Origin of the sequence: Microbacterium sp. 1154, assembly GCF_031455375.1 — a bacterium.
Lineage (GTDB): Bacteria > Actinomycetota > Actinomycetes > Actinomycetales > Microbacteriaceae > Microbacterium.
Map to the genome: position 1 here is coordinate 173,014 of NZ_JAVDSN010000001.1, position 57,061 is coordinate 230,074.

Below are 57,061 nucleotides of genomic sequence, written 5' to 3' on the forward strand. Positions count from 1 at the left end.
GGCCGGCCCCACGAGGCGCAGGCGACCGGGGCGCGGGGCCGCGACGAGGGTTTCGGCGTCGCCGTCGGCGGCATCCGGGATGCCACCCGCCAGGCGTTGCAGCCACTCGGCGTCGCTCTCGACCGAGACCGCCACCCCGCTCTCGCCCAGCAGGTGCCGGACGGCGGCGGGGAGCCCCACCGGGGTGCTCAGGGTGAAGGTCGAGCCCGAGCGCACGGCGGCCACGAGCACGCGCAGCACCGCGTGCCACGCGGCGTCGGCGGTGGCGCGGACGGCGACATCGACCGGGCGATAGCGCCGGAGGTTGCGCTCGACACCCAGGCGCGACACGTCGCGCACGCGCCCGAACTCGCGGTCCCACGCGATGGCGTCGGCGAGCGCGCCGCGACGCAGCCAGTCGAAGGCCTCGTACGACAGGGTCGGCTGGGCCGCTTCGATCAGGGCCGTGATGCGCGAGTCGAGTCCGCGCAGGTGCAGGGTCGACGACGAGGCTCCCCCCGACGACGGCCGCCACGAGCCGAGCGTGACGAGACGGTTCGGTCCGCCCGACATCGCCCCATCTCCCACCGAGGCCTCGCCCCAGCCGCCGAGCGGCTCGCGCTGGATGACGGCCCCCGTCGAGGGACGGTTGACCCGCAGGACGGCGGCCTCGACGGTATCGAGCCAGAGTTCGAGATCGGCCTCGTCGCGCGTGTGCAGCCCGGCGACGAAGCCCGAACCGATCGCGTTCTGCAGCTCGATCGCGCGGGTCACGGTGGGGGCGTGCAGGATGCCGAGCACCGGCGCCGCCACGGCGGCTCGGGTGAGGTGAGACCCGGCGGTGACGCCCGTGCGCACGCCCGGCGACCAGAAGCGGCCCGCCGTCTCGGGTCCGAGGTCGAGCTCGCGCGGTTCGACGAGCCACCGCTCACCGTCGCCGAGGACGGTCAGGGCGCGACGCACCTCGCCCGCGGGTTCTTCGACGAGCGGACCGATGTCGGACAGCGGGTCGTCGGCGGGACCGACGCGCAACGACGACACCGCGTCCTTGAGCTGCTCGGTGAAACGCGACGAACGCCCGACCGCCCCGACGAGGATGACGAGCGACACGGCCGTGGCGGCCTGGCCCGCTCGGGCGAAAGCACCGGCCACGATGTCGGTGACGGCGGCGTCCGCGTCGGCGGAGGGGGCGACGATCGCGACGTTGCGTCCGGCGGTGAGCGCCTGCATGGCGAGGGCCGGGCGCCAGGCGGCGAAGCGTTCGGCCGTCGCGCGGGCTCCCGCGAGCAGCACCCGATCGACGCCCGGGTGGGCGAGGAGCGCACGACCCGACGCGTTCTCGTCGAGGTCGACGTAGGCGAGCACGTCGCGCGGTACGCCCGCCGCCCACAGGGCCTCGGCCACGACGGCGCCGGCGCGGCGCGCGCGCGGCGAGGGAGTGAGCAGCACGCCGGATCCGGCGGCGAGGGCCGCGAGGGTCTCGGCCGCGCAGAGGCCGACCGGCGCGTTCCACCGCGGGGCGACGACGCTGAGCCGGTCGGGCACGAACACGGCCCCGGGCACGCGGTCGAGCTCTTTCGCCGTGGCGGCGTAGTACGCGGCGGCATCGACCGCCTGGCTGACCTCGGCGTCGGCCTCGGCGAGCAGGGCGCCGCCCTCGGACGCGAGAACCTCGATCAGCTCGGCGCGGCGTTGCTCGAGGCTCCGCGCCGCCGACTGCAGCACGGCCGCGCGGTCGGCGGCGGCGAGCGCGCCCCAGGGCTCCGCGGCGGTGCGCACGCGGTCTACCACCGCGTCGAGCCCCGCTTCGTCGTCGACGCGTCCCGCGGCGGCCGTGGCGTGTCCCGCGGTCGACCCGGCGACGCGGTCCAGGGCGGCCAGCGCCCACGCGCGGTCGGCGGGGACGGCCGGATCGGTGTCGAACGCGTTGCGGAAGCCGGGGGCTCCCCCCGCGAGCTCGGCGCTCTCGCGAGCCGAGAACACGGCCGTGTCGACGAAGGCCTGGCCGCCGAAGAGCATCTGCTGCACGTCGGGGCCCAGCGCGGAGGTGTCACCGGATGCCGCGGCCTCGCGCGCGATGCCCAGCACCGCCTGCGTGAGTCCGGGCTCGGCGTCGTCGTCGGCCGCGCGCTCGCGCAGGATCGCCGGGTCGGCCTCGGTGTCGCGCTGCGGCGTGCGCGCGGCGGGGCCCGCGAGGTCGGCGGCGGCCAGGGCTCGTCGGGCACGGGCCGCGATCGATGCGGTCTCGGGCGCGTCCGTCGCCTCGTCGGTCTCGTCGGCCGGGTCGGCGGGCGGTGCGGGCACCGCGAGCGGCAGATCGGGGGCGCCGGCCACCGCCGTCGCGTAGCTCGCAGCCAGGCGCGCGACGACGGCGTCGACGTCATCGGGGTACGCGGTCGGCGCCGTCCACAGGTGCCCCTCCCCCGGTGTCCACGGCGCGGTGTGCGGCAGGGCCAGCGCGAGGTCGGCGCCGGCCTCCGCCGCGAGGCTCAGAGCCAGAGCTGCGCGTTCGGGGTCGGCGGTGGCCAGCTCGACGGCGAAGCCCTCGAGCCCCCTCGGGCTCAGCGCCTCGCGCAGGCCGCGCACGAGGGCGGCATCCACGTCGTCCCGGGCCGTGACCGCCGGGGCGAGCCACCCGTGCCGCGCCGCCGAGACGGCATCCGGGGTCTCGATGAGGGCGTCGCTCAGACGCAGCGTCAGGCGGGCGCCGCCCGCGGAGCAGCGCACGCGCGCCCACGCCGACAGCTCGCGGACGGCCTCGGGCGTCTCGCCGACGGCGACGGGCAGCTGGATGCCGGCCCGGAGCGCCCTGAGACGCGGTTCTTCGAGCACCCGCGTGAGCACCGCGACGGCGAGGTCGAGATCGTCGCGTCCCTCGGCGATCAGCGTCACGTGGGTGCGCGCGGCGAGCGCGTCGAGGAAGACCGGCAGCAACCGCTCGGCGGCGTGCTCGACCTCGGCGTCGAACGCCCACGGCGACGATGTGACGACGACATCGGAGATCGCGAGAGAGATCCGCGACACGTCGTCACGGGACAGCAGGGCCCGGATGCCGTCGACCCGGCGCCGCGCGCCGGCGTCGCCCACGACCGCGGGCCCGACCAGACGCACCTCGACCGCGGAGCCGAGGGCCTCGAGGGCGGGGCTGAGACGCTCGGGGCGCGCGTCGAGCACGAGGGCTGCGACCAGATCGCGCAGCGCGCGGCGGGCGAGGGGCACCGCGGGAGTAGGCAGGACGGGCGCCACGGCTCCGCCGAGATGCAGCACTCCGCGGACGAACCACGGGAGCGAGGCGGGGAGGTCGTCGGTGAGCCGGTGCAGCGCGGAGGCGGCGGACGTGAGCGATTCCGGACGCGAGACGCCGTCGATCGCGGTGGCCAGGAACGCCGCGGCGGCGGGGTCTGCCGGCAGCCCGCCACGACGGGGCGCGGCCGTCGGGGCCGTCCGCTGCGAGAACGTCGCGGCGAGGCGCGCGGCACGGGCCGGAACGTCGGAGAAGAGCGCGGGAACGGGGGCGCCGGAGTCGTTCGTGCTCATGCTCGCCAGCCTAATTACCGTGTGCGCGGCACCCCGGCGGCCCGCCGCGCAACCCGCGGATCAGCGGCCGGGTCCCCGGTCGCGAGAGGACCGATTCCCTGTCCCCCGAATGGCCGACATTTCTGCACTCTGATCAGAAATTCACAGGAATTCCTTCGCTTTTCGTCCGGGTCGTGTTTCTATGGCCGTGGGTACCCCGCCATTTAATCCCCCTGGATGGAAGGTCACTCCACGTGAACCGCATTTCGAAGACCGCCGTGGGCGTCGCCGCTCTCGGCCTGTTCCTGTCCACCGCCGCCACCGCTCCCGCGCTGGCACAGACCCCCACGTCGTCGCCCGACGCGGCCGTCGACGGTGTCGACGCCCAGCTGCTCGAAGCGATGGCGGCCGACCTCGGCACCGACGTCGCCGGAGCGCAGGACGTCCTGCGTTTCCAGGCTGACGCGGCCGGCACCGCCGACGAGGTGGCCGCCGTCTCGGGCGACGCCTTCGCCGGCACCTGGCTCGACGAGTCGACGCGTACCGTCTACGCCGCGGCGACCACGGATGCCGCTCGCGAAGCGGCCGCCGACGCGGGCGCCGTGCCCGTCGCCGCGGAGCACTCGCTCGACGACCTCGAGGCGATCGCCGCCCGACTCGAGACGAGCCCCGTTCCCGACGTCATCCCCTCGTGGTGGATCGACGTCGAGCAGAACGACCTCGTGGTCGACGTCGTCGCCGGCGGCGACCAGGCCGCAGCCGACTTCGTGGCAACCCTCGACGCCCCCGCGGGCGCCGTCCGCCTCGAGACCGGCGCCGAGGCCCCGGAGACCTTCGCGACGATCCAGGGCGGCATCGCCTACAACATCAACAACCAGAGCCGCTGCTCGGTGGGCTTCGCCGTGCAGGGCGGTTTCGTCACCGCCGGCCACTGCGGCGACGCGGGCGACAGCACCACCTACGGCACGTTCCAGGGTTCCTCGTTCCCCGGCAACGACTACGCCTGGGTGAGCACGCCCAACCACACCCCCGTCGGCTCGGTGTCGAACTACTCCGGTGGCTCCGTCGCCGTGAAGGGCTCGACCGCCGCCGCCGTCGGCGCGACCGTGTGCCGCTCGGGCTCGACCACCGGCTGGCACTGCGGCCAGATCCAGGGCTACAACTCCACGGTTCGCTACGCCGAGGGCTCGGTCTCGGGCCTCATCCGCACGAACGTCTGCGCCGAGCCCGGCGACTCCGGCGGCTCGCTCCTCGCGGGCAACCAGGCACAGGGCGTCACCTCGGGCGGCTCGGGCAACTGCTCGAGCGGCGGAACGACGTACTTCCAGCCCGTGAACGAGATCCTGCAGACCTACGGCCTGCGCCTGCTCACCAGCTGATCCCCTCCGGGTACCCCGATCCCCCGGTCGCCTCGCGGCGGCCGGGGGATCATCCTTTCCGTCTCCTGTCCGGGATGCCGCGACCGCCGCACCGCGGCCGGGCATCGTTTCCTTTCCTTTCCTTCCTCCCACCCGGGATGCCGCGATCGCCTCGCAGCGGCCGGGGCATCGTTTCCTTTCCGTTCTGGCATCCGGGATGCGTCTTCCACTCCCGTGAGGTCACGGGCGGAAGACCGCCCGCACGCACCCGTCGGTCTTCTTCTTGAACATCGCGTACCCCTCGGGGCCCTCGTCGAGCGACATGACGTGGGTGGCGAGGTGCTCGGTGACGAGCTCGTCGCGCGCCATCCTCTCCAGCAGCATCGGGATGTAGCGGTGCCCGTGCTGCTGAGCGGACCGCAGGGTGAGCCCCTTGTTCATGACCGCGCCCAGCGGGAACTTGTCGACGAACCCACCGAAGACCCCGAGCACGAACAAGCTGCCGCCCTTGCGTGCGGCGAAGATCGCCTCCCGGACGGCCGTGGGACGGTCGGTCTGCAGTCGCAGCTGCTGTTTCAGCTGGTCGTAGCCGAAGTCCGGACCGTCATGATGGGCCTCCATGCCGACCGCTTCGATGCAGACGTCGGGTCCGCGGCCGCCCGTCAGCTCGCGAAGTTCCGCGGTGACCTCGCTGGTTTCATAGTTCATCGTCTCGGCACCGATGGTGTGCTCCACCTGTGCCAGCCGCTCCTGGAACCGGTCGATGACGATGACCCGTTCCGCACCGAGAAGGAGCGAGGCGCGCGCGGCCATCTGGCCGACCCCGCCCGCTCCCCATACGGCGACCGTATCGCCGGGCTTCACCCCGCCGAGATCAGCGCCCATCCACCCCGTCGGAGCGGCATCCGAGGCGAACAGCGCGCGCTCGTCGCTCACCCCCTCCGGAACGGTGAAGGCCCCCTGGTCGGCGTACGGCACCCGGATGTACTCGGCGTGACTGCCCGCCCATCCGCCGAGAGCGCGGGAGTAGCCGTAGCACCCACCCGGGGCCTGTCCCCACAGCATCTCGGGGATGCCCGCGTTGGGGTTGCCGTTGTCGCACAGCGAGTACAGCTCGTTCCGGCAGTACCAGCACCGTCCGCAGCTGATGAAGGAGCACACGACGACGCGGTCGCCGATCCTGTGTTTCGTGACGGCGGATCCCACCTCGACGACCTCGCCGATGAACTCGTGACCGAGCACGTCGCCGGCGCGCATGGTGGGCACGTACCCGCCGAGCAGATGGAGATCCGACCCGCAGGTCGTGCTGAGCGTCACCTTCACGATCGCGTCCTGGGCGTTCAGGATGCCGGGATCCTCGACGTTCTCGACCGAGAGCTCGTTCATCCCGGTCCAACACAGAGCCTTCACAGCACACCCTCGCCCTTCGCGTCTTCTTCGGCTTTGTCGACCGCGCCCCCGAGCAGGGTGGGTGGACGCTCTCCGTGCGGTCGGGGCGTGGCGCGGAGGATCTCGCCCGTCTCGAAGACCTGCTTGGCGTCCCGCAGAGCCGTCCGAAGCGCCTTACCCGGATCTTTCTCCCCGGCCAGGTCGGTGCCCTCCCGCACGCGGGCGTGCACCTCGAACCCTTTGTCACCCGGCGCCGGTTGCACACGGATCTCGAGCGACCCCGCCACCCGGCGAAGCGGCTCGGGGTACCCGTCGCTCGAGAAAGCGTCGGCGTCGCCGAGGACGGTGACCGCCTTCCACCCCTCGGGGTGAGCCCCGTCTCCCTCCGATTCGCGTTCCTTCTTGACCAGCGAGCGCGCGACGAGCCCGGCCGCGACGGAGACGACTCCGATGCCGACGGCCGCAGCCGCTTTACCCGCCACGATCAGGCCGCCTTCCCGGGCTTCAGAACGACTTTGGTCCACCCGTCGTCGCGGTTGTCGAAGTGCTCGTAGGCATCCGGCGCCTCATCGAGCGACAGCTCGTGGCTGACGATGAACGACGGGGTCGCCTTGCCCGCCGCGATGAGGTCGCGCAGCTGCCGGTTGTATTTCTTCACGGGCGCCTGCCCGGTGCCCATGGTCTGCCCCTTGAACCAGTGCAGACCCATGTCGAACGCGATCTGGCCCTGCTTGGCCAGCTCGTCGGGGCCACCGGGGTCCTGCGGCACGAAGACACCGACCGTGCCGATGCGCCCCGTGAACCGTACCGATCGGACGAGACGGTTCAGCGTGAGATTCGTCTGTTCGTTTCCGCCCGGCTCGTGCGCCTGGTAGCCGACGCACTCGCACCCGTTGTCGGCGCCGAGCCCCATCGTCTGGTCGAGGACGGCCTGCACCGGGTCGACCTTCGAGTCGTCGATGGCGATCGCACCGATCGACTCGGCCAGTCGGAGCCGGTCCGGATGCCGATCCACGACCATGACCTTGCTCGCGCCCTTGATGGTGGCGGACAGTGCCGCCATCAGGCCGACCGGACCGGCGCCGTAGATGACCGTCTGGTCCCCCGGCTTCACGCCCGCCATCTCGGTGGCGTGGTACCCGGTGGGGAAGATATCGGCCAACATCACGTAGTCGGTCGACCGCTCCTCGGCATCCTCGCCGAGGCGCAGGCAGTTGAAGTCGCCCCAGGGCACCCGCAGCAGTTCTGCCTGACCGCCCGCCCATGGACCCATGTCGGCGAACCCGTAGGCCGCACCGGCGAATTCCGGAACGGGCTGGGCGGTGAGGCAGTAGTTGGTGAGCCCCCGCTCGCAGTTCTTGCAGTGCCCGCAGGCCACGTTGAAGGGAAGCACCACGTGATCGCCCACGGCGACCTTGTCGACGCCCGGTCCCACCTCCACGACTTCGCCCATGTTCTCGTGACCGAACCACCGCCCGGTCTCAAAGCTGGTGCGTCCCTCGTACATGTGAAGGTCCGACCCGCAGATGTTGGTCGTGGTGATCCGGACCAGGACGTCGGTGGGGCGCTCGATGCGCGCATCCGGAACGTCCTTCACCGTGACCTGCCGCGGCCCGTCGTACACGACTGCTTTCATGTTCGTTTCCTCCCGTGAGTGCCCTGTCGGCGGATGAGCCGCGCGGCCGTCGGCCACGTGACACCCCTCATGTCACTCCCGCCGAGGATCGGACGCCATCGGCAGATCGACCCATCCGGATCTCGGGATAGGGCATGGTCAGGCGCCTCCGCCCGTGGTAGGCCGGGACGACTCCCCGAGGTCTGCGACCGTGCCTGCTGCCGAGGAGCCGAAAGGGGTCTCCCGTGGGACGAGACGCGGCACTCGAGCTCGAGTCCATCGCCGCGCGCCCGGGCCCCGTCCACCACCGAGCGCAGGCGTTGCTCGACGAGCTGCACCACCATGTCCCCTTCGACGGCGCCTGGATGGCGTTGGCCGAACCGGACGGCACGGGCTATACCTCCCTGGCGAGCAGCGATCTCGATGGATCGAGCCTGCGTTATCTGAGCGGCCCTCAGATGGCCCGGGATATCGAGACGACGGGAGCCCATCGGGACCGACCTCCCACGAGCCTGTCCGACCTTCCGTACGCGGCCGAGGATCTCCAGACGTGGGCGGAATGCCTCCTCCCCGCCGGGTTTCACGAGGCGCTCTCGGTCGCGCTGTTCGCGGGCAGCGGTCGTCACGTGGGCTTCATGACGGTTCTGTTCCGGCGCGCGGATCCACCCCCGCTGTTCTTCCGACAGCAGATCGCGCGCCTCGCGCCCCAGCTGGCGTCGGGCATCGATCCGCTGCGCTCTCTCACCGCCTCGGCGGTCGTCGTACGCGAAGCCCGCGCCGGCGTCGTCCTTCTCCCTGGACGCGGCGTGGCCCCCCTGCCGGGTCTACCCGACGATGCGCTCCTCGCCCCCGGCACGGAGCTGGTCGCGGCCGCCCGGGACGCGATCGGCGAGGGCTGCGACCACGCGACCTTCCTCTGGCCCCGCGGCGGCCGGCAGGCGCCCGACGGCTTCGTCCGCGTCACCGTCGTCGCGTGCGAGAGGGAGTTGGATGCCGTGGCGTGCGGGGTCGCGGTCCTGTCGCCGGCCCGGCACCTGCGGGGTCTGACCCCCCGCGAGCTCGAGGTGCTCGGCCATGTCATCGAGGGCTGCTCGAACCTCGAGATCGCCCGCGCGCTCACGGTGTCACCGCGAACGATCGCCGCCCACCTCGAGCACATCCTCCTCAAGCTCGACGCCACCTCGCGCGCCCTGGCCGCCGTGCGAGCCGAGCGGGCGGGCCTGTACATCCCCCTCCCGCGGCCTCGGCACCGATGAGCTGCGGGCGCCACCGACCGAAGGGAACGCCATGTCACATCTCTCGAGGAAGGCCGGTATCGCCGCCGCCGTCGGGCTGGGCCTGGGGGTGATCGCCTGGATTCTCGGCGTCCCGGCGTTGGCGCCCCTCATCGGCTGGGTCGCCGCGTCGGCGGTGTTCCTCGTCTGGGCGTGGTCGCGGGCGTGGCCCGCCGACAGCGGCCGCACGAGAGACCTCGCCCGACACGAGGACCGTTCGCGCACCCTGGTCGACGGGCTCATCATCACCGCGACCCTGTTGAGTGTGGGACTGGTCGTCTTCGCACTCATCCGCAGTCAGCAGAAGGATGTCGTGGGATCCGTCGCCGCGATCCTCGCCGTCGTCGGGGTCGTCGCCGCCTGGGCGCTGGTGAACACCGTCTACGCCTTCAAATACGCGCGGATGTACTACCTCGACGACTCCCACCGCTTCGACTTCGACCAGGACGAAGACCCGGCCTACAGCGACTTCGCCTTCACCGCCTTCGCGATCGGGATGGCCTACAGCGCGAGCAACATCACCCAGTCGTCGACGCCGTCGCGCCGCATCGCCATGGGCCACGCGCTCCTCTCGTACTTCTTCGGCACGTTCGTGGTCGCCGTGGCCATCAACCTGATCACGGGGCTCACCCAAGGGGGGTGAACTGTCCGCGCGAAAGAAGATGCCCCGGCCGCGCCTGGCGATCGGGGCATCTTCTCGGCTCAGCCGATCGCGCGGCGGCGTCGCTTCAGAGCCGCGCCGATGAGCACCGCGAGCAGGCCGAGCGCAAGGGCCCCGCCCGAGACCACACCGCCCGTCACCGCGAGCGGCGAGGGCGCCGAACCGGTCGGGCCGCCCGGAGCCGGGGGAACCACCGGAACGGCACCGTCGGCCGCGGCCCGCACCTCGATGGCCGCCTCGGCCTCGACGCCGCCGATACGCGCGATCACCCGATGGGCGACCGCCGGGGTGTCGGCCGGGATCGTGACGTTCACGAGGAACGACCCGTTCGCGTCGGTGCGGACGGTACCCAGCTGCACGGGAGTGGAACGCAATTCGAGCTCACCGTCGGCGTTCGCCGGCCAGCCCGATCCCGACACCGTGATCACTCCGCCCGCGACGAAGTCGCCCGAGACCGACAGCGTCGGGTCTCCCGCGTTCGCACCGACCGAGGTCGAGCCCGTCCCACTGACGTTGCCGGCCACGTCGACCGCGCGGTACGACACGGTCGTGGCCCCGTCACCGACGGCCACGGCCGCCTGCGCGCCGGCCGTCGTCGTCCAGGTCGCCGCGTCGCCGAGGCGGTACTCCACGCGCGCCACCCCCGAACCGCTGTCGCTCGCCGCGAGCGTGACGCTCCGGGCCGCGGCATCCGTCGTCGCCGTCGTCGCCGGGGCGGTGCGGTCGAACTTCACCGCGGCCGTCACGGGGGTCGAGACGTTCTTCGCCGCGTCGGTCGCGCGGAACGCGAGGTTCCAGGTCCCCTCCGCCGGGGTCACCGCACCGGTGTATGCCGCCCAGGTCGTGCCACCGTCGGTGCTGACCTCGAGGCGCGGTGCGGCGTCGATGTCGTCGGTGGCCGTGGCGGTGACGAACGGCTGCGAGACGAACCAGCCTTCGGCCCCGTCCGGCCCGGCCGGCGTGGTCTGCACCGCCACCGTGGGCGCCGTCGTGTCGGCCTCGCGGGTGTGCATCCGCACGAACGTCACCGAGTACGGCTCGAAGGAGTGGGTGAAGCTGCTCGAGACCGCCATCTGCGAGGTCTTCGGTGCCACCGGCGTCTCGGTCGCGGTGTTCAGCGCCGAGGGGGCCGCCGTCAGGGTGGTCACGTCGGCCGTGGGCAGGACGCCGATCCCGCCAAGGTCGATCGTGGTCTCGGCGGCCTTGGCCTGGGCGTTGACGACCTTGAGCAGCACGTCACCGGTGGCGTCGTCCCGCGTCATGACCTGGGCGAAGGGTTCGACCTCGGTGTTGGTGAACTGTCCCTGCTGCACCCCGTCGGCGAACAGCGTCACCTGCGCGCCGCGCACCTGGATGCGCAGGTCGTAGGTGCGGTTCGTCTCGACGCGCGACAGGCCCGTGTCGGTGACGATCGACTTGGCGCCGCCCACGGCCTTCTCCACGACGCTGCGGGTGTTGCCCCAGCCGCCCAGGTTCCACCACATGTAGTCGGCGGATCCCTTCACCCCGAACCCGACGAGGAAGCCCTCGGCGCCGGCGAGCTTGGTGGCCTTGAGCGACACGTCGTAGTCGGTGGCGTCCATCGCGGGACCGGCGACGAGCGTGTTGTTCGCCGTCGTCGACGACTGCACGTAGCTGCCGTCGGCCGCCGACCAGGAACCCGCGCCCGCGAGCTTCGTCCACCCCTCGTCGTTCTTGTCGGCGAAGTCGTCGGAGAAGAGCGTCTTCCCTTCGGGCGTCGTGACCTTCACGTCGTCGTAGCGCGCCGACGTGCTCCAGGTCGACAGGCCCACGGCACCGGAGACGGCGGTGGATGCCAGATCCCCGCCCGCCGTGGTCGGGATGACCCGGTCGCCGACGTTGCCCATGAAGAGCTTCTGCACCTCGTAGTTCGCCGAGCCCCACACCTGGTCGCGGTCGAACCAGATGAGGTCGGGGCGCCACTGCACGTTGCTGGTGTCGGCCAGCAGCGGCGCGTACGACGCCATCTTGACCACGTCGGCGTTCCGCTCGAGACCCGTCATGTACGCCGCCTCCGACAGGGCATTGAAGAAGCGGTTGTCGCGCGAGGCGTACTCACCGATCCACACCTTCGGACCGTTCCGGTCGTAGGAGTCGTAGCGGGTGTTGTGCGAGAGGAACCACGAGGGGTCGCGGTAGTAGTGCTCGTCGACCATGTCGACGTTCTCGGCCCTGTTCTGCTCCCAGTGCTTCTCGAAGCTCGCGCCCTCGGCGTCGGGGCCCGAGTTGCTGATCAGGATCATGTCGGGGTACTTCGCCGTGATGGCATCCCGGAACTGCACGAAGTTCGCCATGAACGCCTCGGGGTAGTTCTCCTCGTTGCCGATCTCGATGCGGTCGAGGCCGAAGGGGGCGGGGTGCCCCATGTCGGCGCGGAGCTTGCCCCACGTCGTGTCCACGTCGCCGTTGGCGAACTCGATGAGGTCGAGGGTGTCCTGGATGTGGCGCCGCAACAGAGCCGGGTCGGTCGGCTGCAGGGCCTGACCGCAGCCGTTCATCAGAGCGGGGACGTCGGGCACGGGCTTGGCGCCGATGTCTTCCGCGAACTGGAAGTACTCGTAGTACCCGAGACCCAGCGACTGGTTGTAGCCCCAGAAGTTGGAGTTGGTCGCGCGGGTCTCGACCGGACCGACGCTGTCCTTCCACTGGTACGACCGGGCGCGCTCGTAGTTCGAGTCGGCCGAGTAGTCCTCGTGGCTGTTGACGTTGACGATGCAGCCGCCGGGGAAGCGCACGAACTTCGGGTGGAGGTCGGCGATCTTCTGCGCGATGTCCTTGCGCAGGCCGTTCTCGCGGCCCTTGAAGGTGTCGCGCGGGAACACCGAGACCTCGTCGAGGCGGAGCGTTCCCGCCCCTGCCGCCTGGACGAGCACGCGCGCGGCGTCGGTCGTGGCCGTCGCCGTCACGGAGCCGCGGTACTTCACCCATCCGTCTCCGCCCACGGTCGCCGTGAAGGGGTTCGACAGCACCGTGCCGTCGGCGGAGCGCAGCACGAGCGAGACGGGGGTACCGCTGGTCGCGGTGGTGCGCGCCCAGAACGACACGTCGTAGACGCCGTCCTTCGTCAAGGCGACCCCGGTGTCGAAGCCGGCGTTCTCGACGCCGTACGTCCCTGCACCGCTGTTCAGGTCGAGCTGCAGGTAGGTGCGGTTGCGCTCGTTCATGCGCTCGTCGTCGTTGACCGGCTTCGCCGATCCCGCACCGCCGCCGAGCGCCACGGGCGTCCACGCGGTCATCCCGGTGAAGCCGCGGTTGTCGACGGGCAGGAACTCGAACGAGCGGTTGCGCACGAGCTCGGCGTACAGGCCGCCGTCCGCGGCGTTGTTGATGTCTTCGAAGAAGACGCCGTACATCGCGTCGTCGATCTCGGCGCCGTCCTTGGTCGGGTCCGCCGTGATCGAGTAGTCCGCGGTCTCGTCCGTCGGGTACGCCGCGAGCAGCCTCTGCTGCTCCGCCGCGCTGATCGGCAGGACCGTTCCGTGACGTGGACGCGCCGGGAGGGTGGCATCCAGAACCGAGGTCCACGTCCCGGACGCGATGTCTCGGGTCTCGAACATCATGTAGCCCTGGCCGCCGTGGTAGCTCGGCTGGTCGATGAGCATGTACCAGTGACCCGCCTCGGCGTTGTCGGCGAACACCGTCGGGCCCTCGCCGTTGGTGAAGGTCCCGCCCCAGGGGTTGGGCTGACCGACGCCGATCTGCTCCTTCACGAGCTGCCAGCCGGGACTCGAGGTCGTGGTCGGAAGGGATCCGGTGACGGTCGCGGTGAGCGAGGTCGAACGCTCCTGGCGCACGGTCATCGACGCTTCGTCCTTGATGAAGCGGTAGTAGGTGTCGCCGTCGCGCACGACGGTGGCGTCGATCGTGCCCTTGCCCGCCCCGCGCTGGACGTCGACCCACGGCTGCGGCTCGCTGAAGGTGACGAAGTCGCGCGTGGTGACCATCATCATGCGGTTGTAGGTGTCCGATGCCTTCCGGCCCGCGGTGGACGCGCTCGGGTAGAGATTCGACGCCCAGTAGACGACGTACTCGCCGCGGTCGGCATCCCACGTGGCCTCGGGAGCCCAGGTGTTGCCGGCCAGCTCGCTCGAGACGGTGATCTGGCGCAGCGGGCTCCAGGTCGCGAGGTCATCGGACTGCCAGACGTTGAGCTTGCGGCTGCCGACCTCTTGCGCGCGGCCGAAGTCGCCGTTGTAGAGGTCGTACATGTTCAGGTCGGTCGACAGCATGTAGAAGCGGTCGCCGTCGGGCGAACGCAGCACGAAGGGGTCGCGGATACCCTGCTCGCCCTGGTCCGAGGTGAGGACGGGCTGGCCGTCGTTCAGGGTCAGCCAGTTCTTGGGGTCGTCGCCGCGGCTCGTGGCGAACGAGATCTCCTCGTCGGTCGTGCTGCTCTCGCCCGTGAAGAACGGGAAGAAGTAGCCCTCGAGCTTCTGCGGCGCGGGCTTCGGCTGCACGACGAGATCGAAGGTGCGCGTGGTCTCACTCGACCCCTTCGCGATCGTCGCGGTGAGCGTCACGGTGACGGCCGCCGACCCGGTGGCCGGCCGCGCGACCTCGCCGGTCGGGGTCACGACCTGCGCGTTCGACGACGACCACGCCACCGACGTACCGTTCGACCCGGCCGTGGGCAGCGTCACGTTGCCGCGTACGTCATCGGCATCCGGGATCGAGAGGGCCTTCGCGGCGGTGTCGACGTCCTGCTCGTTCGTCGGGGTGCCCTCGGCGACGAGCGCCCGGACGTCGTCGTCGCTGAGCGCGCTGTCGAAGATGGCGACGTCGCGGACGCCGCCCTTCCACACGCGATCGGGGTACGACGACCGACCGATGTAGCCGACCAGACCAGAGCCGAACTCGGCGACCGAACGCGACGTGGCGACGGTGCCGATCTTCGTCTCGCCGAGGTAGGCGGTGATCGAGGTGGGCGTGATCACGGTGGTGTAGAGCGCCCATTCCGAGGTCGACGAAGGGCCCGGGATGCCGCGGGTGCCGTCGGTCGGAGCGATGCCGCGCTCGAGGGTCCAGGGCTGGGCGATCCGCGGCCCGTCGGTGAGCACCGACTTCACCTGACCGGCCGGGTTGGCGGGGTTCAGCAGCCAGTACTGCTGGGGGAGGTTCTCGGTGGTGCCGAAGAACATCGCCGCCTGGTTACCGGAGCCGGTGCGGTCCTGCAGCCACGCCGAGACGGTCACGGTGCTCTTGCCGTCGAACAGGCCCTTCGGCAGCTCGACGTACGCCGCCGACGAGCCCGACGCACCTCCGGGGAGCGACAGGGCGTCCCCCTCGACCGTCGCCCCGGTGCCGACGATGGTCGCATCGCGACCGTGACCCGAGGCGTCGGGAACGACGGTGCCCGAGGTGGCGGCGAAGTCGTACGACGCCAGGGGCGTGGGCAGGGGTGCCGCCGACGCGGCGGCTCCGGGAACGAGGCCGGTCAGAACGACGACGGCGGCTGCGGCGATCGCGCCCGCGCGTCGAATCCGTCCCCCGGGCAGATGGGGTCGTGACAGCACCATGATCGTCCTCCTCGACGATGGGTGGCCGGCTGACAGCCGGCGTGCGGCGGCGCTCCATGTGAGCGCTCACTACGAGTAGTGTCTGAGATTTCTCACAGCAAAGTCAACGCGGGAATGCGCTTTTGTGTGCGGGTCGAGCAGCAAATGTGAAGCTTCACAGAAGTAACAGGAGACTGAAAGAAAGCTGGGCGATTGCGTTTTGCGGCCTGAACGATGTTTTACTTCCGGCGGGTACCCGCACCATTTATCCCCCTGGATGGAAGGTCACTCCGTGAACCGCATATCGAAACTGACCGTGGGCGCGTCCGCCCTCGGGCTGATCCTCGTCTCGGCGGCCGCAGCGCCCGCGCTGGCCCAACCGGCGCCCACCGCGCCCTCCCCCTCCTCCGAGACGCAGCTGCTCGATGCCATGGCCGAAGCCCTCGGTACCGATGTCGCCGGCGCGCAGGACGTCCTGCGCTTCCAGGCCGACGCCGCCACCCTCACGGCCGATGCGTCGGCGGCCGCCGGCGACGCCTACGCCGGTTCGTGGATCGACGAGAGCAGCCGCACCGTCTACGCCGCCGCGACCAGCGAGGCCGCGCGCGCCCTCGTCGCGAGCGCCGGCGCCGTTCCCGTCGCGGCCGAGCACTCGCTGAACGAGCTGGAGGGTGTCACCGCACGCATCAGCGGCGCAGACCGCCCCGCCGGGATCGCCTCCTGGCACGTCGACGTCGCAGCCAACGATGTCGTCGTCGAAGCCCTCCCCGGCTCCGAGGCCAGCGTGATCACCTTCGTGACCGGCCTCGGCGTCGACGCCGACGCGGTGCGCGTCGAGACGGCCGGCGGCACGCCGCAGACCTTCGACGACCTGCGCGGCGGCATTGCCTATTACATCTCGAACCAGTACCGCTGCTCGATCGGCTTCGGCGTCGTGGGCGGCTTCGTCACCGCCGGCCACTGCGGCAGCGAGGGCGAGAGCACCAACTACGGCACCTTCGCGGGCTCGTCGTTCCCCGGCAACGACTACGCCTGGGTCTCCACCCCGAACCACAACCCGCTGGGCGAGGTCGACGACTGGTCGGGCGGCAACGTCGCGGTCGCGGGCTCCACGCCCGCGCCCGTCGGAGCGACGGTCTGCCGGTCCGGATCGACCACCGGGTGGCACTGCGGTGAGATCCTCGCGTACGACACGTCGGTGACGTACGGCAACGACACCGTCGACGGTCTCATCGAGACCACCGTCTGCGCCGAGCCCGGCGACTCGGGCGGATCGCTCCTCGCGGGCGATCAGGCCCAGGGGGTGACCTCCGGCGGATGGGGTGACTGCAGCAGCGGCGGGCAGACCTGGTTCCAGCCGGTGAACGAGATCCTCGACGCCTACGGCCTCACCCTGCTCACCACCTGAGCCTTTTGTGACGCCCCGGCCGCCCTCGCGGTCGGGGCGTCGCCGTGCCCGCTACTGTCGATTCTCATGGCCGTGACCTTCACCGACATGCCCGTCGACCTGCTGCGCGAATACCGTCCCTCCCTGGCCGAGCCCGCCGGCTTCGACGACTTCTGGAGCGAGACCCTCACCATGGCCCGGGATGCCGCCCGCCCGGCGTCGCTCACCCCCGTCGAGGCTCCCGTCCGGGCATTGAGCGTCCACGACCTGACGTTCACCGGCTTCGCGGGCGACGAGATCCGCGGCTGGGTCGTGCGGCCGCACGGCGACGAGGTCCTCCCCGCCGTCATCGAGTACATCGGCTACGGCGGCGGTCGTGGGCTGCCCGGCGAGAAGCTGTCGTGGGCGGCCGCCGGATACGTCCACGTCATCATGGACACACGCGGCCAGGGATCCACCTGGAGCAACGGCGACACCCCCGACCCGCACGGCTCGGCGGCCGCGTTCCCCGGTGTCATGACGCGCGGCATCCTCGACCCCCGCGACTACTACTACCGCCGCCTCTACACCGACGCCGCACGGCTCGTCGATGTGGTGCGCGAGCTCCCCGGCGTCGATCCCTCTCGCGTGGCCGTCACCGGGGGCAGCCAGGGCGGGGCCCTCTCGATCGCGGCGGCCGCCCTCAGCGGCGATGCGGTGGCGGCGGTCATGCCCGACGTGCCGTTCCTGTGCGACATCCCGAATGCGATCGTCCGCACGCCATCGGCCCCCTTCACCGAGATTACGCGCTACCTATCGGTGCACCGCGACGACGCCGAGCGCGCGCTGCACACCCTCTCGCACATCGACGGCGCGATCCTCGCCCGCCGCATCAGCGCGCCCGCCTACTTCTCGGTCGGCTTCATGGACGACATCGTGCTGCCGTCGGGGGTGTTCGCGGCGTTCCACGCCCTCGCCTCCGACGACGCGGCCATCGAGGAGTACACCTACAACGGCCACGAGGGCGGCGGCCACCGCCACTGGATGAAGCAGGTGGCCTGGCTCGACGCCCGCTTCGGAAGGTGATCGCCCGCCCGCGTCACTCCCAGACGCTGGGGGCGGGGCGCTTCGTGGACGGCAGCGCCGACCCCGCGGCCCAGTCGTGCACCCACTGCTCGATGTCGGGCAGCCCCTCGGGGCGGCCGACCGCGGCGAAGAGCTCGTCGTGCGGGACGGTTCCCCCCGCGCGGCGCAGGATGCGGGCGCGGATCATCGCGCGCGCGAAGATCTCGCCGTTCACCAGCGCGCGGTGCTCGAGGTAGACCGCTCGATCGTCGTGTCCGATCAGGCGCGTCTCGAGATCGAACCGCTGCCCCAGTTCGAGCGAGCGACGGAACGTGATGGTCTCGGCGGCGACCACCGCGTACCAGCCCTGCTTCGTCATCGCGGCGAGCAGGCCGGTGCGGGTCAGCAGATCCCAGCGACCGAGGTCGAACAGCGACAGGTACCGACCGTTGTTCAGGTGGCGCAGCAGGTCGATGTCGGTCGGCAGCACGCGGATAGACATGCGGGCCACCGTGTTGGGGTCGATGGGGCCTTCGCGGCGAAGACGACGGCGGGCACGAGCGAGCACCAGCAGGGTGCGCCAGAGGACGTTCACGAGGGGCGAGCGTAGCGATTCGACCACGGATCGGCGATCCCATTGTGGGTTCGCGACAAGGTGGCCACGCGGGCGCATACCGCATTCGACGGCCGGCGCGGCTCGATTTCACCCGCGACGGACCCCCGCGTAGAGTCACGCCATGACTGCGGAAGCCCGAACCGACATCGTCGTCCGTCCGGTGAGAGATGTGGATGCCGAGGCCCTCGGCCGCGTGCACGCCACCTGCTGGCACGAGACCTACGACCACCTGATCAGCACGGCGGCCCTCGAGGCCGTCTCGCCGCGCCGCATGGCGGAGCTCTGGACCCACTGGGCCTCCCAGGGCGAGGACTACCGCATGCACGCGGCCCTCGTCGACGGCGAGATCGTCGGCTTCGTCGGCTCGGGCCCGGCCCGCGACGACGACGCCCCGCGAGAGCGGGAGCTGTACTTCATCTACCTGCTCGACGCGTACCACGGCACGGGAATCGGCCAGCAGCTGTTCGACGCCGCGATCGACGGCGGCGAGGGCGTGTACCTGTGGGTCGCCGACGACAACCCCCGCGCACACCGCTTCTACACGCGCAACGGATTCTCGCTCGACGGTGCCTCGCAGGTGCAGCCCTTCCTCGGTGAGGAGCTCACCGAGGTGCGCTTCGTCCGCTGACGTGCTGAGCATCTGGGCCCTCGACGGCATCCGTGAGATCACCCCGGGCGACGACCTCGTCCGGGTGATCCTGGACGCCGTGACCGATCCCCTGCAGGACGGTGACATCGTGGTCGTCACCAGCAAGATCGTGTCGAAAGCCGAGGGCCGGATCATCCACGCCTCCGACCGCGAGGACGCCATCACCCGCGAGACCGTGCGGCTCGTGGCATCGCGCACCTCCCCCACCGGGCACGTGACGCGCATCGTCGAGAATCCTCTCGGGATCGTCTCGGCGGCCGCCGGGGTCGACGCCAGCAACACCCCCGAGGGCACCGTGCTGCTGCTGCCGGTCGATCCCGACGCGTCCGCGCGCGCCCTGGCGACCGGGCTGCGCGCCGCGACGGGAGCCCACGTCGGCGTGATCATCACCGACACGCTCGGCCGCGCCTGGCGCGAGGGCCAGACCGACCACGCGATCGGGGCCGGCGGCATCCACGTGTTCGAAGATCTTCGCGGAACGGTGGATGCCGAGGGCCGCCCCCTCGTCGTGACCCTGCCCTGCGTGGCCGACGAGCTCGCCGCTGCCACCGACCTCGTCAAGGGCAAGGCCGCGCGCCGGCCCGTGGCGATCGTGCGCGGGCGCGCCGACCTGGTGGGAGATCTCGACCTGCCCGGCGCCCGCTCGATCGTGCGAGACCCCGTCCGCGATATGTTCCGCCAGGGAGCCGACGAGGCCTACGCCGAGGGCTTCGCGGCGGGGCGGGCCGCCGCGGGGTAGAGGCCGAGCTCGCGCGTCCCTCTTATGACGGCGCGTGTCCCACATACGGTCGTCTGAAGCGATCCCAGGCAACCACAACGGGGACGCGGCATCCCTCCCCGCACCACCGGGCCGGCCACGCGGCGGCCGGGGGTAGCGCGTCCCACTTATGACAATGCGTGTCCCGAATCTGGTCGTCTGAAGCAGCTGCAACCAGCCATTCGTGGGACACGCACCCACGCCACTCACGGCGCGGTGCGCTGAGCGAGCGCCACGAGCCGGGCCCCCCGAAGTCCTCCGAGCGCGCGCCGCTCAGCGCACCCCGCGGGCGGCGAGGGCCTCGCCGAGCTGGTCGGCGTGCCGCAGCGACAGCACGAGGAACGGAACGATCGCGAGCCGCAGAGACGGGCGCACGCCGCGGGCCCGTTGCGCCTCGCGCACCTCGGCGGCCAGTCGCGCCAGCACCGGGACGGTCGTGACCGTGACCGCGAGCAGCAGCGCCGCGCGCTCGGCATCCCCTCCGATCCTTGTCAGCGGGGCGAGGCCGCGCTCGAGGGCGTCGAGCAGGTCCTCCGCTCGCGTCGTCAGGGGCAGCAGGGCCGCGATCAGCAGCGCGGCCGTCACCCGAGCGGTGTTCGCGACGGCCGGTTCGACACCGAGGAAGATCAGCTGACCCGCGGCCGTGACGACGACGATCCACCGCAGCGCCCAGGCCTGGCGCGCGAGTTCCCGGGCACCCACGCCCGACACCGCGTAACAGGCGAGCACCACCGCGGACGCGACCCCTGCCGCCCAGAGCGTCGTCGGGAGCATCGCCACGGCGAGGGCGACGGCGGCGACCGCGAGCATCTTCGGTCCCGCCCGCAGCCGGTGCAGCACCCCCGTCCCCGATCGATACGTCGTCAGCACGACAGCGACTCCTCGTAGCGGTCGACGATCCCGGATGCCGCGCCGGTGGCGACCACGCGACCGTCGGCGAACAGCACCGCGGCTTCGCACCGTCGCGCGAGGGCGAGGTCGTGGGTGACGACGAGCGCGCGGTGACCGCCGTCGGCGAGCAGGTGGTCGGCGATCCGGCGGGCGTTCCGTGCGTCGAGAAGAGCCGTGGGTTCGTCGGCGATGACGAGCGCGGGGTTCCGCACGAACGCGCCGCACAAGGCGAGCAGTTGCTTCTGCCCGCCCGACAGATCGGACGACGGGCGCTCGGCGAGGTCGCTGAGCCCGAAGCGCTCGAGAGCGGCGGCCACGCGGGCCGCCCGCTCGGGCTTGGCGAGGCGCTCGGGTCGCAGCGAGAACGCGACGTCGTCGGACACCACCGGCATCACGATCTGCGCGTCGGGATTGCTCAAGACGAGAGCCGTGCGTCGGCGGTGGGTCGTGGCATCCCTCGCCGGATCCACGCCGAGCACCTCGAGCGCGCCCGTGGACCGGGGCACGAGCCCCGCCACGACGCGGGCGAAGGTCGACTTGCCCGAGCCGTTGTCGCCGATCACGGCGATCGTGCGGGCATCGAGGTCGAGGGTCACCTCGTGCAGGACGTCGCGGCCGTCGAGGCGCGCGGTCACGCCGGCGCAGTGGAGCGTCTCACCGGGCTGCGACGGGCTCACGCGCGGACGACCGCCACGGCGTCCACCGGAGCATCCCACTCGCGTCGGAAGCCTCGCGGGTACGCGCGGACCAGGGCCGTGACCACGACGGTCGCGAGCGCGGCCTTGAGCAGGTCGCCGGGAACGAAGACGAGGCTCGCCAGGGCCGTCTCGCCGAGGGGCAGGCGCGTGACGAGACTCTGCACGGGGATGCCGAGGGCGTAGATCGCGACGATCCCGCCCGCGACCATGGCCAGGGCCGTTCGCCAGACCACCGGGCGACGACCCCGCGCGTGCACCACCCATCCGATGACCGCCGCGCCGAGGATCCACCCGAGCGCGTACCCCGCGGTGGGGCCGAAGAAGACGGCGATACCCCCGCGTCCGCCGGCGAGGAGCGGGAGTCCCACCGCGACGAGGGCGAGGAGGACCGTGACCGAGAGGGCGCCCAGCGCCGGGCCGAGGATGGCGCCGGCGAGCATCACCCCGAGCGTCTGCGCGGTGATCGGCACTCCGCCGAAAACCGGGAAGCTCCCGGGGAGCCCGAGGACGGCGATGAGAGCGGCGAAGACGGCCACGCGGGCGAGATCGGTGGCATCGGGAGAGCGGCGCATGAGAGCCTTTCGGGTCGGGTACCTGAACAGTGTTCACGTGAACGGCGTTCACTATACTCAGGCGCATGGCACCGCGAGGACATACGGCCGACGACGTCGCGAGCACCGCCCTGCGGATCCTCGACGACCACGGCCTCCCCGACCTGACGATGCGTCGCCTCGCGACCGCCCTCGACGTCCAGGCCAGCGCGCTGTACTGGCACTTCCCGAACAAGCAGTCGCTGCTCGCAGAGCTGTCGGACCGGATCGTGGGACGCATGGCATCCGCCCCCTCGGGCGACCTGCGCGCGCGAGCCGGCGCCCTGCGCGACGCCCTGCTAGCCTACCGAGACGGCGCCGAGGTCGTCTCGAGCACCCTCGCTCTGGGCCTCGGCTCGCCGCTCGCACACGATCAGCTCGCCGACGCCGTCGCTACCGAAGGCTTCGCACCCGACACGGCCCGGCGGGTCGCCACCACCGTGCTGCACTACGTGCTCGGGTTCGTCTGGCACGAGCAACAGCGCCTGCAGTACGACAGCGCCGGGGCGCGGGAGGGCACGACCGGGCTCGCGAGCGACGACTTCGACTTCGGCCTCGAGCTCATCGTCGCGGGACTGCGCGCGCGCCGTCGGGTCTGACCGGCACCCGGTCGGTTCGCCGGAGAAGCCACTCGCCGACCCCGACGACCTCGCGAGCGCGGCGAGGCCGCAGGTGTTCGCCGAGAACGCACGCATTTCGTCGCGATGTCCTGCGTCCTCGACGAACGGGTACGTCTTCGAGCATGCTCGGCGGGCTCCCGCTCGGGCGGCGGGTCAGCGCTGCTTGACCTCGCCGAACAGGCGCGCGATCGGCACGAGCACCGCGGGGCGCGCGGCCACCCAGGCCGCCGCCATCACGACGAGGGATGCCGCGAAGATCAGCAACCCGGTCGGGTCGCCGGTGAAGGCCTCCGGGTCGACCGAGCCGCGCGCCGCATACATGTGATTCAGGTTGCGCAGGGCGCCGGTCGCGAGCACGAGGGCGACGTGCACGACGATGAACGCCACGAAGAACAGCATGGTCGGGAAGTGGACCTTGCGGGCCCACTCGACCGGGTAGAGGCGGTTCAGCTTGTCGGCGTTCTTCGGCCACACGCCCGACAGGCGCACGCCGCTGATGATCGCGAGGGGCGCGGCGACGAAGGTGATCGCGAAGTACGACAGCTGCTGCAGGCTGTTGTAGTTGACCCAGCCGTTCTCGGTGGGCCAGTCGAGAGAGGCGTACTGCAGTGCGGCCGAGAGCGCGTTGGGGAGCACCTCCCACGAGGTGGGGACGATGCGCATCCACTGCCCCGTGACGAACAGCAGCACCACGAAGACGACGCCGTTCGCGATCCAGAGGATGTCGAGCGCCTGGTGGAACCACAGCGCGAGGCTGATGCGGCGCTTCTTGTTGTTCCGCGGAGACCAGAACGCGGCGGGCCGCTTCTCTCGACGCACCTGCCAACCGGTGCGGATGATCAGCAGGAGGAAGAAGCTGTTGAGGAAGTGCGACCAGTTGAGCCACGCCGGAAGCCCCACCGGCGCGGACTCGGGCAGGGGGTACTCCCCGGGGAACGCCGCGAGGAACTCCCGCCCGGGCCCGATCGCGAGCACGAAGCGGGCGAGCAGCACGACGATCCCGACGAGGGCGAGCGCGAAGACGCCGAGCACGGCGGTCGAGCCGAGCAGCTGGATGGGCGAGTAGTCCCCGAGGGCGGCACGCGCCGCGGGCCGCGGCGGGGTCGCCGCCGCAAGCTTCTGCCCCGTGATCCCCGCCGTCGCTGCGTGGCTTCGGGCCGCGGCTCCCGGCCACACCGTGCGGGGAACGGTCAGCGGCGGACGCGCGGGCGCCGACGCGGAGGGGATGCCGCTCTGCGCCGCCGGAATGCGATTCGCCCGGGGGGTACCGGTCGGTGCGGTCAGACCCGCCGGCGCGGAAGCATCCCCACCGGCAGTGACCCCGGTCGGCGCACCCGCGCCCTGCGCGGATCCGCGCGACGTCGCGGGGTTCCCGGCATCCCGTTCGCCCGTCGTCACAGCTTCCGCGGCCCCGGCCTCCACACCAGGATCGGATTCGCTCCCCGGAATCGGACGCACCGGCTCCGCCGATCCGATTCCGCGGTGATTCTCCGATTCCGGTGCGCTGCGCGCGGCAACGGACGGGTTCGCGGATGCCGGCGGCCAGGGCTTCCCGCCCGGTTCGCGGGGCAGACCCCGGCGCACGGCATCCGTCTCCGGGGCCGAGGGGGACGGCTGAGACTCGAGCTCCGCATCGACGGGCTCGACGGGCTCAGGCGCGGGAAGTGACGGTGCCGGGGAGTGCGCACCGGAGCGGCCGGAAGGAACGGCGGATGCCGGCGGCCAGGGCTCCCCGCCCGGCTCGCGGGGCAGACCCCGGCGCACACCGGTCGCCGCAGCATCCGACGTCGCGCTCTCTTGTTCCGGTCCGACCACGCGACTCCCGACCTCAGTGGATTCGGAGGCGTGCACCGGATTCGGACGCGGAGTGGCCTCTGATCCGAATTCATCGCGCGGAGCCGAATCCGCTGCGGGTGAGACGGCGCCCCGTTTGTCGACGGCGGACGCGGCACCATCCGCCGCATCCTGAGGCGAACGCGCCGCGGGCGCGCCAGGACCCGCGGGCGGCCAGGGCTCCCCACCGGGGACGCGCGGCAGCCCGCGACGCGGAGTGCGGGGGGTGGACGCCATCTACTTCTTGTGGGCCTCTAGCGCGCTGATGAGTTGCGGGACGACGGTGAACAGATCTCCGACGATACCGAAGTCGGCGATGTCGAAGATCGGCGCCTCCGGGTTTTTGTCGATCGCGACGATGGTGCGCGCGGTCTGCATGCCCGCACGGTGCTGGATCGCGCCCGAGATGCCCAGCGCGACATAGAGGCGCGGCGACACCGACACCCCGGTCTGCCCGACCTGCGCGGCCGCGGGGACGTAGCCCGCGTCGACGGCCGCACGCGAGGCGCCGACGGCCGCCCCCAGCGCGTCGGCGAGCCGCTCGACCAGGGCGAAGTCCTCTTTCGATCCCACTCCCCGCCCGCCGGCGACGACCACGTCGGCACCCCGCAGCTCGGGTCGCGTCGAGGGAGCGGACGTCTCGTCGAATGCCTCGACACGAGCGCAGGGGATCCCGGATGCCGACACCTCGAGGGCCCGCACGGCGAGCGGCTGCGCGTCGAGGCGTCCCCCGACGGAACCGGGGCGCAGGGTCGCGACGAGGGGACCGAAGGTGGGCGCGCCGTCGACGGTGAAAGCGCCGCCGAACGCCGAATGGTGGGCCACGACCCCGAGGTCGTCGCGGGAGACGCCGACGATGTCGGTGGCGAGCGGCAGGCGCAACCGCACCGCGAGACGGGCCAGGGCGTCGCGCGGCTCGATCGCGTTCGAGGCGACGACGAGGTCGGGGGTCTCGGCCGCCACCGCGGCGGCGAGAGCGTCGACGACCGGGCCGGTCAGCTCGGCGGGGTCGACCTCGACGGTGAGCACGCGCACCGCCCCGAGTCCGGCGGCCTCTTCGGCGGCGCGGTCGAGGCTCCCGGCCGGGGCCGCGATCACCGCGACCGGCTCGGCGACCGCCGCAGCCGCCACCAGCAGCCCGGCGGACGAAGCGGCGAGCGCCCCGGACGGCAGCACCTCGAGCAGCACGAGGGCGACGCTCATCAGGCCACCCCCTCGGCCACGAGGTAGGCCGCGAGCTTCTCGCCCGCGTCACCCTCGTCGACGATCTTCGTCCCGGCCTCGCGCGGCGGCCTCTCGGCGACCGCGAGCATGATGTAGCGCGCCTGAGCCGGGTCTTCGGCCTCGACGCCGACTTCTGCGGCATCCAGGGTCTCGTACGGCTTCTTCTTGGCGGCCATGATGCCCTTGAACGTCGTGAACCGCCCCTCGGGCAGGGCTTCGGTCACCGAGACCACGGCAGGGAGCGGTGCCGACACGCGCATCGTGCCGGCGTCGCTCACACGGTCGCCGGACACGGCGTCGTCGGTGACCTCGAGACTCGACAACGCGGTCAGCTGCGGCACACCGAGGAGCTCGGCGACCATGGCGGGAACGACTCCCCCGCCGCCGTCGGTGGAGAGGTTGCCCGCGACCACCAGGTCGAACCCCGTGCGCCGGATGGCCGCCGCGAGCACATCGGCCGTCAGTAGCAGATCGGCACCGCGCAGGGCGTCGTCGACGATGTGCACGGCCGAGGTCGCGCCCATCGCGAGGGCCTTGCGCACCGTCGCCGTTGCCGAGGCGGGAGCCATCGTGAGCACCACGACCTCGGTGCCGGGGTGCGCGTCGGCGTGTGAGAGAGCGGCTTCGACCGCGCGCTCGTCGATCTCGTCGAGCACCGGGGCCGACCCGGCGCGGTCGACGAGACCGGTCTCGAGGTCGAGGCGACGTTCTCCCCACGTGTCGGGGACTTCTTTGATCAGCACCACGATCTTCATCGACCTGGCTCCTTCGGTGAGGGGAGGGATGCCGCGGCCGCCGTGCGGCGGACGGACTCGCGGCGCGGGGGGTCAGCGCATGAGGTGCGCGGCGCCCGGACCGGCGCCGCCGCGGACGGGCCCGACGCGACGACGGACCCGCTCGCGGTCGGTGCGGGAACCGGCGGCCGCGTGCGAGGGCCACGCGAGCGGTACCGTGAAACGCGAGGAGGACCGATGACGCGACGATTGCCGGTCGACCCGATCGCCGAGGCCAAGCGCCAGTGGCTCGCGCACGGGTGGGACGAGGCCGCGGACGGCATGACGGTCGTGACCTCGGTGATCCGCGCGCACCAGCTGCTCATGGCATCCATCGACCGAGCCTTGAAGCCCTTCGACCTGTCGTTCTCGCGGTTCGAGATGCTGCGGTTGCTCGCCTTCACGCGCGAGGGCCGGATGCCGATGGCCAGCGCCATCGCCCGTCTCCAGGTGCACCCGACGAGCGTCACGAACACGGTCGAGCGCCTCGCTCGAGACGGGCTCGTGACGCGCGAACCGCACCCGACCGACGGGCGTGCGGCCCTGCTCGCGCTCACCGCGGACGGGCGTCGACGGGTCGACGACGCCACGACGGCCTTGAACGAGGTGTTCGCCGATCTGGGCCTCGACGACGAGGACGCGACCGCGCTCGTGCGGATCATCGCGCGTTTCCGCAAGGGCGCCGGCGACTTCGCCGACCCCTCACCGGTGCCCGATCCGCTCTGAGCGCTCATCGGTGCGTGAACGACGGCGACCGCTTCTCGCGGAAGGCCGCCATCCCCTCCTTCTGGTCGGCGGTGTCGAACAGGGCCGCGAAGGCCTGACGCTCGAAGCGCACGCCCTCGGCCAGCGTCGATTCCAGGGCCACGTCGAGAGCGGCCTTGGCCGCGTACAAGGCCGGGAGCGGCTTCTCGGCGATCGTGCGGGCGACCGCCTCGGCTTCGTCGAGCAGGTCGGCCGACGCCACCACACGAGAGACGAGTCCGGCGCGCTCGGCCTCGGCGGCGTCGATCATGCGTCCGGTGAGCACGAGCTCGGCGGCCTTGTAGTACCCGAGCGCGCGAACGAGCCGCTGCGTTCCGCCCATGCCCGGGATCACGCCGAGCTGCACCTCGGGCTGACCGAACTTCGCTCGATCGGATGCCAGGATGACATCGCACATCAGCGCGAGCTCGCACCCGCCGCCCAGGGCGTACCCCGAGACCGCGGCGATCACGGGCGTGCGAACAGCGGCGAAACGGGCCCAGGCACCGAAGTGGTCGGTGAGCATCATGTCGAGACCCGACTTCTGCTCCATCTCTTTGATGTCGGCACCGGCCGCGAAGGCCTTCTCGCTGCCGGTCACCACGATCGCGCCGACGCCCTCGTCGGCGTCGAACGTCTCGGCCGCCGCGACGACCTCGGTCATGGTCCGCGTGTTGAGCGCGTTCAGCGCCTCGGGCCGGTCGAGGGTGATCCACCCGACGCGTCCGCGCTGCTCGACGCGGATCGTCTCGTACCCGGCATCCGGCTCGCTCATGGTGACTCCTGTCGTCTCGGATGATGGTCGGCGCGTTTCGTCCGTCCTGGAATGCTCGCACGCCCCACCGACATCGACCGAGGGTCTTGCCGAGACGGATCCCCCCTCCGCGACACCGGGGCGTTCGGGGCGGGTTCGGCCGGTCGGGGCGCAGAATTCACGCCCCGGGCCGTCGAATCCGCCCCGAACCGACGAGAAAGCACCTCACGCAGCCAGGACGCTGCGACCGACGATGAGCCGCATGATCTCGTTCGTCCCCTCGAGGATCTGGTGCACGCGCAGATCGCGCACGACCTTCTCGATGCCGTAGTCCTGCAGGTAGCCGTATCCGCCGTGCAACTGCAGCGACTCGTTGGCGACGCGGAAGCCGACGTCGGTCGCGAACCTCTTCGCCATGGCACACCGGGTCGCGGCATCCGGAGTCTTCGCATCCAGGGCGGTCGCCGCATCGCGCACGAGCAGTCGTGCGGCTTCGAGCTCGGTCGCCATGTCGGCCACGGCGAACACCACGGACTGCTTCTCGCTGAGGGCCTCGCCGAAGGTGAACCGCTCGTGCACGTATGCGACGGCGCGATCGAGCGCCCACCGCGCCCCGCCGAGGGAGCAGGTGGCGATGTTCAGGCGACCGCCGTTGAGGGCGTTCATCGCGATCGAGAAGCCGCGTCCCTCGCCGCCGAGGAGGTTCTCGGCGGGCACGCGCACCTCGTCGAGGATGACGGGACGGGTGGGCTGCGCGTTCCAGCCCATCTTCTTCTCGTTCGCTCCGAACGAGAGTCCTTCGGAGTCGGCGGGCACGAGGAAGGCGCTGATGCCGCGCGCTCCCGGCTCCCCCGTGCGAGCCATGACGACGTAGACCGACGCCTCGCCCGCGCCCGAGATGAACTGCTTGACCCCCGTCAGCACGTAGGTGTCGCCGTGCCGGATCGCCGAGGTGGTGATGGCCGCGGCGTCGGACCCGGCGCCGGGCTCGGTGAGGCAGTAGGCGCCGAGATCTTCCATGGCCACCAGCGACGGCAGCCACCGCTCGCGCTGCTCGGCGGTGCCGTAGGTGTCGATCATCCACGCGACCATGTTGTGGATCGTGATGTAGGCCGTGACCGTCGGGTCGCCGTAGGCGAGCTCCTCGAAGATCGCCACCGCGTCGACGCGCGACAACCCGGCGCCGCCCACGTCGTCGTTGACGTAGACGCCGCCGAGACCCAGCTCCCCCGCGCGGCGCAGCACGTCGCGGGGGAAGTGCTTCTCGGCATCCCATTCGAGGGTGCGCGGGGCGAACTCGGTCGCCGCGAAGTCGCGCACCGCGTCGAGGATGGCATCGCGCTCGTCGGAACTCAGGGTGCCGGTCGACGGGGCGTCGAGCGCGGGAGCAGGGGTGGTGTCCATGCGGCTCTCCTTCGGAAAGCGACGGCGTCGTCGCTCCCCTCAGATTACCTGGACGTCCTACTAATTGATAGAGGTACCGACTACGAGGCGGAGACCCCGAACAACGCGCCGACCGCGTAGGTCGCGGCGAGCGCGAGCGCACCGCCGACCACCGTGCGCAGCACCGCCCGCCCGCGCCGCGCTCCTCCGAGGACCGCGGCGACGTAGCCGGTGATCGCGAGCGCCATGAGGACGGCGACGAAGGTGAGAGGTACGCGGATCTCGACCGGCGCCAGCAGGATCGTCGCGAGCGGCAGCAGCGCGCCGATGGTGAAGGCGACCGCCGAGGCGAAGGCCGCGGCCCACGGGCTCACGACATCCTCTGCGTCGATGTTGAGCTCGACCGAGAGGTGGGCCTTGAGGGCGTCGGATGCCGTGAGCTCGTTCGCCACGCGCGTCGCTGTGTCACGCGAGAGCCCCTGGGCCTCGTACATGCCCACGAGCTCGGCGAGTTCGGCCTCGGGGTCATCGGCGAGCTCACGCCTCTCTTTCTGGATGAGGGCGTGCTCGCTGTCGCGCTGGCTCGAGACCGAGACGTACTCGCCGAGCGCCATTGAGACGGCCCCACCGACGAGGGCGGCGAGGCCCGCGATCAGCACCGGACCGGTGTCGCTCGCGGCCCCCGCGACACCGACCACGACCGCGGCCGTCGAGACGATGCCGTCGTTGGCGCCGAGCACGCCGGCGCGCAACCAGTTCAGTCTCTGCGAGAGCCCCTGGCGATGGGGCTCATCGGAGTGGGGCCCCGGGGGCGTCGCCGCGGGCGCGTTCTCGGTCATGCGACGAGCGTACGACCGCGTCCGTCCCGACGGGCCGATGACGGTTCACGGCCGTCGCGTTCCCTCCCCGTTCACCGGGTCGTCACGAACTCCAGGCAAAATCCACAGGATCGCGCCGCCCGTGCCGATCGCCATCCCCACCCGAACCCGAGGACACAGCCATGCCTTCGACCTTCCTCCGACGCGCCGCCGCGTTCACCGCGACGACCGCGGCGGTGTGCGCTCTCGCCCTCTCGAGCGCCACCGCGGCCTCCGCCGCGATCGTCCCCCAGCCCGTCTCGAACAGCGCCACGGGCGCTGCCCTGTCGGTCACCCCGGTCGGCTCGTACGACACCGGCGTCTACAAGGAGTCGGCCGCCGAGATCGTGCAGGCTTACCGCGACCGTCTGTTCGTCGTCAACGCGCAGGCCGGCACCGTGACGGTGCTCGACAACAGCGACCCAACCAAGCCCGTCAAGCTGTTCGACATCGCCTCCACCGGTGTCGCCAACTCGGTCGCCGTCCGCGACGACGGTCTCGGCGTCATCGCCTTCGAGGCAACGACCAAGACCGACGCCGGTCACCTCGTCTTCTTCGACGCCAACAAGACGGATGCCGCGAGCGCGAAGCTCGGCGAGGTCACCGTCGGCGCTCTGCCCGACATGGTGACCTTCTCGAAGGACGGCTCGTATGCCGTCGTCGCCAACGAGGGCGAGCCCGCCGCCGACTTCTCGGTCGACCCCGAGGGCTCGGTCAGCGTCATCGCACTCTCGTCCGCCCTCACCGCCCCCGCGCAGAGCGCGGTCAAGACCGCGGGGTTCCGCGCCTTCGAGCCGGGCGGCACGAAGACCCTGGACTCCAAGGTCCGTGTCTTCGGTCCTGACGTGGCGGCCCCGGGCCAGGATGCCGCGACCCTGTCGACCAACCGCGTCTCGCGCAACCTCGAGCCCGAGTACATCACCACCGACGGCACCGTGGCCTACGTCACCCTGCAGGAGAACAACGCGGTCGCGACGGTGGACCTCACGAAGGCCGAGGTCACCGGCATCCTGCCCCTGGGCTACAAGGACTGGGGCACCGTCGGCCTCGATCCGAGCGACAAGGACGGCGTGAACATCCGCACCGTCTCGAGCCTGAAGGGCCTTTACATGCCCGACGGAATCGCCTCTTACTCGGCGAACACAAACGGCACCGCGACGACCTATCTCGTGACCGCAAACGAAGGCGACGGGCGCGAGTGGGGCTCGTTCACCGATGAAGCCCGCGTGAAGGACCTCGGCAAGAACGGCCTGGGCGCGGTCTGCGCCACCTCGCCGCTCGCCGGCCGCTCCGCCGACACCGACCTGGGTCGCCTCAAGGTCGTCACCGACCTCGGGAAGACCGCGGACGGCTGCTACAGCGAGCTGTACGCCTACGGCGGGCGCTCGTTCTCGATCTGGGACACCAAGGGCGCTCTCGTCTTCGACTCGGGCGACCAGTTCGAAAAAAAGCTGAAGGACGTCGCTCCGCAGCTGTTCAACGTCTCGAACGACAACAACACCGTCGACGACCGCAGCGACGACAAGGGCCCCGAGCCCGAGAACGTCACCATCGGCGTGGTCGACGGCCGCACCTACGCCTTCATCGGTCTCGAGCGTGCGGGCGGCGTGATGGTCTACGACATCACCGACCCCGCCAAGGCGACCTACGTCACCTACGTCAACAACCGCAACGCCGCAGCCGACGTCAAGACCGCCGCGTCCGGCGACCTCGGACCCGAGGGCATCACCTTCGTCTCGGCCCTGCGCTCGCCGACCGGCGTGCCGCTGCTGGTCACGGGCAACGAGGTCTCGGGCACCACCACCGTGTTCGAGGTGCGCCCGACGCAGCCGAAGACGCCCGACCTGCAGATCCTCACGATCAACGACTTCCACGGTCGCTTGCTGCAGGAAACCGGGGGCGTCGCGGGAGCCGCGGTGCTCGCCGGGGCCGTCGAGAAGTACCGCCAGCAGAACCCGAACACCCTGTTCGTCTCGGCCGGCGACAACATCGGCGCGAGCGCCTTCGAGTCGTTCATCGACCAGGACACCCCGACGATCAAGGCGCTGAAGGCCGCGACCCTCGACGTCAGCGCGGTGGGCAACCACGAGTTCGACCGCGGTTTCGCCGACCTGACCGATCGGGTCATCCCCGCCTACGGCGGGAACTCGGGCGCATCGAGCGACTTCGCGCTCGGCGCGAACGTCTACCAGAAGGGTACGAAGACCCCGGCCCTCAAGCCCTACACGATCAAGCAGGTCGGCAACACGAAGGTCGCTTTCGTCGGCACCGTCACCCCGCAGACGGCCGGCATGGTCGACCCCTCGAAGATCACCACGATCGAGTTCGGCGACGAGACCGAGGCCGTGAACCGCGAGGCCAAGAACGCCCGCGCGGCGGGTGCCGACATCGTCATCGTCCTGGTCCACGACGGCTCCGAGAGCACGGACTGCGCCACGATCGCGACCGAATCCAGCGACTTCGGTGCCGTCGTGCGCGGCGCCTCGGCCGATGTCAACGCGATCGTCTCGGCGCACACGCATCAGAAGTACTCGTGCACCATCGGGGGGCGCTCGGTCATCCAGACCGGCTCGTACGGCACCAACCTCGGCACGCTCGACATCGATCTGGACGCATCCGGCAAGCTCACCTCAATCACGCCCGGCGTGCGCGCGCTGCTGGAGCCCGCGGTCACGCAGTACATCGCGTACCCGCAGGCCGCGACCGCGAAGATCGTGGCGGATGCCAAGGCCACCGCCGACACCAAGGGCAAGGTCGAGGTCGGCACGATCACCGCCGACATCACCCGCGCGAAGAACAGCTCGGGTGCCGAGGACCGCGGCGCCTACTCCACGCTCGGCAACACCGTCGCCGACGTGTACCTCTGGGCGACGAGCGAGAACCCCTCGTTCAACGGGCAGGACGCGCAGATCGCGTTCATGAACCCCGGCGGACTGCGCGCCGATCTGCTGTACGGCTCCGACAACGGCTCGGTCTCGTACCGCGAGGCCGCGAACGTGCAGCCCTTCGGCAACACCCTGGTGACGCTCTCGCTCACGGGTGCGCAGCTGAAGCAGCTGCTCGAGCAGCAGTGGCAGCCGGGGAAGCCGCGTCCGGTCCTCGCGCTGGGCGTATCGAAGGGCTTCACCTTCGAGTACGACCCCGCCGCGGCGCAGGACAAGCGCATCGGCAAGATCCAGCTGAACGGAAAGCCGATCGTCGAGACGCAGTCCTACCGCGTCGTCACCAACTCGTTCCTCGCGGCCGGCGGCGACAACTTCGGCGTCTTCAAGGAGGGAACGAACAAGGCCGACTCCGGTCAGATCGACCTGCAGGCCACGGTCGACTTCTTCACCGCGAAGAAGAGCGTCGCGCCCTCGCCGCTCGGTCGGGCGTACCTGACCGGTTCCCAGCCCGTCGACGAGGGATCGACCTCGCCGAGCCCCACGCCCACGCCGAGCCCCACGGGTCAGCCCACCGGCAGCCCCACGGCTTCGCCGTCGACCTCCGCGAGCATCACGGCGAGCGCGGCGCGCGTCGAGCAGGGCGGATCGTTCACGGTCACCGTCTCGGGGCTGAAGGCCGGCGAGCAGCTGACGGCGACGCTCAACAGCACGCCGATCGTGATCACCGGCATCCCCGCCGCCGACGCCTCCGGCACCGTGACCTTCCGGGTGAACGTGCCCGCGGCTCTCGAGCCCGGAGCGCACACGGTGGTCATCACGCGCGCCGACGGCACCGTTCTGCCCGCTCTCGCGGTCGAAGTGGTCCGCAAGGGCGCCCTGGCGGCGACGGGCGCGCAAGCGCCGTGGGGCATCGCCCTGGCGGGCGGCTTCCTCGTGGTCGCGGGCGGTCTCGCCTTCGCGATGCGCCGCCGCCGCACCGCCTGACGCCTGCGCGGGGAACGGCCCTCACCTTTCGGGGTGGGGGCCGTTCCCTTTCGCAGGGGTCGCCAGGTTTTGTCGCCCTCAGGCACCCGAAAGCAACGAATTTCGGCGACGCGCGCGTTCATAGAATCGATGAATGGACATCCGCCTCCGCCCGAGCATGCCCGGCGATATCGAGTGGCTCGTGGAACTGCGCGCCGAGGTCTTGCGCGCAGATCTGGAGCGCCTCGGTCGGTACGACGAGCACCGTGTCCGCGAGCGCATGCGCGCAGGCTTCCGTCCCGAGTTCACCCGGGTCATCGTCGTCGATGGGGCGGATGCCGGCTCCATCACCGTCCGGCCCGACGGGGCCTCGCGCTGCATCGAGCATTTCTACCTGGCATCCGCCCTCCAGGGCCGGGGCGTGGGCGGCGAGGTGCTGGGTCGTGTGCTCGCGGAGCCTCACGACGGTCCGACGCGCCTGAACGTGCTGCAGGGCAGCCCCGCCCGTCGTCTCTACGAGCGCGCCGGCTTCACCCTCGACTCCGAGACCGAGGTCGACGTCTTCCTCTCCCGCGCACCCCGGGCGTGAGCGGCCACTTTCTGTCGCCAAGAAGGCGGCCAGGCGACAGATTGTGACCCCTCACGCGCCGATCGGGACCCCCTAGCGGGCAGCGCGGATCACCTCGACACCGATTCCGGCTGCCGTGCCCTCCACGCGCCAGACCTGCCCGCTGCCGAGGACGCTGGGGGCGGCCCGCGCCGAGATCACCAGGGCCGTGTGTTCGTCGATCGCGACACCCTCGCCGATGAGCCCGACGTCGACCGCGGCGACCAGACGCGAGAGCGTTCCCCACTGGGCGGCATGCACGTCGACGGCGAAGGCGAGGAGCCCGAGACCCTGGCGCACCTCGACTTCATCGAGCTCCTCACCGGCGTCTTGCGACACGACCTCGACGCCGCTCACGCGGTACCCGCCGACGAGCGCGGGACCCGCCGCGATCACCGAGCCGGCGGAGAACCCGGCGTAGGGCATCCCATCACGCACGCGCTCGGTCACGGCATCCCGGACCCGTCCAAAAGCGTCGAGATACGCCGGGGTCAGACCGCCGCCGACGAAGAGCGCATCGGCCTCCAGCGCCGAAGCGTCGAAGACCTCGCCCTCGACGATCGACTCGACACGGAGCTCGCCCGCCCGGGCCCCGGCGGCCTCGAGCAGCGCAACGGTGCGCTCCACGGAGGAGTCATCACCTGCCTCGAGCACGAGCAGCACCGCGATCACGGGCGCGCGATCACCGGCCTGCTCCCGCGCCTCGTCAACGAACGGACGCAACAGGTCACCGCAGCGCGCGGCATCCCGCCCACCCCCGAGAAGGAAGACACTCATGCGCCCAGTATCCCCGCGTGAGGGGCCACTTCTTGTCGCCGAACACGCGGCCAGGCGACAAGAATCGGCCCCTCACGCGCCGGTCAATACCGCCGCAGGAGCGCCGCCAGGGCCTGGCCGCCGCCGATGCACATCGTCACCACCGCATACTCGAGGTCGCGGCGCTGCAGGTCGAGCGCCGCGCGCACCGTGAGGATCGCTCCCGTCGCCCCGACCGGGTGGCCGAGGGCGATCGCGCCGCCGTAGGGGTTCACCTTCTCGGGGTCGAGGCCCGCGTCGCGGATCACCGCGACCGCTTGCGCGGCGAAGGCCTCGTTCAGCTCGATCACGTCGACATCGGCGGGGGCGAGCCCCGTCTGCTCCCACAGCCGTTGCAGGGCGATGACCGGGGCGTAGCCCATGATCTCGGGGTCGACGCCTGCGGTGGTCACGGCTTCCAGGGTCGCGAGGCCCGTGAGGCCGCGCTCGCGAACGTCGTCCTCGCGCATCAGCACGGTCGCGGCGGCGCCGTCGTTGATGCCCGAGGAGTTGCCCGCGGTGACCGAGCCGTCCTTCTCGAACGCGGGCCGCAGCCCCGCCAACGTCTCGAGAGTGGTCCCCGGTCGCGGGTGCTCGTCGACCGCGACCTCGACCGGCCGCTTTCCGCCGATGGTCACGGGCACGATCTCTTCCGCGAAGGCCGCGCGGGCGGCATCCGTCGCCGCTCTCCGCTGGCTCTCGACGGCGAAGGCGTCCTGCTCCTCGCGAGAGACGGAGTATCGGGATGCCACGACCTCGGCCGTCGTGCCCATGTGCCGGCCGCTGAAGGGGTCGGTGAGGATCGCGAGCGTGCCGTCGAGCAGCGTCCGGTCGCCGAGGCGCGCGTTGCCGCGAGCTCCGTAATCGAGGAACGGGGTGCGCGACATGCTCTCGTCGCCCCCGGCCACGGCGACGTCGATGCCGCCCCAGCGAAGCTCCTGGGCCGCCGACCAGATGGCCTGCAGGCCCGAGCCGCACAGGCGGTTCACGGTGAAGGCGGGAACGCGGGTGGGCAGCCCCGCGGCGAGCGCGACGCGGCGAGCGTTGTACGCGTCGGGGCCGTTCTGCGCGATGCAGCCCATGACGACCTCGTCGACCGCGTCCTTCTCGACGCCCGCGCGCCGCAGTGCCTCGGTGACAGCGACGGCGCCCAGCTCGTACGCGTCGACGCCCGAGAGCGAGCCGGCGAACGAGCCGATCGGCGTGCGGGCGCCCGAGACGAGGACGATCTTCTGCGCGGTCATCAACCGGCCGCTTCCTCGGGTCGCTCCTGGGCCTCGACGTCCGCGGCATCCGGGACGTATCCCGCGACGTGCCGTTCGTCGGGCCCGACATAGACCGACAGGGGTCGGATGAGCGCGTTCGCTGCCTGCTGCTCGCGGATGTGGGCGGTCCAGCCGGTCACGCGCGCCGCGACGAAGAGGGGCGTGAAGGTGAGCGTGTCGAAGCCCATCAGGTCGTACGCCGGACCCGACGGGTAGTCGAGGTTGGGGTAGATGCCCTTGCGCTCGACGAACTGCGACTCGAGCGCGTCGTAGAGGGCGGCGACGTCGGGGCGGTCGTAGTGCGCGACGAGGGTGTCGAGCGCGGCCTTCATCGTGGGCACGCGCGAGTCGCCGCGCTTGTAGACCCGGTGCCCGAAGCCCATGATCTTGCGCTTCTCGGCGAGGGCGGTGTCGAGCCAAGGCCCGACGTTCTCGGCCGAGCCGATCTCGGTGAAGACGTGGAGCACGGCCTCGTTCGCGCCGCCGTGCAAGGGGCCCTTGAGCGCGCCGATCGCGCCGACCACCGCGGAGTACAGGTCGCTGAGTGTCGAGGCGATGACCCGCGCGGTGAAGGTCGAGGCGTTGAAGGAGTGCTCGGCGTAGAGGATCATCGAGCGGGTGAAGGCGTCGACGACGACCGCGTCGACCTCCTCCCCGAACGTCATCCAGAGGAAGTTCGCCGCGTAGTCCAGGTCGTCACGGGGCTCGACCAGGTCCTCGCCGCGGCGGCGGCGCTGGCCGTACGCGACGACAGCGGGCAGCTGCGCCCACAGGCGGACAGACCGCTCGAGGTTCTCTTCCGGGGTGCCCACGGCATCCATCACGTTCGAGATCCCCGCGGTCTCACGCGCGCCGATCACGCTCACGGCCGTGCGCACCTCGTCCATCGGATGGGCCGAGGTCGGCAACAGGTCGATCGCGGCACGGACGTCGTCGGTCAGCGCCCGGTGTTGACGCTCGGTGCGGCGCAGGGCGGCGAGCTGTTCGGCATCCGGAAGCTCTCCGTTCCACAGCAGATACACCACCGCTTCGAAAGGCTGGGTGGCGGCGAGCTCCTGCACGGGGTAGCCGCGGTAGAGCAGGCTGTTGGTCTCGGGGTTGACCTTGCTGACGGCGGTCTCGTCGACCGTGACCCCCGCGAGGCCCTTCTTGATGTCGGTCATCGTCTCTCCCTTGAGTCGTTAGCGATCTTCACACGGGGCGCCGGCGGCTCTGCCGACCATGTCCCACTTTCGGCGGTCTTCCGGTCGATCCCGAACGACCGTGTCCCACTTCGCGCTGCGTGGAAGCCCTCCGGGCAGCGCAAAGTGGGACATGGTCTGCGCGAATCGGGACATGGTCACCCCATCCACACCAACACGCCTCAGCGCTCCACCGTGAAGTCGAACACGTCGGCGTCGAAACGCGTGTAGCCCTCGTAGTCGATGAGGTCATAGAGGTCGGCGCGGTGCTGCATCTCCCCGAGCTGGTCGCGCAGATGGCCCTCGGCTGCCAGGGCGTCCAGCCCGCGCCCGGCCGCGCCCATCGCGAGCCGCAGCAGCGACACGGGCCAGATGACAAGGTTCACGCCGGCGTCGCGCAGCTGGGCGGTGGAGAACAGCTCGCTCTTGCCGAACTCGGTCATGTTCGCCAGGATCGGCACGTCCAGCGCCGAGCGCATCGCCTCGAACTCGCCCAGGTCGCGCATCGCCTCGGGGAAGATGGCGTCGGCGCCGGCGTCGACCAGGGCCTTCGCGCGGTCGATCGCGGCATCCAGCCCCTCGACCGCCCGCACGTCGGTGCGCGCCATGATGAGGAAGTCGGGGTCGCGGCGGGCATCGACCGCGGCGCGGATGCGCTTGATCGCGGTGTCGGCGTCGACGACGCTCTTGCCGTCGAGGTGGCCGCAGCGCTTCGGGTTGACCTGGTCCTCGATGTGGGTGCCCGCGAGCCCCGCGTCTTCGAGCGTCTGGATCGTGCGCGCGACGTTCATCGGCTCGCCGAACCCGGTGTCGGCGTCGATGATCGCCGGAAGCTCCGTCATGCGCGCGATCTGCTGGCCGCGACCGGCGACCTCGGTGAGGGTCGTCAGCCCGATGTCGGGAAGACCCAGGTCGGCCGAGATCACCGCACCCGAGATGTAGACGCCGTCGAAGCCCTTGCGCTCGATGAGCCGGGCCGACAGCGGGTTGAAGGCTCCCGGCATCCGGACGAGCTCTCCGGATGCCAGCTTCTCGCGCAGCGCGCGACGCTTCTGGGCCGCGGTGGTCTGGGCGTAGAGCATCAGTTCTCCTCCGTCGGGTGTGCGGAACTCCGGAAGAACCGTGTCCCGCCCGAGCGGCGCCCGCGGAATGACGCGGGACCGGAGCCCTCGGCCCGGGAGAGTTCAGGAGTTAAGCACGGCCCGAGCATCAGAACAGCCCCTTCGGCGCCGGCGCCAGGGCCAGCACGCCGGGCTTGGCGACGATCGTCAGCTGCATGACCTCGGCGGGCGTCAGTTCGGGCAGGCGCTGCACGAGCTCGAGGAACCGCTCGATCTCTTCGGGCAGCAGCACCGGCTCGGCGAGCAGGCGGAACTTGCGGATGTAGTCCTCGCGCGCGAAGGGCCGGGCGCCGAGCGGGTGGGCGTCGGCGACGGCGATCTCGTCCTCGACGGTCGAGCCGTCGGTCAGGGTGATGACGACGCGGCCGCCGAAGGCCTTCTCGTTCGGGTCCTCGGAGTGGTAGCGGCGCGTCCACTCGGCATCCTCCGCCGTGGTGACCTTGTGCCAGAGTTCGACGGTGTCGGGGCGACCGGCCCGCTCGGGCGCGTACGAGTCGACGTGGTGCCACGCGCCGTCCTGCAGGGCGACGGCGAAGATGTACGGGATCGAGTGGTCGAGCGTCTCGCGCGAGGCGGTGGGGTCGTACTTCTGCGGGTCGTTCGCCCCCGAGCCGATCACGTAGTGGGTGTGGTGGCTGGTGTGCAGGACGATGGATGCCACCTTCGCCGGGTCGCGAAGGTCGGGGCGCTCGGTGCCGAGGCGGCGGGCCAGGTCGATCCAGGCCTGCGCCTGATACTCGGCCGAGTGCTCCTTCGTGTACGAGTCGAGGATGCCGCGCTTGCTCTCGCCCTCGCCGGGGAGGGGCACGTCGTACGAGGCGTCTGGGCCGTCGAGCATCCAGGCGATCACGCCGTCCTCTCCCTCGTAGATCGGGGAGGGGCTGGTCTCTCCGCGCATCGCCCGGTCGACGGCCTCGATCGCCATCTTCCCGGCGAAGGCGGGAGCGTGCGCCTTCCACGTCGAGATCTCGCCCTTGCGCGACTGGCGGGTGGCGGTGGTCGTGTGCAGGGCCTGCCCGATGGCCTGGTAGATCGTCTCCTGGTCGAGGTCGAGCAGGGTGCCGATACCGGCAGCCGCGGCCGGACCGAGATGGGCGACGTGATCGATCTTGTGCTTGTGCAGCGAGATGGCGCGCACCAGGTCGATCTGGATTTCGTACGCCGTGGCGAGGGCCCGCACGAGCGCCGCCCCGTCGCGGCCGGTGTGCTGCGCGACGGCGAGCACCGGCGGGATGTTGTCGCCGGGGTGCGAGTAATCCGCCGCGAGGAAGGTGTCGTGGTAGTCGAGCTCGCGCACGGCCACGCCGTTCGCCCAGGCCGCCCACTCGGGGCTCGTACGGCGCTCGAGCAGGCAGCCGAAGACGGTGGCACCCGGTCCGCCGATCGAGACGGCGTGGTCGAGCGCCTGCTGGCGTGCCGCACTCACGGGCTGGCGCGTGATCGAGGCGGCCGCGACGGCCGCGTTGTCGATGAGGCGGTTGACGATCATGTCGACCACGTCGTCGTCGACGGCCACCGGGTCGGTCGCGACGCGCGCGAGGGCCCAGGCGAGCTGGCCCTCGCGGGCCAGGTTCTCGTCGCTGCGGTGCACGCGCACGTGGTGGGTGATCGTCATGAGGGGTCCTCCGTGAGGGCTTCGAGGATGGTGGTGAGGGCGTTGTGCAGGTGCACGTGGGTGGCGTGGGCGGCGAGTTCGGGGTCGCCGGCGCCGATCGCTCTCGCGATCAACTCATGCTCCCCGGCCGAGGCCGAGAGACGAAGAGGGTTGTCTCGCGCCATGCGTCGCACCCGCACGAGGTGCGTGCGCACGCTGCGCAGCGCGGCGGAGAGGTAGGCGTTGTCGACGGCGGCGTCGATCGCGGAGTCGAAACGGGCGATGAGGGCGTAGTACGCATCGGCCTCAGCGGTGTCGACGGCGGCGAACTCGGTCGCGAGCCGGCGAAACCCCCCGTGATCTCCGCGTCGGGCGGCCAACCGTGCCGCCTCGGTCTCGAGCGCCCGGCGCAGATCGAAGAGAGAGCCGATGTCTTCGGCGTCGATGCCCGCGACCACCGTCACGCGCGCCGATGCCTGGGTGACGAGCCCGTCGGATGCCAGGCGGCGCAACGCCTCGCGAAGGGGGGTGCGGCTGACTCCGAGGCGCGTGGACTGCTCGACCTCGGCGAGGACGGTTCCCGGCGAGAGCGCCCCGGTCTGGATCTCGTCGAGGAGCGTGGCGTAGGCGCGATCACCCGCACGCATGCTGCCCCCTCGCCGTCATTTCTCCAGTGTATACACTCTGCGGGTGCGAGCGGGATTTTGCGCACCTCGGCCCCCGGTTAGGTATACACAGAGCGGCTCGATTCACCCCTCGCGGCGCGCTCCTTCACCTGCCACACTGGGCGCATGCTGGTCACGACCATGAACGATGTCCCGGGCCGCCAGATCGTCGAGGTGTACGGCGAGGTGACGGGCCTGACCGTCCGCGCGCGCAACATCGGTGTGCAGTTCGGCGCCGGCCTCAAGTCCATCTTCGGCGGCGAACTGCAGGGCCTCACCAAGCAACTGCAGGACAGCCGCGACGAAGCCAAGCAGCGTCTCGTCGAAGCCGCCCAAGCCGTCGGCGCCGATGCGGTCATCGCGATGCGCTTCGACACGAGCGAGGTGGCGCAGAACTTCCAGGAGGTCGTCGCCTACGGCACCGCGGTCAAGCTGGCCTGACCCGCCCTCACCCCGCGTGGGGCGCCGAGACGTGTCGCCTCGACGCCTCGCCAGCAACACATTCCGGCCACTCCCGCAAGCAGGTCAGCCCCACGACTCCAGCGTCGGGGCTACGGATGCCAGAGTCGACAGCGCCGCGTCACGATCGGCGCGCGCGAGGGTGAGGCCTGCCACCACGAGCGAGGCGCAGACCGCGGCGAGGGCGTCCACGGCATCCGGAGTCAGATCCGGACGCCGGTCGGCGACCGCCGCGCGGATCGCGGCGCGCATCTCGGCGGCGTAGTCCGAGACGAGCGTGCGCACCTCGGCGTCATCGCTCGCGAGCGACGACGACCCGGCGTTCAGCAGCAGGCAGCCGAGCCGGGCGCGGGGGGCGTCGGACTCGATCGCCGAGCGCATCTCGTCGACGTAAGCCTCGAGGGCGCCGGGGTCTCCCCCGCCGAGCGGGCGCAGGCGCGTGCGGACCACATCGTCGAGGTACGCCGACAGGACCGCGTCGAAGAGCCCGCGCTTGCTGCCGAAGGCGTTGTAGAGGCTCGAGCGGGTGAGACCCGTGGCCTCTTCGAGCTCGACGATCCCCGCTTCGGCGTACCCGCGACGCCAGAAGACGTCGCGCGCGGCGTCGACGACGGCGGAGCGCTCGAAGCTCGGCATCCTGCCCATGGTCTCTCCCTCGCCTCGGCGGCTGAGCCTGTGATCACGCTCAGGGCCCTCTCAGTTGCGTTCCGAGGACCGAGGTCTATATTAGACCGGTCGTTACAAAATAACCACAGGAGGAATCCATGCGCGCAGTCATCCACCACGAGTTCGGCGAGCCGGCCGACGTCCTCGGCGTCGAAGAGGTCGAGAACCCGACCCCCGGCCCCGGTGAGGTGCGCCTGCGCGTGCTCCTGTCGCCCATCCACAACCACGACCTGTGGACCGTCCGCGGCACCTACGGCTTCAAGCCCGAGATGCCCGCCCGCGCCGGCACCGAAGCCGTGGGCGTCATCGAAGAACTCGGCGAGGGCGTCGAAGGACTCACGGTCGGCCAGCGCGTCGCCACCGGCGGCACCTTCGGCGTGTGGGCCGAGCAGGTCGTCGCGAAGGCAGCGGGTCTCATCCCCGTCTCGGAAGGACTCAGCGACGAGGTCGCCTCGCAGCTCGTCTCGATGCCCTTCAGCGCGATCAGCCTGCTGCACTCTCTCGACCTCGAGGCCGGCGACTGGATCGTGCAGAACACCGCCAACGGCGCCGTCGGCCGCATGGTCGCGCAGATCGCCAAGGCCCGCGGCGTCAACGTCGTCGGCCTCGTGCGCCGGCAGAGCGCCGTGGACGAGCTCGCCGCACAGGGAATCGACAACGTCGTCTCGACCGACGCCGAGGACTGGCGCGACAAGGCCCTCGCCCTCGTCGGCGACGGCACCGTCGTCGCGGGCGTCGACTCGGTCGGCGGACCGGCCGCGGGCCAGGTGCTCTCTCTCCTCAGCGAGAACGGCACGCTCGTGATCTTCGGCTCGATGGGCGCGGGCAAGCTCGAGCTCGGCGCCGGCGACCTCATCTTCCGCCAGGCCACCGTGAAGGGCTTTTGGGGCAGCGTCGTCAGCAAGACGATGGATGCCGAGACCCGCGGCGCCCTCTTCGGCGAGCTGTCGCGCTATCTCGCCGACGGCACCCTGACCCTGCCCGTCGCCGCCACCTACGGTCTCGACGACATCGTCGAGGCCGTGACCGCGAGCGACTCGCCCCGCGTGGGCAAGGTGCTGCTGCGCCCGTGACCGCGTCGCGCCGCGGGGCTCGCGCCCCGCGGCGCGCGGGGCCGAGCCCCTCTTGAGTGTCCAGAACACCCGGACGATTTTTCGAAACGTCCGGGTGTTTCGGACACTCGTGCGTGCGGCGCGCGGGCGCCCGAGGCGATGCGGATCCCCCGGGCGGGGCGGCAGCGCGGGGAGGGTCGCCGCGCGTAACTCCTGAGAGAACGGCGCACGCCGGGCGCTGCGCCCTCTGGTCCAGGGCGCCGAGGAGACCGGGCCCCCGCCGTTCAGGAGTTACGCACGACCTCCGCCCCCAGCGGGCAGCGCCTCAGTCGCCACCCAGGCCCTGAAGCACGGCGGCGAGCGCGTCGATCGCGGGGCGCTGCCCCTTCACGAGCGCCTCGCGCGCGGCATCCAGGCCCATCCACTCGGCGCGGTCGACCTCGGGGAACGTCGCGGTCCTGCCGGAGCGAGGCGGCCACGCCATCTCGAAAGTGCCGAAGGTGAAGTCGGATGCCGTGAACCCGGTGCCGTCGCCCGCGAACACCACCACCTTCTTGCCGCTCGAGTACGCGAACGTGCCGAGCTCGGCCCACGCGACCTCGGGCGCATCGACGCCGAGCTCCTCGCGGAACTCCCGGTGGGCGGCATCCAGGGCCCCCTCCGTGTCGGGGTCGTACTCGCCCTTCGGGATCGACCAGGCGCCGGCGTCTTTCTTCGCCCAGAACGGGCCGCCCATGTGCGCGACGAAGACCTGCGGTTCCGGGACGAGCCGGTACAGCAGGAGTCCCGCGCTCCACACGACCATCAGGTCACGGTCGCCGGAACGCGGTTCGCCTCGTCGGCGATGATGTCGGCACGCTTGCGGAAGGTGCGGGCAGACACCCGGTCGAGGGCGATCTGCCCGCGCATCTTCTCGGCCTTCTCGTACAGCGAGGGGCCGCCGAAGCCGGTCAGCACCTTCACGAGCACGGGCAGCAGCTCGATCATGAAGAACAGCGCGGCGATCAGGTAGTGCGCCCAGCGCAGCGTCGGCTCACGGTCCGACAGGCGCTCGAGCGCGGTGATCTGGCTCAGCAGACCCACCGCCCCCGCGTTGCCGTCGGCGACGGACGAAGCCCTCGCGTTGTAGGCGGTGAGCGCGGATTCGTACTGAGCGCGAGCGGCGGGTAGCTGGTCTTCGGCCTGCTGCTTGTTCTGGTCGGCCGACGAGGCGGCGGCCTCGGCTCCGGCGGAGTTCGCCGCGGCCAGCGTCGACTGCGCCTGCGCGAGCTGGGTCGACAGCGAGTCGTACGCCGACTGCGCCTGCGCGAGCTGGGCCTGCGCCGCATCGGAGCTCGCGCCGTTGCCGGCGACGCCGGTGCAGCCGGGAACCGTCCCTGCGCCCTGGCCGGTGAGCTCGCACTGGTACACGGCGCGGGCCTGGTCGATCACGCTCTGCTGGGCGGCGAGCTGCTGGGTCAGCTGGTCGACGCTCTGCTGCGCTGCGGCGGATTCGGCCGAGGTCGACGAGGTTCCGGTCACGATGCCGGTCGCCGCCTGGTTCTCGAGCGCCGACACCTGCGCGCTCGCGGCGTCGAGCGCCTGCTTCTCGGGTCCGTTGGTCACGGCATCCTGATCCGTGAGGGCCTGCGTGACGTTGGTGGAGTTCACCTCGCGCACGATGTCGTTCTGGAACACCTGCAGCACCAGGGGCTCCGCCACCACGATGCCGATGAGCGCGGCCATGATGACGCGGGGCATGGCGAGACCGAGCAGCCGGAAGATGTTCTTCGTAGAGCGCATCGTCGAGGTGAGGAAGCGGTCGAGGTTGAAGATGATGAGGCCCCACACGATCGCGAGAGGGATCGCGAGCCACAGGCTCACCCGCACGCCCGTCAGCAGAGCGAACATCATCGACAGCGACGAGACGAGCGCGGTCCCCGCGAGCACGAGGAACATCTGCACGAAGCGCGGCACCTCTTCGGGTACCTCGTCGAGCACGTCGTTGTCCGCACCGCCGAGCACGGCCATCCGCCGGACGAGCGACAGGCGGGGGCGGCGCGGGTCGTGACGGCGCAGGCGGGGCGGACGGGGTTCGGATGCCACGGGGGCGACGGCCGGGGCGGCCTCGAGGTTCCGCGGCTCGTCGTCGGCGACCGGCTCGGGCTCGGGCGACGCGGGCTCGGGGTCCCGCTCGATCGGGACGGTCGCGGCGTCCGCCGGGGCGTCGTCGAGGGGGAGGGTCTCGTCGTCGGCGGGCGGGGCGCCCCACGGCTCGGGGGTGTGATCCTGGGGTTCGGCGGGACGGTTCGCCGCGTTCTGCGCGGCGAGGATGTCGTCGAGATACTGCTCGCGTTCCTCGTCCGTCGTGAACTCGATGCGGCCGTCGGAGCCGAAACGGCCGGGCCGGTGAGCGGAAAAGGACATTCGCACAGGGTACGACGCCCGCCCTGCTCTCTCCTGAGCGGGGCCTGAGGTACGGCCGGGCGCGGCCGGCCGGTGGTCGCCGCCGAGATCACCCCGGTTGCGCGAGCTGACCCACGAGGCTGCCGCATCGTGGGTGATCTGGGGAGAAGAGTGTCATCTCGATGCAGCGCCGGCCGACTACCCCCACCCGGCGATACGCAGAAGCCCAACCCGCCGCACTGCCGCCGCGGCATCCGCCCCCTCCTCACGCATAAACGCTGTGCGCGACGGGAAACGCGAGCACACCGCGTTTATGGTCGCTGGAAGCGTTTATACGGAGGGGCCGGGCCGGTTCTGCCACGCACGAAGACGGGGCGGAGCCGAAGCCCCACCCCGCACGAACGCGCTACGCCAGGCGCTCCTTCGGCGACACCTCGTACGTGTTCTCGGGGTCGGAGAACACCGCGTCGCCCAGCGCCTCGTCGATGGCGGTGAGGGTGTCGGCATCCAGGGTCACTCCCGAGGCCTTCACGGTGTCGGCGAGCTGCTCGGGGCGCGAGGCACCCACGAGCGCCGCGGCGATGTTGGGGTTCTGCAGCACCCACGCGATGGCGAGCTGCGGCATCGTGAGCCCCGCTTCGTCGGCGATGGGCGCGAGTCGCTGCACCGCCGTGAGCGTGTCGTCGTTCAGGAAGCGCTTGATGAAGGTCGCGCCGCTCTTCTCGTCGGTGGCGCGGGAGCCCTCGGGCACGGGCTGGCCGGGCAGGTACTTGCCGCTCAGCACGCCCTGCGCCATCGGAGACCAGACGATCTGCGAGATCCCGAGCTCCTCGCTCGTCGGCACGACCTTGCCCTCGATCACGCGCCAGAGCATCGAATACTGCGGCTGATTCGAGATGAGCTGGATGCCGAGCTGCTTCGCGAGCGCATGCCCCTCGCGCAGCTGCTCGGCGGTCCACTCGGACACCCCGATGTACAGCGCCTTGCCCTGGCGGACGACGTCGGCGAACGCCTGGAACGTCTCTTCCAACGGGGTCTCATAATCGAAACGGTGGGCCTGATAGAGGTCGACGTAGTCGGTGCCCAGGCGCTTCAGCGACCCGTTGATCGAGTCCATGATGTGCTTGCGGCTGAGCCCGGTGTCGTTCGGCCCCTTGGGGCCGGTGGGGAAGTACACCTTGGTGAAGATCTCGAGCGATTCGCGGCGCTGACCCTCGAGGGCCTTGCCGAGCACGGTCTCGGCCGCGGTGTTGGCGTACGTGTCGGCGGTGTCGAACGTGGTGATGCCCGCGTCGAGCGCGGCGTGCACCGTCGCGATCGCGGCGTCGTCACCGACCTGCGAGCCGTGGGTCACCCAGTTGCCGAGGGTGATCTCCGAGACCTTGAATCCACTGTTTCCGAGATAGCGATAAGCGACCATCACTCCACGCTAGACCCGGACACCGACACCGGGGCCGCGGCATCCGTCCCCCTTCACGCATAAACGCTCTCCGCGCACGGAAACGCGAGCAGAGCGCGTTTATGGTCGCGGAGAGCGTTTATGCGTGAGGACGCGAGGGGGCGGGCCGCCCGGGCGTGCGGGAGCGCACGAGCGCGTGGGACGCGCAGCGACGAGCGGCATCACGCGTCCTTCCGGATCCAGCGGAACGTCAGCCGCACCACGGCCAACCCCACGACGAGCCACAGTGACGTCACGAGCAGGATCAGCGGGTGGTCCCACGACCCCGACGGCTCCCCCGCGGCGAAGCCCTCGGGCAGGAACACCGAACGGAACCCCTGAGCGAGCCACTTGAGGGGGAAGACGCTCGCGACGTTCTGCAGCCACTCGGGCAGGGCGGCGAAGTTGATGTAGACGCCCGAGATGAACTGCAGCAGGAGCACGATGGGGATGACGACGCCCGTGGCGCTGCGGCCCGTGCGCGGCAGCGCCGACAGACCGATGCCGAGGATCGCGCAGGTCGTCACACCCAGCAGGAACACCCACGCGAACGTCAGCCACCGCTCCGGCTCGGTCGGCAGCGGCACCGCGAAGAACACCGCGGCCACCACGATCAGCAGCACCGACTGCAGGAAGCCGGTCACCAGCACCTGACCGAGCTTGCCGATGAAATACGACACCGGGCTCAGCGGGGTGCCGCCGAGGCGCTTGAGCGTGCCGTCGCTGCGCTCCATCGCGATGTCGATGGACATGTTCTGCAGGCCCGACAGCAGCACGCCGGCGGCGAGCATCGCCGGCAGGTAGAACTGCGCGGCATCCACTTCTTCTCCCGGCGGACCGAAAGTCTGAGAGTCGAAGGCGACGGCGAAGATCAGCAGGATCATGACCGGGAAGAGGAAGGTGAAGAACACCGAGTCGCCCTGGCGGAAGTACGAGCGCACCTCGAAGGCGATGCGCGCGGCGCCCAGCCGCAGCACGCGGCTCACGCGACGCCTCCCGCCGCGGTAATACGACGCGCCTCATCGCCGAGGAACGACAGGTAGACGTCCTCGAGGCTCGGGCGCACGACCTCGAGCCGCTCGGGTTCGCCGAGGCGGGCGTGCAGCGCCGCCACCACCGCCCCCGGGTCCTGCGTGCGCTCCTCGCGCACGTCGCCGCCCTCGCGCCACCGCACGAGGGGCACACGCGCCTCCGGTCCCCCGAGTTCGTCGATACGACCGACGGATGCCATCTGCCCGCCGACGAGGATCGCTGCGCGCTCCGCCAACTCGGCGGCCTCATCGAGATAGTGCGTCGTCAGCAGGATGGTGGTGCCCTCGCCCTGCAGCTCGCGGATGAGGTCCCAGAATTGCCGTCGCACCTCGGGGTCGAAACCCGTGGTCGGCTCGTCGAGGAACAGCAGCTCGGGTCGTCCGACGATGCCGAGGGCGACGTCCACGCGGCGGCGCTGACCGCCCGAGAGCTTCCGCACGGACACCTTCGCCTTCTCGCTCAACCCGACCGCCGCGATCACCTCGTCGACGTTCCTCGGGTGCGGGTAGAACGAGGCGAAGTGCGCGAGCAGCTCCCGCACGCTCGCGGTGGGCGCCTCGCCCGTGTTCTGCAGGACGATGCCGAGGCGCGCCTTCCAAGCGAGACCGCCATGGCGCGGATCGACGCCCAGCACGCGCACCTCTCCGCTCGTGCGATCGCGGTAGCCCTCGAGGATCTCGATGACGGTGCTCTTGCCGGCGCCATTGGGGCCGAGCAGCGCGAACGTCTCGCCCCGTCGGATGTCGAAGCCGACGCCGCGCAGGGCTTCGAGGCCGCCGCGGTAGGTCTTGCGCAGGTTCTCGACCTCGACGACGTTCTCGCTCATGTCCTCAGTCTGACGGCGCGTCGTCACGACCGGAACGACGAGCCGGTGGAGGCGGCATCCACCGATCGGTGAATGCCCGCCGCGGGACGGCCTCGACCTCGAACCCTGGCAATCGCCTGTGCCGTCCAAACCATTCCCCCCGCCCGCCCCCGAACCACCCGTGCAAGACGTTTTCGCCCCCGGTCGTCGCGCACCTCCCCCTTACCGCCCTCGAACCGTCCACGTGGACGCTGGAGGTTCTTTTGTCGTTGCTGCACTCCCCCCTCTCGCAGACCGCCCCGAACCCGACGCCCGAGCCCCTTCTGACCCCGGTCGCCCCCGCGCCCGGGCAGGGCTCCACCGGCGTCAGCGACACCGTCGTCCCCGCCCAACCCGGCACCTCGACCACCGCCGGCTTCCTTCCCGACTGGTCGGTCGGGGAATGGCTCGGCTACAGCGGCATCATCGTGCTCGCGCTCGCCCTGACCGTCGTCGCCACGACGACGCTGTGGTGGATGCTGCACGCGTGGCGCTCCGCCGACGACCTGCGGGCCACGCAGTTCAGTTCGTCCCCGCGCCCCGCACGACACCGCTTCACGCTCCTCGTCCCCGGCCGCCACGAGGAGGAGGTCATGGGTCAGACCCTCGACCGCCTCGCACAGCAGGACCACCCTGATTTCGAGATCATCGCGATCGTCGGCCACGACGACCCGGGCACCGAGCTCGTGGTCCGTCAGGCGGCAGCGCGGCATCCCGACCTCATCAAGGTCGTCGTCGACGACAGCGTCCCCAAGAACAAGCCGAAGGCGCTCAACCGCGCTCTGCAGATCGCCACGGGAGATGTGGTCGGCGTGTTCGACGCCGAAGACGAGGTGCACCCCGGACTCCTCACCGTCGTCGACTCCAAGTTCCAGGAGACCGGCGCCGACGTGGTGCAGGGCGGCGTGCAGTTGATGAACTTCGAGACGAGCTGGTGGTCGCTGCGCAACGTGCTCGAGTACTACTTCTGGTTCCGCTCGCGCCTGCACTTCCACGCCCGCTCGAAGTTCATCCCGCTCGGCGGGAACACGGTGTTCGTCACCCGCGACCGCCTCGAGTGGTCGAAGGGCTGGGACGACCAGTGCCTGGCCGAGGACTGCGAGCTCGGCGTGCGTCTGTCCAGCGACGGCGCGAAGGTCGTGGTGGCCTACAACCCCGAGTACGTCACGCGCGAAGAGACCCCGCCCACGCTGAAGTCGCTCTACAAGCAGCGCACGCGCTGGAACCAGGGCTTCCTGCAGGTGCTCGGCAAGGGCGAGTGGAAGGCGCTGCCGACCCTGCGCCAGCGCATGTACGCCCGGTACCTGCTGAACATGCCGTTCCTGCAGGCGGCGACCGGACTGCTGATCCCCATCTCGCTGGCCTTCATCCTGCTGGTCAAGGTGCCGACCCCCGTCGCCCTCATCACGTTCCTCCCCCTGGTGCCGACGGTGATCACGCTCGTCGCCGAAGCGGCCGGGCTCACCGAGTTCGGACGCGTCTACGACAAGAAGGTGCGCGTGCGCGACTACGTCCGTCTCGTCCTCGGCCTGGTCCCGTACCAGGTGTTCCTCGCCGCCGCCGCCGTCCGCTCGGTCGTTCGCCAGCTCAAGGGCGACGGCAGCTGGGAGAAGACCGAGCACACGGGTGCCCACCGGGATGCCGCCGCGGCCCCGGCCCCGGCCCCTGAGCTCGCGACCACGGCGGGGGTGGCCCGATGACCTCCACCCTCGACCGCCTGTCCCCGGACACCGCCTCCCGCCGTGCGGAACGCGCGTCGGCGACCCGTCCTCCGAGATGGCGCGACCGTCTGGTGGATGCCGCGTGGCTTCTGCCGCCGCTGCTCATCGGCATCCTCGTCAACGCCCTCAACCTGGGCGGCTCGCCCCAGCGCATCGACGACGAGGGCACCTACACCGCCCAAGCGTGGAGCCTCGGCAATCTCGGCGAGCTGACGCACTACACCTACTGGTACGACCACCCGCCCCTCGGGTGGATCCAGATCGCGGCGTGGGCGGGGCTCACCGATGCATGGGACCGCTACGACGTCGCCGTCATCGCCGCGCGCGAGGCCATGCTCGCGGCGACGGCCATCGCCGCGGTGCTGCTGTGGTTCCTCGTGCGCCGGATCGGGTTCGCCCGGCTCACGGCATCCGTCGCCGTGGCGATCTTCCTGCTGTCGCCGCTGGCCGTGCAGTTCCACCGTCAGGTGTACCTGGACAACATCGCGACCGCGTGGCTGCTGGCCGCACTGCTGCTGGCGATGAGCCGGCGGGCCCAGCTGATCGGCTACATCGGCGCGGCGGCGGCCCTGGGCGTGGCCGTCCTCACGAAAGAGACCTACCTGCTGGCGCTCCCTCTGGTGGCGTGGCTCATGTGGCGCGGCGCCGATCGCACGACCCGTCGTTACACGCTGTCGGTTGCGGCATCCGTGCTGGGCCTGATCGGCCTGACCTACGTCGCGTTCGCCCTGGTGAAGGGCGAGGTGACCCCGGCACCGGGTCGGGTGAGCCTGTGGGACGGGCTGGCCTTCCAGCTGTCGTCTCGAGAGGGAAGCGGCTCGCTGTTCGACCCCGAGAGCCTCATGTCGCGGACCGTCGGCCTGTGGTGGCAACTCGATGCCGTGCTCATCGTGACCGCGCTCGCCGCCGCCGTCGCCGCGCTGTTCGTGCGACGCCTGCGCCCCTGGGCGATCGCCCTGCTGGCGCTGACGGCGTTCATGTTCCGCGGCGGCTACCTGCCTGTGCCGTACGTCATCATGCTCCTGCCGTTCGCCGCGATCGTCGTCGCCGGCATGGGCCAGCGGGCGCTCGAGGCGCTGCGCGCCCACGCCGTGCTGCAGCGGTTCACCGGTGTCGCGCTGGCCTCCGGCCTGATCGTGGCCCTCTTGGCGGCGGGGCCCCTCTGGGCTGCGCAACTGCGGGGCTTCCTGCTCGCGGATCTCGATCGGCCGCTCCGCGACGCCGAGACGTGGATGACGCAGAACGCACCGGGAGACGCGCGCATGCTCGTCGACGACGCGATGTGGGTCGATCTCGTCGACGCCGGTTTCGACCGCGAGAACGTCGTCTGGTACTACAAGGCCGACACCGACACCGACGTGCAGCGCCTCGCTCCCGACGGGTGGCGCGACTACGACTACGTCATCACCACGGATTCGATGCGCACGTTCCCCACCGAGTTCCCCACGGTTCGGCAGGCGATCGACAACAGCGTGGTGGTGGCCTCGTTCGGCGAGGGCGCACAGAAGGTCGACGTCCGCCTGGTCGACACCGACCAGGCCGCGCTCGCTCAGGCCGCCGACAGCGATCTGTACGCGGCCCGGTCGGTCGCCGGCCAGCAGGTCTTGCGCAACCCCGACGTCGGAGTCCCCGGGGAGGAGCAGGACCTGCTCACCTCGGGCGTCGTCGACGGTCGCATCCTGCTCACGCTCGGCCAGCTGTCGTCGACGGGCCGCATCGACGTGGCGGACATCACGCAGCTCGAGGGCGACCCCTCGGGGGTGCACCGCCAGCTCGTCGTCAGCGCCTTCGCGGGTCAGGACGCCAGGGGCGATGCCGCCGGATCCGATGCCCTGCTGCGCTTCTACAAGTCCCTTTCGGGTCCGTTGCGTCCGGTGTCCGTCGAGCGCGGCGACGCCGGCGTGGTGATCACGTTCTCCCCCGACGAACCGGTCGACCTGCTCCCCCGTCCCTCCGCCTGATCCTCTCTTCCCCCCAACGAAAGGACCCTCATGTTCCCCCGTACTCCCGCCGTCTCCTCCCGTCGTCCCGCGCGGCTGGCCGCCATCGGCGCCACCGCCCTGATGGCGGCCGGGATCGGCATCGCCACCGCTCCCGCCGCATCGGCCGCTCCCACCGAGCCCGGCGGGTGGGCGCGGGTCGCGCACCTGTCCCCCGACACCAAGTCGGTCGACGTCCAGTTGACGGCGCTGGCCGGTGGCGCCGTCGTCTACGAACTCGACGACGTCGCCTACGGCGCGGTGAGCCCGTACATCCCCCTGGCCGACGGCACGTACGTCGTCTCGATGGTGCCTTCCGACGCGGCCGACGGCACGCAGCCGGTCGTCCAGCAGTCCATCGACGTCGCCGAAGGCGAGCCGCTGACGGTCGCCGCCTACGGCCGCAACGCCGATCTGAAGACCACGGTGTTCGAGGACGACCTCTCCGCCCCGGCCGACGGCCAGGCGCGGGTCCGCGTCGTCCAGGCCTCCACGGTCGAGCCGACGGTGAACGTCGACACTGCCGAAGGTCGCTCCATCGCCCGCGACGTGCCCGCAGGTTCGGCGACCGGGTACGCCGCGGTGCCGGCCGGATCGTGGAACCTCGAGCTGACCGGCGCGGACGAGTCCGCGACCTCCGCCGTCGACCTGCCGGCGGGGTCGGTCTCGACCCTGTTCGTGCTGGACGACGCCCGGGGCGCGCTCACCGCGCAGACGATCACCGACTCGGCGACGCTGGCCGACATGCCCGTCGGCGGTATCCACACCGGTGGCGGAGGCACGGCGGTCTCCGCGGCCAACCCGATCGGCGTCGGGGCGGCCGGGGCTGCGGCCGCGGTACTCGGAGTGTTCGGCCTGACCGCGGTGCGCCGTCGGCGCCGCGAGGTCGAGGCGGACGCATGAGGGGCGCGCGCCGAGCGCTCACGGCGGGCGCCGTCGCGACCGCCCTCGGCCTGACGATGGCGGCGTGCAGCGTCCCCGCCGAGCCCGGTCCGGATGCCGTGGATCGCACCACCGCGACGGCGAAGGCCTTCCTCGACGAGTACGTCGACGACGGTCGGGTCGTCCGCACCGATCAGGGTGGCGACACGGTCAGCGAGGGGCAGGCGTACGGCCTGCTCCTCGCCGTGGCCGCCGACGATTCCGCGCGGTTCGACAGCATCTGGGACTGGACGACCACCCACCTCCGACGCGACGACTCCCTTCTGGCGTGGCAGTGGAAGGACGGCGCCGTCGTCGACGAGCAGCCGGCCTCCGACGCCGACCTCGACGCCGCGCGCGCCCTCGTGCTCGCGGGCGATGCCTTCGGTCGCGACGACCTCCGCGAGCAGGGCGTGGCGCTCGGCGAGGCCGTGCTGGATGAGATGACGGTCGAGACCGCGCTCGGGCGCATCCTGCTGCCGGGGCCGTGGGCGACGGCATCCCCCCACGCCTACAACCCGTCGTATGCGTCTCCGGCCGCGTTCGACCTGCTCTCCCGGGCGTCGGGCGATCCCCGGTGGAACGAGGTGGCCGAGGGGAGCAGGGCGGTGACGAGCGCCTTGCTGGATGCCAACCCCCTCCCGACCAACTGGGCCACCGTCTCGGCCGACGGCGCCGTCGCCCTCGCGGGCTCCGCGGGGGGCGAGGGCGAGCCGGCGTACGGCTACGACGCAGCGCGCACGACCATCCGGTTCGCGGAGTCGTGCGGGACCGCCGATCGCGCCCTCGCCGCGCGCGTCGCCGCGGCACTGCCGGGACAGGACACTCTTGCCGCCGAGCTCGACGCCGGGTCGGGAGCGCTGACGTCGGATCAACATCCCGTCGCCTACGCCGCGCGGGCAGCGGCGTTCGCCGCGGCAGGGCGGTCGGACGACGCGCGCGCGGATCTCGGGCGCGCGGCCGACACCGCGGCATCCACCCCCACCTACTACGGCTCGGCGTGGACCGCGCTGTCGACGGCGATGCTCACCGGCGACGTCCTCGGGGGATGCCCCGCCCTCGAAGGCGACGGGATGGCGGCGGCCTCGACGGATGCCGGGGGAACGGCGGCGACGACCGCGCCGGGAGTGGGTGCGGCCGGCGGGTTCCAGAACCCGGTCGCTCCCGCCGCGGCCAGCACCGCCGTACCCGTGCACATCTCGATCCCCGCGATCGGGGTGGACTCGGATCTCATCGGGCTCGACCGCGGGGCCGACGGGTGGATTCAGTCACCCCAGGATTACGACGCGGTCGGCTGGTACGAGAAGGGGGTCCTGCCCGGGGAGGTGGGACCCGCGGTCATCGCGGGGCACGTCGACTCCCCCACCGGCCCGGCGGTGTTCTTCGACCTCCCGCGTCTGACGCCGGGCGACACCGTGTCGGTCCGACGGGCCGACGGTTCGACCGCCGACTTCGTGGTGACCGGGCTGCAGACCGTGGAGAAGAACAGCTTCCCCACCGCGTCGGTGTACGCGCCGACCCCCACACCGCAGCTGAGGATCGTCACGTGCGCGGGCGCCTGGGACCCGGCCAGCGGGCACTACGTCGACAACCTGGTGGTGACGGCCGTCGCGGCCTGACAAGGGCACGCTTCCGCTTCCTGCGGTGACGGCCGCAGGAGGGCGCTGTCCGTCTGCGACGAGAGGCGCGTCAGCTCGCGAGCAGGCCGCGCACCTGGGCGACGATGGCGCGGGGGCGGAAGGGCTTCTCGATGACCTCGTCGACACCGGACTCGTACGCGCGTCGCTGGTCTTCGGCCAGGGTGCGGGCGGTGAGCATGAGGATCGTGGGCTGAACGAGCTCGGTCGCGGCGCGGATCTCGGCGCAGGCCTGGATGCCGTCTTTCACGGGCATCATCCAATCGAGCAGAACGATGCGGGGACGTTCGCGGCGGACGGCTTGGACTCCTTCCTCGCCGTTGCTGGCGCGGACGGCGGTGATCTCGGCGCGTTCCAGCCCCATCAGCAGCAGGCCGGCGATGTCGTCGTCATCATCCACGACCACTACTGAAACTCCCATATGGGATATCTTGCAGCAACATCACCTTGCGGGAGACGAAGCCCGCCCCCTCGAGTCACGCACAGGAGAGTCGCGCGGCGGGAACGGTGCGATCCCGGGGAGACACGATGCCGGAGCGGGCCTTCTGGACTCCCCTGCGACCGGAACAGATCTTCGTGCGGTTGCAGCTGCCCTTCCTCGTCGGAGTCGCGGTCGTCTCGACCGCCACCATGCTGGCTGTGCCGGAGCTTTTCCACTCGCTCGTCCTGTGGATGGGGCTTGCTGCGGTGATCATCGCATCCGGGCTGTTCCTCCTGCCGGAGAAGCGCTGGATGATGACCGCGTGGGTCGTCGTGATCCCGCTGCTGGACGTCGTCTGCATCGCCGGTGTCCGTACGGCCCTGCTCCCCTTCCTTCCCAGCGTGGGGATGCTCTGTCTGCTGCCCTTCGCCTGGATCGCCTACCGGTTCCGCCGGCTCGGGCTCACGATGGTGCTCGTCTCGGGCATCCTGATCGCGGCGTTGCCGTTCGCTCTGGGGACCCGCCCGGTCACGACGCTGCTGGCCATCGTCAACGTCTTGGCCCTGCCGTTCATCGCGACGGGCATATCGCTGGCGATCCACCTGGGCGCACGCAGTTTCGAGAAGAGACGCGCCATCGCCGAGGAGGCGACGAAAGCGTTGCGTTGCGCCCTGAACGAGTCGCACGAGACGCAGCTGCTGCTTCGATCGGTCCTCGACACCGTCACGGGTGCCGTGGCGTATTACAACGCCCGAGACGAGCTGGTTCTGGCGAACGCCACCGCCGAGAGGATGGTGGACGTCGTCGGATTCCGACTGGATGTCCCACCGTTCGCGGGGCCCGATGTGCTCGCCGCCGACCGCAAGACGGCCGTTCCGCTCGATCAGCAGATCATCCCGCGCGCGCTACGAGGAGAGGTCATCGCCAGTCACATGGAGTGGCTGGGCAGGCCCGGCGACCAGATAGCGATCCTGGCGTCGTCACGACGCGTGCACCGTGAGGACGGGACGCTCTTGGGAACGGTCATCGCTGCGTACGACGTCACGAAGCTGGCGAACGCGATCGAGGTTCGAGAGGAGTTCCTGACGTCGGTCTCGCACGAGTTGCGGACCCCGCTGACCTCGATCATCGGGTACACCGAGGAGATCGTCGACGTCCTGGGGGAGCGCGCGCAGGACCTCGGCATCGACACGTGGCTGGCGACGATCGAGCGGAACGCCGAGACCCTCATGAAGCGCGTGAACGAGCTGCTCCATGTCGCCGACGCGGAGCTCGTCCTGGAGCGTCGACCGACGGATGTGG

46 protein-coding genes (2 of these 46 running past the window's edge) are annotated in these 57,061 nt (G+C 71.0%); 18 read left to right on the plus strand and 28 right to left on the minus strand.

All coding sequences use genetic code 11. From position 1 onward, the window contains the following. Positions 1-3,516, minus strand: partial view of an aldehyde dehydrogenase family protein gene (locus J2X55_RS00700; protein WP_309821490.1) — the 5' portion only. 189 nt of this gene lie to the left of the window's left edge; only the first 3,516 of its 3,705 coding nucleotides appear in the window; the start codon lies at positions 3,514-3,516; its stop codon lies beyond the left edge, outside the window. Positions 3,517-3,749: 233 nt separating this feature from the next. On the opposite strand from J2X55_RS00700, the gene J2X55_RS00705 reads away from it, so the two are divergent. Further along, positions 3,750-4,874 carry a S1 family peptidase gene (locus J2X55_RS00705; RefSeq protein WP_309821491.1) on the plus strand — a complete coding sequence of 375 codons (1,125 nt, stop codon included), beginning with the start codon at positions 3,750-3,752 and terminating at the stop codon, positions 4,872-4,874. A gap of 219 nt (positions 4,875-5,093) precedes the next feature. Here J2X55_RS00705 and J2X55_RS00710 read toward each other — a convergent pair whose 3' ends face one another. The 3 genes from J2X55_RS00710 to J2X55_RS00720 are packed head-to-tail and all read right to left on the minus strand — an operon-like array spanning position 5,094 to position 7,878. Beyond that, a complete protein-coding gene (locus J2X55_RS00710) occupies positions 5,094-6,239 on the minus strand; it encodes a zinc-dependent alcohol dehydrogenase (protein WP_309821492.1) in 1,146 nt (381 codons plus the stop codon). A 20-nt stretch (positions 6,240-6,259) separates the two neighbouring features. Beyond that, complete coding sequence (locus J2X55_RS00715) at positions 6,260-6,724, minus strand: hypothetical protein (RefSeq protein ID WP_309821493.1); 465 nt, start codon at positions 6,722-6,724, stop codon at positions 6,260-6,262. Positions 6,725-6,726: 2 nt separating this feature from the next. Continuing rightward, positions 6,727-7,878 (minus strand): glutathione-independent formaldehyde dehydrogenase, encoded by a 1,152-nt coding sequence (locus J2X55_RS00720; protein WP_309821494.1) that lies wholly within the window; start codon positions 7,876-7,878, stop codon positions 6,727-6,729. 224 nt (positions 7,879-8,102) lie between these two features. Here J2X55_RS00720 and J2X55_RS00725 point away from each other — a divergent pair, with 224 nt between their 5' ends. Together J2X55_RS00725 and J2X55_RS00730 are read left to right on the plus strand one after the other, a co-directional pair. After that, positions 8,103-9,113, plus strand: a complete 1,011-nt coding sequence (locus J2X55_RS00725) for a LuxR C-terminal-related transcriptional regulator (protein WP_309821495.1) — start codon at positions 8,103-8,105, stop codon at positions 9,111-9,113. Between the two features lie 31 nt (positions 9,114-9,144). Continuing rightward, complete coding sequence (locus J2X55_RS00730) at positions 9,145-9,774, plus strand: DUF1345 domain-containing protein (RefSeq protein ID WP_115916990.1); 630 nt, start codon at positions 9,145-9,147, stop codon at positions 9,772-9,774. Between the two features lie 59 nt (positions 9,775-9,833). Here J2X55_RS00730 and J2X55_RS00735 read toward each other — a convergent pair whose 3' ends face one another. Then, on the minus strand, positions 9,834-15,329 hold the full coding sequence (locus J2X55_RS00735; RefSeq protein ID WP_309821496.1) for an alpha-L-arabinofuranosidase C-terminal domain-containing protein: 5,496 nt from the start codon (positions 15,327-15,329) through the stop codon (positions 9,834-9,836). Positions 15,330-15,600: 271 nt separating this feature from the next. On the opposite strand from J2X55_RS00735, the gene J2X55_RS00740 reads away from it, so the two are divergent. After that, the gene (locus tag J2X55_RS00740; protein ID WP_220338146.1) at positions 15,601-16,716 is read left to right on the plus strand and encodes a S1 family peptidase; all 1,116 of its coding nucleotides are present in this window, start codon (positions 15,601-15,603) and stop codon (positions 16,714-16,716) included. Positions 16,717-16,782: 66 nt separating this feature from the next. Beyond that, entirely contained in the window at positions 16,783-17,760 is a 978-nt protein-coding gene (locus J2X55_RS00745) for an acetylxylan esterase (RefSeq protein WP_181906403.1), read from the plus strand. A gap of 13 nt (positions 17,761-17,773) precedes the next feature. On the opposite strand, the gene J2X55_RS00750 is transcribed toward J2X55_RS00745, so the two are convergent. Further along, entirely contained in the window at positions 17,774-18,334 is a 561-nt protein-coding gene (locus J2X55_RS00750) for an acyl-CoA thioesterase (protein ID WP_309821497.1), read from the minus strand. 142 nt (positions 18,335-18,476) lie between these two features. Between J2X55_RS00750 and J2X55_RS00755 the strand changes: the two genes are divergently transcribed. After that, positions 18,477-18,983, plus strand: a complete 507-nt coding sequence (locus J2X55_RS00755; protein WP_115916984.1) for a GNAT family N-acetyltransferase — start codon at positions 18,477-18,479, stop codon at positions 18,981-18,983. Position 18,984: 1 nt separating this feature from the next. Further along, entirely contained in the window at positions 18,985-19,743 is a 759-nt protein-coding gene (gene cofE / locus J2X55_RS00760) for a coenzyme F420-0:L-glutamate ligase (protein WP_309821498.1), read from the plus strand. A 291-nt stretch (positions 19,744-20,034) separates the two neighbouring features. Here cofE and J2X55_RS00765 read toward each other — a convergent pair whose 3' ends face one another. Genes J2X55_RS00765 through J2X55_RS00775 form a run of 3 tightly spaced genes read right to left on the minus strand, consistent with a single transcriptional unit; the run spans position 20,035 to position 21,922 of the window. Next, the gene (locus J2X55_RS00765; RefSeq protein WP_309821499.1) at positions 20,035-20,631 is read right to left on the minus strand and encodes an energy-coupling factor transporter transmembrane component T; all 597 of its coding nucleotides are present in this window, start codon (positions 20,629-20,631) and stop codon (positions 20,035-20,037) included. After that, a complete protein-coding gene (locus J2X55_RS00770; RefSeq protein ID WP_309821500.1) occupies positions 20,625-21,287 on the minus strand; it encodes an ABC transporter ATP-binding protein in 663 nt (220 codons plus the stop codon). Before J2X55_RS00770 ends, J2X55_RS00765 begins: the two co-directional genes overlap by 7 nt. A 38-nt stretch (positions 21,288-21,325) precedes the next feature. Beyond that, a complete protein-coding gene (locus J2X55_RS00775) occupies positions 21,326-21,922 on the minus strand; it encodes a biotin transporter BioY (protein ID WP_309821501.1) in 597 nt (198 codons plus the stop codon). Positions 21,923-21,987: 65 nt separating this feature from the next. On the opposite strand from J2X55_RS00775, the gene J2X55_RS00780 reads away from it, so the two are divergent. Next, a complete protein-coding gene (locus tag J2X55_RS00780) occupies positions 21,988-22,539 on the plus strand; it encodes a TetR/AcrR family transcriptional regulator C-terminal domain-containing protein (protein ID WP_309821502.1) in 552 nt (183 codons plus the stop codon). A gap of 174 nt (positions 22,540-22,713) precedes the next feature. Here J2X55_RS00780 and J2X55_RS00785 read toward each other — a convergent pair whose 3' ends face one another. The 3 genes from J2X55_RS00785 to J2X55_RS00795 all read right to left on the minus strand — a co-directional run bounded on the left by J2X55_RS00785 (position 22,714) and on the right by J2X55_RS00795 (position 26,372). After that, positions 22,714-23,958 carry a cytochrome b/b6 domain-containing protein gene (locus J2X55_RS00785; protein WP_309821503.1) on the minus strand — a complete coding sequence of 415 codons (1,245 nt, stop codon included), beginning with the start codon at positions 23,956-23,958 and terminating at the stop codon, positions 22,714-22,716. A gap of 672 nt (positions 23,959-24,630) precedes the next feature. Next, entirely contained in the window at positions 24,631-25,596 is a 966-nt protein-coding gene (locus tag J2X55_RS00790; RefSeq protein WP_309821504.1) for an electron transfer flavoprotein subunit alpha/FixB family protein, read from the minus strand. Then, a complete protein-coding gene (locus J2X55_RS00795; RefSeq protein WP_309821505.1) occupies positions 25,596-26,372 on the minus strand; it encodes an electron transfer flavoprotein subunit beta/FixA family protein in 777 nt (258 codons plus the stop codon). Before J2X55_RS00795 ends, J2X55_RS00790 begins: the two co-directional genes overlap by 1 nt. Positions 26,373-26,588: 216 nt before the next feature. Between J2X55_RS00795 and J2X55_RS00800 the strand changes: the two genes are divergently transcribed. Further along, on the plus strand, positions 26,589-27,116 hold the full coding sequence (locus J2X55_RS00800) for a MarR family winged helix-turn-helix transcriptional regulator (protein ID WP_115916966.1): 528 nt from the start codon (positions 26,589-26,591) through the stop codon (positions 27,114-27,116). A 4-nt stretch (positions 27,117-27,120) separates the two neighbouring features. Here the strand turns inward: J2X55_RS00800 and J2X55_RS00805 are convergent, their stop codons facing one another. The 3 genes from J2X55_RS00805 to J2X55_RS00815 all read right to left on the minus strand — a co-directional run bounded on the left by J2X55_RS00805 (position 27,121) and on the right by J2X55_RS00815 (position 30,110). Then, positions 27,121-27,909, minus strand: coding sequence for an enoyl-CoA hydratase-related protein (locus J2X55_RS00805; protein WP_115916964.1), 789 nt, complete (start codon positions 27,907-27,909; stop codon positions 27,121-27,123). A 204-nt stretch (positions 27,910-28,113) separates the two neighbouring features. Then, a complete protein-coding gene (locus J2X55_RS00810; RefSeq protein WP_309821506.1) occupies positions 28,114-29,292 on the minus strand; it encodes an acyl-CoA dehydrogenase family protein in 1,179 nt (392 codons plus the stop codon). Between the two features lie 80 nt (positions 29,293-29,372). Continuing rightward, a complete protein-coding gene (locus J2X55_RS00815) occupies positions 29,373-30,110 on the minus strand; it encodes a VIT family protein (protein WP_115916960.1) in 738 nt (245 codons plus the stop codon). A gap of 161 nt (positions 30,111-30,271) precedes the next feature. On the opposite strand from J2X55_RS00815, the gene J2X55_RS00820 reads away from it, so the two are divergent. Further along, positions 30,272-33,997: a choice-of-anchor I family protein gene (locus J2X55_RS00820; protein ID WP_309821507.1), complete on the plus strand. Its 3,726-nt coding sequence runs from the start codon at positions 30,272-30,274 to the stop codon at positions 33,995-33,997. A gap of 133 nt (positions 33,998-34,130) precedes the next feature. After that, complete coding sequence (locus tag J2X55_RS00825) at positions 34,131-34,565, plus strand: GNAT family N-acetyltransferase (RefSeq protein ID WP_309821508.1); 435 nt, start codon at positions 34,131-34,133, stop codon at positions 34,563-34,565. A gap of 72 nt (positions 34,566-34,637) precedes the next feature. On the opposite strand, the gene J2X55_RS00830 is transcribed toward J2X55_RS00825, so the two are convergent. The 6 genes from J2X55_RS00830 to J2X55_RS00855 form a co-directional block, all read right to left on the minus strand. Then, positions 34,638-35,360 carry a Type 1 glutamine amidotransferase-like domain-containing protein gene (locus J2X55_RS00830; RefSeq protein WP_309821509.1) on the minus strand — a complete coding sequence of 241 codons (723 nt, stop codon included), beginning with the start codon at positions 35,358-35,360 and terminating at the stop codon, positions 34,638-34,640. Positions 35,361-35,443: 83 nt separating this feature from the next. Continuing rightward, entirely contained in the window at positions 35,444-36,622 is a 1,179-nt protein-coding gene (locus J2X55_RS00835; protein ID WP_309821510.1) for a thiolase family protein, read from the minus strand. Next, a complete protein-coding gene (locus J2X55_RS00840; RefSeq protein ID WP_309821511.1) occupies positions 36,622-37,806 on the minus strand; it encodes a bifunctional 2-methylcitrate synthase/citrate synthase in 1,185 nt (394 codons plus the stop codon). Before J2X55_RS00840 ends, J2X55_RS00835 begins: the two co-directional genes overlap by 1 nt. Positions 37,807-38,006: 200 nt before the next feature. Continuing rightward, positions 38,007-38,906: a methylisocitrate lyase gene (gene prpB, locus J2X55_RS00845; RefSeq protein WP_115916948.1), complete on the minus strand. Its 900-nt coding sequence runs from the start codon at positions 38,904-38,906 to the stop codon at positions 38,007-38,009. Between the two features lie 127 nt (positions 38,907-39,033). Continuing rightward, positions 39,034-40,560 (minus strand): MmgE/PrpD family protein, encoded by a 1,527-nt coding sequence (locus tag J2X55_RS00850; protein ID WP_309821512.1) that lies wholly within the window; start codon positions 40,558-40,560, stop codon positions 39,034-39,036. Continuing rightward, positions 40,557-41,186: a GntR family transcriptional regulator gene (locus tag J2X55_RS00855; protein WP_309821513.1), complete on the minus strand. Its 630-nt coding sequence runs from the start codon at positions 41,184-41,186 to the stop codon at positions 40,557-40,559. Before J2X55_RS00855 ends, J2X55_RS00850 begins: the two co-directional genes overlap by 4 nt. Positions 41,187-41,330: 144 nt before the next feature. On the opposite strand from J2X55_RS00855, the gene J2X55_RS00860 reads away from it, so the two are divergent. Next, positions 41,331-41,645, plus strand: coding sequence for a YbjQ family protein (locus J2X55_RS00860; RefSeq protein WP_115916942.1), 315 nt, complete (start codon positions 41,331-41,333; stop codon positions 41,643-41,645). A gap of 84 nt (positions 41,646-41,729) precedes the next feature. Here the strand turns inward: J2X55_RS00860 and J2X55_RS00865 are convergent, their stop codons facing one another. Next, on the minus strand, positions 41,730-42,299 hold the full coding sequence (locus tag J2X55_RS00865) for a TetR/AcrR family transcriptional regulator (protein ID WP_309821514.1): 570 nt from the start codon (positions 42,297-42,299) through the stop codon (positions 41,730-41,732). A gap of 128 nt (positions 42,300-42,427) precedes the next feature. On the opposite strand from J2X55_RS00865, the gene J2X55_RS00870 reads away from it, so the two are divergent. After that, positions 42,428-43,402 (plus strand): zinc-binding dehydrogenase, encoded by a 975-nt coding sequence (locus tag J2X55_RS00870; protein WP_309821515.1) that lies wholly within the window; start codon positions 42,428-42,430, stop codon positions 43,400-43,402. 304 nt (positions 43,403-43,706) lie between these two features. Here J2X55_RS00870 and J2X55_RS00875 read toward each other — a convergent pair whose 3' ends face one another. From J2X55_RS00875 to J2X55_RS00895, 5 genes are all read right to left on the minus strand, one after another. After that, complete coding sequence (locus tag J2X55_RS00875; protein WP_309821516.1) at positions 43,707-44,186, minus strand: NUDIX domain-containing protein; 480 nt, start codon at positions 44,184-44,186, stop codon at positions 43,707-43,709. Then, positions 44,186-45,787, minus strand: coding sequence for a DUF4407 domain-containing protein (locus J2X55_RS00880; protein WP_115916934.1), 1,602 nt, complete (start codon positions 45,785-45,787; stop codon positions 44,186-44,188). The genes J2X55_RS00875 and J2X55_RS00880 overlap by 1 nt, the downstream gene beginning before the upstream one ends. Positions 45,788-46,172: 385 nt before the next feature. Further along, entirely contained in the window at positions 46,173-47,186 is a 1,014-nt protein-coding gene (locus tag J2X55_RS00885) for an aldo/keto reductase family protein (RefSeq protein WP_309821517.1), read from the minus strand. A 200-nt stretch (positions 47,187-47,386) separates the two neighbouring features. Continuing rightward, positions 47,387-48,190: an ABC transporter permease gene (locus J2X55_RS00890; RefSeq protein WP_309821518.1), complete on the minus strand. Its 804-nt coding sequence runs from the start codon at positions 48,188-48,190 to the stop codon at positions 47,387-47,389. Continuing rightward, positions 48,187-49,062: an ABC transporter ATP-binding protein gene (locus tag J2X55_RS00895; protein ID WP_309821519.1), complete on the minus strand. Its 876-nt coding sequence runs from the start codon at positions 49,060-49,062 to the stop codon at positions 48,187-48,189. The genes J2X55_RS00890 and J2X55_RS00895 overlap by 4 nt, the downstream gene beginning before the upstream one ends. A gap of 248 nt (positions 49,063-49,310) precedes the next feature. Here J2X55_RS00895 and J2X55_RS00900 point away from each other — a divergent pair, with 248 nt between their 5' ends. Genes J2X55_RS00900 through J2X55_RS00915 form a run of 4 tightly spaced genes read left to right on the plus strand, consistent with a single transcriptional unit; the run spans position 49,311 to position 55,320 of the window. After that, on the plus strand, positions 49,311-50,780 hold the full coding sequence (locus J2X55_RS00900) for a glycosyltransferase family 2 protein (protein ID WP_309821520.1): 1,470 nt from the start codon (positions 49,311-49,313) through the stop codon (positions 50,778-50,780). Next, positions 50,777-52,762, plus strand: a complete 1,986-nt coding sequence (locus J2X55_RS00905; RefSeq protein WP_309821521.1) for a phospholipid carrier-dependent glycosyltransferase — start codon at positions 50,777-50,779, stop codon at positions 52,760-52,762. The genes J2X55_RS00900 and J2X55_RS00905 overlap by 4 nt, the downstream gene beginning before the upstream one ends. A gap of 30 nt (positions 52,763-52,792) precedes the next feature. Then, entirely contained in the window at positions 52,793-53,683 is an 891-nt protein-coding gene (locus tag J2X55_RS00910; protein ID WP_115916929.1) for a DUF4397 domain-containing protein, read from the plus strand. After that, a complete protein-coding gene (locus J2X55_RS00915) occupies positions 53,680-55,320 on the plus strand; it encodes a class F sortase (protein WP_115916928.1) in 1,641 nt (546 codons plus the stop codon). The genes J2X55_RS00910 and J2X55_RS00915 overlap by 4 nt, the downstream gene beginning before the upstream one ends. A gap of 70 nt (positions 55,321-55,390) precedes the next feature. Here the strand turns inward: J2X55_RS00915 and J2X55_RS00920 are convergent, their stop codons facing one another. Next, positions 55,391-55,738, minus strand: coding sequence for a response regulator (locus J2X55_RS00920; RefSeq protein ID WP_309821522.1), 348 nt, complete (start codon positions 55,736-55,738; stop codon positions 55,391-55,393). Between the two features lie 128 nt (positions 55,739-55,866). Between J2X55_RS00920 and J2X55_RS00925 the strand changes: the two genes are divergently transcribed. Continuing rightward, positions 55,867-57,061 carry the 5' portion of a cell wall metabolism sensor histidine kinase WalK gene (locus J2X55_RS00925; RefSeq protein WP_115916924.1) on the plus strand. Its footprint extends 488 nt past the window's final position, so 1,195 of the gene's 1,683 nt are visible here — the first part of the coding sequence; its start codon is at positions 55,867-55,869; its stop codon lies off the right edge, out of view.

What these genes read in the sequence shown, in the direction of transcription:
- J2X55_RS00915 (WP_115916928.1), top strand. Translation starts at nt 53,680, where the DNA reads ATGAGGGGCGCGCGCCGAGCGCTCACGGCGGGCGCCGTCGCGACCGCC.
- J2X55_RS00865 (WP_309821514.1), bottom strand. Translation starts at nt 42,299, where the DNA reads ATGCCGAGCTTCGAGCGCTCCGCCGTCGTCGACGCCGCGCGCGACGTC.
- J2X55_RS00815 (WP_115916960.1), bottom strand. Translation starts at nt 30,110, where the DNA reads ATGACCGAGAACGCGCCCGCGGCGACGCCCCCGGGGCCCCACTCCGAT.
- J2X55_RS00800 (WP_115916966.1), top strand. Translation starts at nt 26,589, where the DNA reads ATGACGCGACGATTGCCGGTCGACCCGATCGCCGAGGCCAAGCGCCAG.
- J2X55_RS00860 (WP_115916942.1), top strand. Translation starts at nt 41,331, where the DNA reads ATGCTGGTCACGACCATGAACGATGTCCCGGGCCGCCAGATCGTCGAG.
- J2X55_RS00830 (WP_309821509.1), bottom strand. Translation starts at nt 35,360, where the DNA reads ATGAGTGTCTTCCTTCTCGGGGGTGGGCGGGATGCCGCGCGCTGCGGT.
- J2X55_RS00730 (WP_115916990.1), top strand. Translation starts at nt 9,145, where the DNA reads ATGTCACATCTCTCGAGGAAGGCCGGTATCGCCGCCGCCGTCGGGCTG.
- J2X55_RS00735 (WP_309821496.1), bottom strand. Translation starts at nt 15,329, where the DNA reads ATGGTGCTGTCACGACCCCATCTGCCCGGGGGACGGATTCGACGCGCG.
- J2X55_RS00795 (WP_309821505.1), bottom strand. Translation starts at nt 26,372, where the DNA reads ATGAAGATCGTGGTGCTGATCAAAGAAGTCCCCGACACGTGGGGAGAA.
- J2X55_RS00840 (WP_309821511.1), bottom strand. Translation starts at nt 37,806, where the DNA reads ATGACCGACATCAAGAAGGGCCTCGCGGGGGTCACGGTCGACGAGACC.
- J2X55_RS00810 (WP_309821506.1), bottom strand. Translation starts at nt 29,292, where the DNA reads ATGGACACCACCCCTGCTCCCGCGCTCGACGCCCCGTCGACCGGCACC.
- J2X55_RS00820 (WP_309821507.1), top strand. Translation starts at nt 30,272, where the DNA reads ATGCCTTCGACCTTCCTCCGACGCGCCGCCGCGTTCACCGCGACGACC.
- J2X55_RS00880 (WP_115916934.1), bottom strand. Translation starts at nt 45,787, where the DNA reads ATGTCCTTTTCCGCTCACCGGCCCGGCCGTTTCGGCTCCGACGGCCGC.
- J2X55_RS00895 (WP_309821519.1), bottom strand. Translation starts at nt 49,062, where the DNA reads ATGAGCGAGAACGTCGTCGAGGTCGAGAACCTGCGCAAGACCTACCGC.
- J2X55_RS00710 (WP_309821492.1), bottom strand. Translation starts at nt 6,239, where the DNA reads ATGAACGAGCTCTCGGTCGAGAACGTCGAGGATCCCGGCATCCTGAAC.
- J2X55_RS00855 (WP_309821513.1), bottom strand. Translation starts at nt 41,186, where the DNA reads ATGCGTGCGGGTGATCGCGCCTACGCCACGCTCCTCGACGAGATCCAG.
- J2X55_RS00805 (WP_115916964.1), bottom strand. Translation starts at nt 27,909, where the DNA reads ATGAGCGAGCCGGATGCCGGGTACGAGACGATCCGCGTCGAGCAGCGC.
- J2X55_RS00910 (WP_115916929.1), top strand. Translation starts at nt 52,793, where the DNA reads ATGTTCCCCCGTACTCCCGCCGTCTCCTCCCGTCGTCCCGCGCGGCTG.
- prpB (WP_115916948.1), bottom strand. Translation starts at nt 38,906, where the DNA reads ATGCTCTACGCCCAGACCACCGCGGCCCAGAAGCGTCGCGCGCTGCGC.
- J2X55_RS00850 (WP_309821512.1), bottom strand. Translation starts at nt 40,560, where the DNA reads ATGACGATCACCCACCACGTGCGCGTGCACCGCAGCGACGAGAACCTG.
- J2X55_RS00835 (WP_309821510.1), bottom strand. Translation starts at nt 36,622, where the DNA reads ATGACCGCGCAGAAGATCGTCCTCGTCTCGGGCGCCCGCACGCCGATC.
- J2X55_RS00755 (WP_115916984.1), top strand. Translation starts at nt 18,477, where the DNA reads ATGACTGCGGAAGCCCGAACCGACATCGTCGTCCGTCCGGTGAGAGAT.
- J2X55_RS00790 (WP_309821504.1), bottom strand. Translation starts at nt 25,596, where the DNA reads ATGAGCGTCGCCCTCGTGCTGCTCGAGGTGCTGCCGTCCGGGGCGCTC.
- J2X55_RS00870 (WP_309821515.1), top strand. Translation starts at nt 42,428, where the DNA reads ATGCGCGCAGTCATCCACCACGAGTTCGGCGAGCCGGCCGACGTCCTC.
- J2X55_RS00875 (WP_309821516.1), bottom strand. Translation starts at nt 44,186, where the DNA reads ATGGTCGTGTGGAGCGCGGGACTCCTGCTGTACCGGCTCGTCCCGGAA.
- J2X55_RS00885 (WP_309821517.1), bottom strand. Translation starts at nt 47,186, where the DNA reads ATGGTCGCTTATCGCTATCTCGGAAACAGTGGATTCAAGGTCTCGGAG.
- J2X55_RS00780 (WP_309821502.1), top strand. Translation starts at nt 21,988, where the DNA reads ATGGCACCGCGAGGACATACGGCCGACGACGTCGCGAGCACCGCCCTG.
- J2X55_RS00825 (WP_309821508.1), top strand. Translation starts at nt 34,131, where the DNA reads ATGGACATCCGCCTCCGCCCGAGCATGCCCGGCGATATCGAGTGGCTC.
- J2X55_RS00775 (WP_309821501.1), bottom strand. Translation starts at nt 21,922, where the DNA reads ATGCGCCGCTCTCCCGATGCCACCGATCTCGCCCGCGTGGCCGTCTTC.
- J2X55_RS00720 (WP_309821494.1), bottom strand. Translation starts at nt 7,878, where the DNA reads ATGAAAGCAGTCGTGTACGACGGGCCGCGGCAGGTCACGGTGAAGGAC.
- J2X55_RS00905 (WP_309821521.1), top strand. Translation starts at nt 50,777, where the DNA reads ATGACCTCCACCCTCGACCGCCTGTCCCCGGACACCGCCTCCCGCCGT.
- J2X55_RS00745 (WP_181906403.1), top strand. Translation starts at nt 16,783, where the DNA reads ATGGCCGTGACCTTCACCGACATGCCCGTCGACCTGCTGCGCGAATAC.